54 protein-coding genes, 1 tRNA gene and 3 pseudogenes (1 of these 58 running past the window's edge) are annotated in these 57,671 nt (G+C 41.1%); 31 read left to right on the forward strand and 27 right to left on the reverse strand.

Annotation, left to right across the window (positions count from 1 at the left end):
* Both V7L12_RS19515 and V7L12_RS19520 read right to left on the reverse strand, forming a co-directional pair.
* Positions 1 to 487, reverse strand: the start of a protein-coding gene (locus V7L12_RS19515; protein WP_335086696.1) for a hypothetical protein. 593 nt of this gene lie to the left of the window's left edge; 487 of the gene's 1,080 nt are visible here — the first part of the coding sequence; its start codon is at positions 485 to 487; the stop codon falls past the left edge of the window.
* A 53-nt stretch (positions 488 to 540) separates the two neighbouring features.
* On the reverse strand, positions 541 to 1,524 hold the full coding sequence (locus tag V7L12_RS19520; protein ID WP_335086698.1) for a hypothetical protein: 984 nt from the start codon (positions 1,522 to 1,524) through the stop codon (positions 541 to 543).
* A 511-nt stretch (positions 1,525 to 2,035) separates the two neighbouring features.
* Here V7L12_RS19520 and V7L12_RS19525 point away from each other — a divergent pair.
* The 5 genes from V7L12_RS19525 to V7L12_RS19545 all read left to right on the forward strand — a co-directional run bounded on the left by V7L12_RS19525 (position 2,036) and on the right by V7L12_RS19545 (position 7,723).
* Complete coding sequence (locus V7L12_RS19525; protein ID WP_334922446.1) at positions 2,036 to 2,788, forward strand: response regulator transcription factor; 753 nt, start codon at positions 2,036 to 2,038, stop codon at positions 2,786 to 2,788.
* 53 nt (positions 2,789 to 2,841) lie between these two features.
* On the forward strand, positions 2,842 to 4,161 hold the full coding sequence (locus V7L12_RS19530; protein WP_335086700.1) for a sensor histidine kinase: 1,320 nt from the start codon (positions 2,842 to 2,844) through the stop codon (positions 4,159 to 4,161).
* 29 nt (positions 4,162 to 4,190) lie between these two features.
* On the forward strand, positions 4,191 to 4,859 hold the full coding sequence (gene phoU / locus V7L12_RS19535) for a phosphate signaling complex protein PhoU (protein ID WP_292774849.1): 669 nt from the start codon (positions 4,191 to 4,193) through the stop codon (positions 4,857 to 4,859).
* Between the two features lie 430 nt (positions 4,860 to 5,289).
* Positions 5,290 to 5,922, forward strand: a complete 633-nt coding sequence (locus V7L12_RS19540; protein ID WP_335086702.1) for a Crp/Fnr family transcriptional regulator — start codon at positions 5,290 to 5,292, stop codon at positions 5,920 to 5,922.
* A 127-nt stretch (positions 5,923 to 6,049) separates the two neighbouring features.
* The gene (locus V7L12_RS19545) at positions 6,050 to 7,723 is read left to right on the forward strand and encodes an iron uptake porin (RefSeq protein WP_335086704.1); all 1,674 of its coding nucleotides are present in this window, start codon (positions 6,050 to 6,052) and stop codon (positions 7,721 to 7,723) included.
* Positions 7,724 to 7,795: 72 nt separating this feature from the next.
* On the opposite strand, the gene V7L12_RS19550 is transcribed toward V7L12_RS19545, so the two are convergent.
* Positions 7,796 to 8,059, reverse strand: a complete 264-nt coding sequence (locus V7L12_RS19550) for a hypothetical protein (RefSeq protein ID WP_335086705.1) — start codon at positions 8,057 to 8,059, stop codon at positions 7,796 to 7,798.
* A gap of 232 nt (positions 8,060 to 8,291) precedes the next feature.
* On the opposite strand from V7L12_RS19550, the gene V7L12_RS19555 reads away from it, so the two are divergent.
* On the forward strand, positions 8,292 to 8,897 hold the full coding sequence (locus V7L12_RS19555; RefSeq protein WP_335086707.1) for a DUF3318 domain-containing protein: 606 nt from the start codon (positions 8,292 to 8,294) through the stop codon (positions 8,895 to 8,897).
* 410 nt (positions 8,898 to 9,307) lie between these two features.
* Positions 9,308 to 9,499, forward strand: a complete 192-nt coding sequence (locus V7L12_RS19560; RefSeq protein WP_334821417.1) for a hypothetical protein — start codon at positions 9,308 to 9,310, stop codon at positions 9,497 to 9,499.
* Between the two features lie 181 nt (positions 9,500 to 9,680).
* Here the strand turns inward: V7L12_RS19560 and V7L12_RS19565 are convergent, their stop codons facing one another.
* The 4 genes from V7L12_RS19565 to V7L12_RS19580 form a co-directional block, all read right to left on the reverse strand.
* Positions 9,681 to 10,085: a hypothetical protein gene (locus V7L12_RS19565; protein ID WP_335086709.1), complete on the reverse strand. Its 405-nt coding sequence runs from the start codon at positions 10,083 to 10,085 to the stop codon at positions 9,681 to 9,683.
* A 511-nt stretch (positions 10,086 to 10,596) separates the two neighbouring features.
* Entirely contained in the window at positions 10,597 to 11,370 is a 774-nt protein-coding gene (gene hisA / locus V7L12_RS19570) for a 1-(5-phosphoribosyl)-5-[(5-phosphoribosylamino)methylideneamino]imidazole-4-carboxamide isomerase (RefSeq protein ID WP_335086711.1), read from the reverse strand.
* A 47-nt stretch (positions 11,371 to 11,417) separates the two neighbouring features.
* Entirely contained in the window at positions 11,418 to 11,717 is a 300-nt protein-coding gene (locus tag V7L12_RS19575; RefSeq protein ID WP_334911697.1) for a DUF3593 domain-containing protein, read from the reverse strand.
* Positions 11,714 to 12,049: a DUF2499 domain-containing protein gene (locus V7L12_RS19580; protein ID WP_335086784.1), complete on the reverse strand. Its 336-nt coding sequence runs from the start codon at positions 12,047 to 12,049 to the stop codon at positions 11,714 to 11,716. Before V7L12_RS19580 ends, V7L12_RS19575 begins: the two co-directional genes overlap by 4 nt.
* 520 nt (positions 12,050 to 12,569) lie before the next feature.
* Here V7L12_RS19580 and csaB point away from each other — a divergent pair.
* Together csaB and V7L12_RS19590 are read left to right on the forward strand one after the other, a co-directional pair.
* A complete protein-coding gene (gene csaB / locus V7L12_RS19585; RefSeq protein ID WP_335086713.1) occupies positions 12,570 to 13,613 on the forward strand; it encodes a polysaccharide pyruvyl transferase CsaB in 1,044 nt (347 codons plus the stop codon).
* Between the two features lie 367 nt (positions 13,614 to 13,980).
* The gene (locus tag V7L12_RS19590; protein ID WP_335086715.1) at positions 13,981 to 15,333 is read left to right on the forward strand and encodes a glycosyltransferase family 87 protein; all 1,353 of its coding nucleotides are present in this window, start codon (positions 13,981 to 13,983) and stop codon (positions 15,331 to 15,333) included.
* Positions 15,334 to 15,533: 200 nt separating this feature from the next.
* On the opposite strand, the gene pgeF is transcribed toward V7L12_RS19590, so the two are convergent.
* Positions 15,534 to 16,313: a peptidoglycan editing factor PgeF gene (pgeF, locus tag V7L12_RS19595; protein ID WP_335086717.1), complete on the reverse strand. Its 780-nt coding sequence runs from the start codon at positions 16,311 to 16,313 to the stop codon at positions 15,534 to 15,536.
* A 77-nt stretch (positions 16,314 to 16,390) separates the two neighbouring features.
* Between pgeF and V7L12_RS19600 the strand changes: the two genes are divergently transcribed.
* Together V7L12_RS19600 and V7L12_RS19605 are read left to right on the forward strand one after the other, a co-directional pair.
* Positions 16,391 to 17,209 carry a biotin--[acetyl-CoA-carboxylase] ligase gene (locus V7L12_RS19600; RefSeq protein WP_335086719.1) on the forward strand — a complete coding sequence of 273 codons (819 nt, stop codon included), beginning with the start codon at positions 16,391 to 16,393 and terminating at the stop codon, positions 17,207 to 17,209.
* Positions 17,210 to 17,300: 91 nt separating this feature from the next.
* On the forward strand, positions 17,301 to 18,905 hold the full coding sequence (locus tag V7L12_RS19605; protein WP_335086721.1) for a M23 family metallopeptidase: 1,605 nt from the start codon (positions 17,301 to 17,303) through the stop codon (positions 18,903 to 18,905).
* Between the two features lie 108 nt (positions 18,906 to 19,013).
* Here the strand turns inward: V7L12_RS19605 and V7L12_RS19610 are convergent, their stop codons facing one another.
* Positions 19,014 to 19,694 (reverse strand): riboflavin synthase, encoded by a 681-nt coding sequence (locus V7L12_RS19610; RefSeq protein ID WP_335086722.1) that lies wholly within the window; start codon positions 19,692 to 19,694, stop codon positions 19,014 to 19,016.
* Positions 19,695 to 20,034: 340 nt separating this feature from the next.
* On the opposite strand from V7L12_RS19610, the gene V7L12_RS19615 reads away from it, so the two are divergent.
* The 4 genes from V7L12_RS19615 to V7L12_RS19630 all read left to right on the forward strand — a co-directional run bounded on the left by V7L12_RS19615 (position 20,035) and on the right by V7L12_RS19630 (position 24,603).
* Entirely contained in the window at positions 20,035 to 20,532 is a 498-nt protein-coding gene (locus V7L12_RS19615; RefSeq protein ID WP_012406891.1) for a bifunctional nuclease family protein, read from the forward strand.
* A gap of 172 nt (positions 20,533 to 20,704) precedes the next feature.
* Positions 20,705 to 21,835: an aldo/keto reductase gene (locus V7L12_RS19620; protein ID WP_335086724.1), complete on the forward strand. Its 1,131-nt coding sequence runs from the start codon at positions 20,705 to 20,707 to the stop codon at positions 21,833 to 21,835.
* 178 nt (positions 21,836 to 22,013) lie between these two features.
* Positions 22,014 to 23,822, forward strand: coding sequence for an ABC transporter ATP-binding protein (locus V7L12_RS19625; protein WP_335086786.1), 1,809 nt, complete (start codon positions 22,014 to 22,016; stop codon positions 23,820 to 23,822).
* A 163-nt stretch (positions 23,823 to 23,985) separates the two neighbouring features.
* Positions 23,986 to 24,603, forward strand: a complete 618-nt coding sequence (locus V7L12_RS19630) for a Uma2 family endonuclease (RefSeq protein ID WP_335086726.1) — start codon at positions 23,986 to 23,988, stop codon at positions 24,601 to 24,603.
* 40 nt (positions 24,604 to 24,643) lie between these two features.
* Here V7L12_RS19630 and V7L12_RS19635 read toward each other — a convergent pair whose 3' ends face one another.
* The gene (locus tag V7L12_RS19635; RefSeq protein ID WP_335086728.1) at positions 24,644 to 24,874 is read right to left on the reverse strand and encodes a type II toxin-antitoxin system HicB family antitoxin; all 231 of its coding nucleotides are present in this window, start codon (positions 24,872 to 24,874) and stop codon (positions 24,644 to 24,646) included.
* Positions 24,875 to 25,019: 145 nt separating this feature from the next.
* Between V7L12_RS19635 and V7L12_RS19640 the strand changes: the two genes are divergently transcribed.
* A complete protein-coding gene (locus V7L12_RS19640; RefSeq protein ID WP_335086730.1) occupies positions 25,020 to 26,081 on the forward strand; it encodes a ParA family protein in 1,062 nt (353 codons plus the stop codon).
* Positions 26,065 to 26,814: a HEPN domain-containing protein gene (locus tag V7L12_RS19645; protein ID WP_335086732.1), complete on the forward strand. Its 750-nt coding sequence runs from the start codon at positions 26,065 to 26,067 to the stop codon at positions 26,812 to 26,814. Before V7L12_RS19640 ends, V7L12_RS19645 begins: the two co-directional genes overlap by 17 nt.
* Before the next feature lie 135 nt (positions 26,815 to 26,949).
* Here V7L12_RS19645 and V7L12_RS19650 read toward each other — a convergent pair whose 3' ends face one another.
* Entirely contained in the window at positions 26,950 to 27,828 is an 879-nt protein-coding gene (locus V7L12_RS19650) for a LysR family transcriptional regulator (RefSeq protein ID WP_335086734.1), read from the reverse strand.
* Positions 27,829 to 28,510: 682 nt separating this feature from the next.
* On the opposite strand from V7L12_RS19650, the gene V7L12_RS19655 reads away from it, so the two are divergent.
* Positions 28,511 to 29,068 carry a hypothetical protein gene (locus V7L12_RS19655; RefSeq protein WP_322694235.1) on the forward strand — a complete coding sequence of 186 codons (558 nt, stop codon included), beginning with the start codon at positions 28,511 to 28,513 and terminating at the stop codon, positions 29,066 to 29,068.
* Between the two features lie 77 nt (positions 29,069 to 29,145).
* Positions 29,146 to 29,790 (forward strand): DUF3318 domain-containing protein, encoded by a 645-nt coding sequence (locus V7L12_RS19660; RefSeq protein WP_292749575.1) that lies wholly within the window; start codon positions 29,146 to 29,148, stop codon positions 29,788 to 29,790.
* Between the two features lie 278 nt (positions 29,791 to 30,068).
* On the opposite strand, the gene V7L12_RS19665 is transcribed toward V7L12_RS19660, so the two are convergent.
* Positions 30,069 to 30,866: a 7-carboxy-7-deazaguanine synthase QueE gene (locus tag V7L12_RS19665; protein WP_335086736.1), complete on the reverse strand. Its 798-nt coding sequence runs from the start codon at positions 30,864 to 30,866 to the stop codon at positions 30,069 to 30,071.
* Positions 30,867 to 31,064: 198 nt separating this feature from the next.
* Between V7L12_RS19665 and V7L12_RS19670 the strand changes: the two genes are divergently transcribed.
* On the forward strand, positions 31,065 to 32,114 hold the full coding sequence (locus tag V7L12_RS19670; protein WP_335086738.1) for a sugar transferase: 1,050 nt from the start codon (positions 31,065 to 31,067) through the stop codon (positions 32,112 to 32,114).
* Positions 32,115 to 32,413: 299 nt separating this feature from the next.
* Here the strand turns inward: V7L12_RS19670 and V7L12_RS19675 are convergent, their stop codons facing one another.
* From V7L12_RS19675 to V7L12_RS19700, 6 genes are all read right to left on the reverse strand, one after another.
* Complete coding sequence (locus V7L12_RS19675; RefSeq protein ID WP_335086740.1) at positions 32,414 to 33,868, reverse strand: YcjF family protein; 1,455 nt, start codon at positions 33,866 to 33,868, stop codon at positions 32,414 to 32,416.
* 104 nt (positions 33,869 to 33,972) lie between these two features.
* Positions 33,973 to 34,049: transfer RNA gene (locus tag V7L12_RS19680), tRNA-Met, on the reverse strand.
* Positions 34,050 to 34,095: 46 nt separating this feature from the next.
* Entirely contained in the window at positions 34,096 to 35,049 is a 954-nt protein-coding gene (locus tag V7L12_RS19685; protein WP_292729647.1) for an asparaginase, read from the reverse strand.
* Positions 35,050 to 35,144: 95 nt separating this feature from the next.
* Positions 35,145 to 35,645, reverse strand: coding sequence for a CGLD27 family protein (locus tag V7L12_RS19690; RefSeq protein WP_334821372.1), 501 nt, complete (start codon positions 35,643 to 35,645; stop codon positions 35,145 to 35,147).
* Positions 35,642 to 36,100 carry a ribosome silencing factor gene (gene rsfS / locus V7L12_RS19695; protein WP_335086742.1) on the reverse strand — a complete coding sequence of 153 codons (459 nt, stop codon included), beginning with the start codon at positions 36,098 to 36,100 and terminating at the stop codon, positions 35,642 to 35,644. Before rsfS ends, V7L12_RS19690 begins: the two co-directional genes overlap by 4 nt.
* Before the next feature lie 607 nt (positions 36,101 to 36,707).
* Positions 36,708 to 37,982 carry a glycosyltransferase family 4 protein gene (locus V7L12_RS19700; RefSeq protein ID WP_335086744.1) on the reverse strand — a complete coding sequence of 425 codons (1,275 nt, stop codon included), beginning with the start codon at positions 37,980 to 37,982 and terminating at the stop codon, positions 36,708 to 36,710.
* 373 nt (positions 37,983 to 38,355) lie between these two features.
* Between V7L12_RS19700 and V7L12_RS19705 the strand changes: the two genes are divergently transcribed.
* Entirely contained in the window at positions 38,356 to 39,549 is a 1,194-nt protein-coding gene (locus tag V7L12_RS19705) for a DNA cytosine methyltransferase (RefSeq protein WP_335086747.1), read from the forward strand.
* A gap of 13 nt (positions 39,550 to 39,562) precedes the next feature.
* On the opposite strand, the gene V7L12_RS19710 is transcribed toward V7L12_RS19705, so the two are convergent.
* Positions 39,563 to 40,501, reverse strand: a complete 939-nt coding sequence (locus V7L12_RS19710; protein ID WP_335086749.1) for a Cfr10I/Bse634I family restriction endonuclease — start codon at positions 40,499 to 40,501, stop codon at positions 39,563 to 39,565.
* A 205-nt stretch (positions 40,502 to 40,706) separates the two neighbouring features.
* Here V7L12_RS19710 and deoC point away from each other — a divergent pair, with 205 nt between their 5' ends.
* The 7 genes from deoC (at position 40,707) to V7L12_RS19745 (ending at position 46,768) form a co-directional block, all read left to right on the forward strand.
* Entirely contained in the window at positions 40,707 to 41,387 is a 681-nt protein-coding gene (gene deoC / locus V7L12_RS19715; protein ID WP_335086751.1) for a deoxyribose-phosphate aldolase, read from the forward strand.
* Between the two features lie 62 nt (positions 41,388 to 41,449).
* On the forward strand, positions 41,450 to 42,475 hold the full coding sequence (gene recO, locus V7L12_RS19720) for a DNA repair protein RecO (RefSeq protein ID WP_335086753.1): 1,026 nt from the start codon (positions 41,450 to 41,452) through the stop codon (positions 42,473 to 42,475).
* Positions 42,462 to 44,114, forward strand: a complete 1,653-nt coding sequence (locus V7L12_RS19725) for an MFS transporter (protein WP_335086787.1) — start codon at positions 42,462 to 42,464, stop codon at positions 44,112 to 44,114. Before recO ends, V7L12_RS19725 begins: the two co-directional genes overlap by 14 nt.
* Before the next feature lie 357 nt (positions 44,115 to 44,471).
* The gene (locus V7L12_RS19730) at positions 44,472 to 45,620 is read left to right on the forward strand and encodes a glycosyltransferase family 4 protein (RefSeq protein WP_335086755.1); all 1,149 of its coding nucleotides are present in this window, start codon (positions 44,472 to 44,474) and stop codon (positions 45,618 to 45,620) included.
* A gap of 180 nt (positions 45,621 to 45,800) precedes the next feature.
* Positions 45,801 to 46,169, forward strand: coding sequence for a hypothetical protein (locus tag V7L12_RS19735; protein ID WP_335086757.1), 369 nt, complete (start codon positions 45,801 to 45,803; stop codon positions 46,167 to 46,169).
* Between the two features lie 165 nt (positions 46,170 to 46,334).
* The gene (locus V7L12_RS19740) at positions 46,335 to 46,604 is read left to right on the forward strand and encodes a DUF29 domain-containing protein (RefSeq protein ID WP_335086759.1); all 270 of its coding nucleotides are present in this window, start codon (positions 46,335 to 46,337) and stop codon (positions 46,602 to 46,604) included.
* Positions 46,544 to 46,768, forward strand: coding sequence for a DUF29 family protein (locus tag V7L12_RS19745; protein WP_335086761.1), 225 nt, complete (start codon positions 46,544 to 46,546; stop codon positions 46,766 to 46,768). Before V7L12_RS19740 ends, V7L12_RS19745 begins: the two co-directional genes overlap by 61 nt.
* A gap of 61 nt (positions 46,769 to 46,829) precedes the next feature.
* On the opposite strand, the gene V7L12_RS19750 is transcribed toward V7L12_RS19745, so the two are convergent.
* From V7L12_RS19750 to V7L12_RS19785, 8 genes and pseudogenes are all read right to left on the reverse strand, one after another.
* Positions 46,830 to 47,642: a peptidase gene (locus V7L12_RS19750; RefSeq protein WP_335086763.1), complete on the reverse strand. Its 813-nt coding sequence runs from the start codon at positions 47,640 to 47,642 to the stop codon at positions 46,830 to 46,832.
* Positions 47,643 to 47,652: 10 nt separating this feature from the next.
* Positions 47,653 to 47,886 (reverse strand): preprotein translocase subunit SecG, encoded by a 234-nt coding sequence (gene secG, locus V7L12_RS19755; protein ID WP_104906426.1) that lies wholly within the window; start codon positions 47,884 to 47,886, stop codon positions 47,653 to 47,655.
* 98 nt (positions 47,887 to 47,984) lie between these two features.
* On the reverse strand, positions 47,985 to 49,583 hold the full coding sequence (gene gpmI, locus V7L12_RS19760) for a 2,3-bisphosphoglycerate-independent phosphoglycerate mutase (RefSeq protein WP_335086765.1): 1,599 nt from the start codon (positions 49,581 to 49,583) through the stop codon (positions 47,985 to 47,987).
* A 221-nt stretch (positions 49,584 to 49,804) separates the two neighbouring features.
* Complete coding sequence (locus V7L12_RS19765; RefSeq protein ID WP_335086767.1) at positions 49,805 to 51,490, reverse strand: ABC-F family ATP-binding cassette domain-containing protein; 1,686 nt, start codon at positions 51,488 to 51,490, stop codon at positions 49,805 to 49,807.
* Positions 51,491 to 51,645: 155 nt separating this feature from the next.
* Positions 51,646 to 51,972 (reverse strand): annotated as a pseudogene (locus V7L12_RS19770) (Rpn family recombination-promoting nuclease/putative transposase); the annotation flags it as partial.
* Positions 51,973 to 52,057: 85 nt separating this feature from the next.
* A pseudogene (locus V7L12_RS19775) lies at positions 52,058 to 53,640 on the reverse strand (group II intron reverse transcriptase/maturase).
* Between the two features lie 607 nt (positions 53,641 to 54,247).
* Positions 54,248 to 54,739: pseudogene (locus tag V7L12_RS19780) on the reverse strand (Rpn family recombination-promoting nuclease/putative transposase); the annotation flags it as partial.
* 34 nt (positions 54,740 to 54,773) lie between these two features.
* Positions 54,774 to 55,271, reverse strand: coding sequence for a hypothetical protein (locus V7L12_RS19785; protein WP_335086769.1), 498 nt, complete (start codon positions 55,269 to 55,271; stop codon positions 54,774 to 54,776).
* 379 nt (positions 55,272 to 55,650) lie between these two features.
* On the opposite strand from V7L12_RS19785, the gene V7L12_RS19790 reads away from it, so the two are divergent.
* From V7L12_RS19790 to V7L12_RS19800, 3 genes are all read left to right on the forward strand, one after another.
* A complete protein-coding gene (locus tag V7L12_RS19790) occupies positions 55,651 to 55,863 on the forward strand; it encodes a hypothetical protein (RefSeq protein ID WP_335086771.1) in 213 nt (70 codons plus the stop codon).
* Between the two features lie 99 nt (positions 55,864 to 55,962).
* Positions 55,963 to 57,264, forward strand: coding sequence for a hypothetical protein (locus V7L12_RS19795; protein ID WP_335086773.1), 1,302 nt, complete (start codon positions 55,963 to 55,965; stop codon positions 57,262 to 57,264).
* Positions 57,265 to 57,663, forward strand: a complete 399-nt coding sequence (locus V7L12_RS19800; protein WP_335086775.1) for a hypothetical protein — start codon at positions 57,265 to 57,267, stop codon at positions 57,661 to 57,663.
* Positions 57,664 to 57,671: the final 8 nt, after the last annotated feature.

Below are 57,671 nucleotides of genomic sequence, written 5' to 3' on the forward strand. Positions count from 1 at the left end.
TTCCCCAAGTATTTCTTTGCTCTAGTATTTCTTGGAATAACACTTCAGAACGTCGGCTATATTCTTCCTGATAAGCTTTAGTATTATCTTCATAGGCTTGGATGAGAGTATCCAAGATATCATCAGAAATTTCTAAATTATGCAGCTGTGTTAATTGTTGGATTTCTTCTTCTAAAGTTCGCCTAATTTCTTCCAAATTAGAGGCTTTTGTGGTTAGCTGTTCCGACAATTCATTAGCAGCACTGCCAAAACCTAATTGAATTTTTGCCAAGCTTTCAATTGTATTGTTCATTTTTTGTTGGACACTAGAAAGCTGATTCATAGCTGTTTTTTGTTCTAATTTAGGCTGTTCTTTAGTTCCAGACTGGCTTTCTTTGCCAACTTTATCAAGTTCTGATTTCAGTGCTGCTTTTTCTTTTGCTAACTCCTCATACGCCTGAAGAATTTCTACTTTAGTATTCTTATCAGTCGGTTTTTTTCCCACCACAACAAACCTCCTCTTCAGGAATTCAAAATGATTAAGATGCTACGAATTCACAACTATTTAGGGCTAGAACTACCAAAAGCCCTCATAGCTAAGTCTTGTGCTTGTTTTAATGCAGTTTGCAATTGAGCAGAAATCCCTTCTATTTGCTCTGATTGTTTTTTAATTGTTTCTTCCAGAGATTGAATTTTTTGTTCATAACTCTGTTTGTTAGATTCCCATTCTCTTTCAAATAAATCAGCCTCAATTTTAGCTTTTTGGCTTGTTTCTTTAATTGCTTCTTCTCTAGCCTTCTTAACGGCTTCTTCCAGTTCGCTAGGAAATGTAGTTACCTTTTGTTGATAATCTGCAAAGAGTGGTTGGCGTTCAGCGAATATCTTTTCTCGTTCTGCCCAATCTTTCTCTTTCTTTTGAGAATTTTCTTGTATCTCCCTTTGTTGTTGGCGCTTTATCCCTTCGTAGCTGTCTGTATTGAGTTTACGAGTAGTTTCTAACTTATACTGAAATTCTTCTTGTTCTTGCTGTCGATTTTTGGCTAATAAATCATTGTATGCTTGAAGTTTTTCTTCATACTCTGCTTGCTCTTTTTGCCATTCTTTCCGCCTGATTGTAATTTCTTTTTCTAGCGCTTCCCTTTTGCTAATAGTATCTTGTTCGAGAATTTTTAATTTTTCTTGATGTTCTTGACTTAAAACGTCTAAAGTATCCGCTACAACTCTAATTTGTTGAAGTTCTTGTAGGCGTTGAATTTCAATTTCTATAGCTCGGTTCAATTCATCTAACTTAGAATTTTCCTGAGCTAGCTTTTCAGATAATCGATTGAGAATACTGCCAAACTCCAATTGTAAATCAGCTAAACCTTTGACAATACTATCAACTGTATATGCAGAAGCTGCTTGCAGAATTACTTGACTTTTTGCCTTTTCTGCTTCCTCTTGTTTGGTTGCTATTTTAGATTCAAGTTTTTTTCTTTGAATAATAATTTGTTGAAATGCTTGCATTAGTTGTTGTTTGCTGTCCTTGACTCCAACTGTAGTCATCTTTCAACTCCCTTCAATAGGCAAATTATTTATTGGGTAGCAAGCCATACCAATGACTACCCTATGCAGACATCAGAGTAGCCTTTGAATCAACATTTTTAACGCAGTGGAAATACTGAAATCATCTACATCTAAGACTTAGGGGTACGAATTTTCCACATAGATGTCCTTCTGTTTTTCAGGTATAGTTTTCTTTTTTAGGCTTTATAGTATTTTTGTACTATAATAAATATACCTAAACTAATCTCCTCTGTCAAGATAATCTTCATGCAATAATGTCTTTGGATCTTGTGAAGACAGAATCGAAAATTCAAAGTTTTTAATTAAAAAACTATTAGAAGCTTACAGCCACAGTGATTTATGATTTAGGAGACTGCTGTGGTATATGTTACTTTTTGTAAAGAGAATCTAAAAGAATTAACCCTAGTAGAAGCGCGGTTACAGTAAGGCGAGATAATAGACTTAATCATCCTAATTGATACAAGCACAGTCCTAGACTTTTGTGATATCAATGTATACCAGTGAATCGACCAAATATTCTGCCAGAACGGACATTGGACAAACCAGCCGTATTCTAGTAGTAGAAGATGAAGAATTAATCCAGGAAATGCTAGCTGTAGCTCTGGAAGAAGAAGGTTACGGGGTGATAACTGCTCCCGATGGGCGGTCTGCTATAGAATATCTCAAAAGTTTTGAAACCAATTCAGGGGAACTTCCCTTTGATCTGGTTATTCTTGATTTGATGCTGCCGCAAATCAATGGGCTAGATGTTTGCCGCTTGCTGCGTCATCAAGGCAACCCAGTACCTATTTTAATGCTCAGTGCTAAGGGTAGTGAAACTGACCGTGTTTTGGGGTTAGAGGTGGGTGCAGATGACTACCTGACCAAACCCTTTAGTATGCGCGAGTTAGTTGCTCGTTGTCGCGCTTTACTCCGCCGCCAACGCCTAAGTAATTTGCCACAAATACCAGTATTAAAATTTAAGGATGTCTCCTTGAATCCCCAAGAATGTCGCGTGCTGGTTCGTGGTCAAGAAGTGAGTCTTTCTCCCAAAGAGTTCCGCTTGCTGGAACTGTTTATGAGTTACGCCCGCCGGGTATGGTCACGGGAACAATTGCTCGATCAGGTTTGGGGGCCGGATTTTGTCGGCGATAGTAAAACTGTTGACGTTCACATTCGGTGGTTGCGCGAAAAATTAGAGCAAGACCCCAGTCATCCCGAATATATTGTGACTGTAAGAGGTTTTGGCTATAGGTTTGGATAATTAGTTGGGATAGTTGTTAGTTTTTAGTAGTCACCAAGAAACTAACAACTCAAATGCTTTTATTGGGATTTTTTCTGGGTTTAACGGTAGGCATTGGGTTTTGGGCTTGGCAACAGGTTCAACTTAACCGCTACCTGGGGCGCTTACTCCGACCGTTAACCTCGCATTCTGACAATATGGGACTGCTGCTGATTCCTGGGTTGCGGCAGGAAATAGCGATGGTGAAGCAGCAGCGGCAAGATTTGCAGCAGTCGTTGCAAACTTATCAAGACCTGCTAGATTTTGCACCAGTGGGATATTTGCAGGTGGATGAAGAAAATCAACTGCTGTGGTGTAATCGACAGGCGCAGGAAATTTTGTATCTGCAAAGGTGGCAACCAGAACAGGTGCGCTTGTTATTGGAGTTGGTACGGTCTTACGAACTTGACCATTTAATTGAGCAAACTCGTGATTGGCAAAAACCACAGACGGGAGAATGGATATTTCATCCATCTTGTGATGATGCGGCAGAGATGGCAACAATAAAATCTTTGGCTTTGCGGGCTTCTAGCTTGCCTTTACCCAATGGACAAGTGGGAGTCTTTTTAGAAAATCGTCAACCCCTATTAGATATAAATCAAGTACGCGATCGCTCTTTTTCCGATCTAGCACACGAACTCAGAACGCCGCTAACTTCGATTCGTTTAGTTGCAGAAACTTTACAAAATCGGTTGGAACCACCTTTAAATCGCTGGGTTAACCGCCTCATGCAAGAAGTTGACCGGCTGATTAACTTGGTGCAAAGCTGGCTAGACCTCACCCAAATGGAAGCAAACCCAAACCTGCAATTGCAAGCTAAAGCTGTAGAATTGCGATCGCTGATTGCATCTGTTTGGGAAACACTAGAACCCTTAGCACAGCGTCAACATCTGTCTTTTTCTTATTCTGGCCCAGAAAATCTTTGGATTAAGGCAGACAAACCCCGTATTTACCAGGTTTTTCTGAATTTGCTAGACAATAGCATTAAGTACTGTCCTGCTGGTACAAGCATTTACGTTGAAGCTAAAATCTTATCAACAAAGGATAATGATACTGCTTCCCCAATTTTGGAAATAAGTCTTATTGATTCTGGAGTTGGCTTTTCTGAGGCAGATTTACCCCACGTTTTTGAGCGATTTTATCGAGGAGATAAAGCGCGAACCCATTCTCCCCAAGATAGTAACTCCATAGGAGCGATCGTTGGCAATGGATTAGGATTAGCGATCGTTGAGCAAATTCTGATCGCCCACGGTGGTTCAATCAAAGCGATGAACCATCCAGAAACTGGTGGTGCGTGGATGCAACTCCAATTTCCTGAAGTTATGGCGAACTCCCTAAGCCAAGACTATAGTTAGTAATATTCTTCACCTTTAAGACAACAAGTGTGAAAGCCATCGATTATACTCCCAATCCTCAAAGACCACAACTCGCACGCGCCATTAGGCGCTTAGAACGGGATGTATTACGCATGGGTGCCTTGGTAGAACAATCATTTCGCCTCAGCCACCAAGCGTTATTTGCTCGTAACTTAACAGCAGCTGAGGAACTCCCCCGATTAGATAAAAAGATCGATCGCTTTTATAGACAAATCGAATCAGACTGTACGGCGATTATGACGCTACAAGCGCCTACAGCCCCCGATTTGCGCTGCTTGAGTGCCTTTATGCAGTTGGTGCGAGACTTAGAGCGCATTGGCGATTATGCTGAGGATTTAGCTGAGATTGCGATTAAAATTTTTCCTTACGCGCCTCATACGTCAATGCCCGACATTGAAGCTATGTCCCTTCACGCACAGGCGATGCTAGCAACTAGCTTAAAGGCTTTGGGAGATTTCGATGAAGCTGGTGGACGCCGTTTAAAGCATCTGGATGATACTGTAGACGATGCCTACGATCGCGTTTATCAGACTTTAGCCCAACAACGGGATGTGCCTGGTGTAGTCGAGCCAATTATACTGCTGGCACTGGCAATTCGTTGTCTGGAACGCATGGCAGATCATGCTACGAATATCGGTCAAAGGGTAGCATATATTGTCACAGGTCAACGCTCATAATTGACATCCGCCCAAATCCCCGACTTCTACCCTCCAAGTGTCTGCAAGAAGTCGGGGATCTAAATCCAGCGATTTCGTAAGCGCCATTCCACCCTACTATCTTCATAATTATTTGCGCCTACATCCTGACATTAGTATTCAGAAAATACCAAATAATTAAAAATAAGTTAACTAAATATTTTACTAAAAGCTTACCTATTCTTAAACTTACACAATTAAAGTAACGGATAAATAACTAAAAATTTTGGCTCTATCTCATTGATAGATACCTTAAGCAAAAGTTGTTGCTATCAGAAGATTTTGAGTTAGTCCCTAACTCTGATTGAGAAGAATAGACTTTCAGACATCCAGGTAAAATTTGATACAAATTGTTAGAGTTTCTGAATCATTTAAATAGCGAGATTCCCTGATAATTATGTAGTTACCGTTAATGATGTATTCCCCAAGTTCTACTTCAAACTCTTCTGCTGTATCAAATAGCTCTGCCTTCAGTAGACAATTACCTCAGCAGATATTTAACCGTCGGGAAGTAATTCCACCTCACAATGACGTACTTTGGCGCATTGAATACGGTGCAGTTCGTACTTTAACGTGGAGTGAAGATGGAACATTCATCACTCTCGGTTATTGGGGACTAGGGGATCTGATTGGCTATCCTTTGTCTAGAGTCAAGCCCTACCAGATTGAATGTCTCACGGGTGTGGAAATAAGCATTGTGCCACCTCATTTGTGGCATCAGGATATTAATGCTTTGTTGTCTCATATTCAACAAACAGAGGATCTACTAAGCATTGTGCATCGAAAACCAATTTCGCTACGCTTATGGCAGTTTTTAGTCTGGTTAAGTGAAAAATTTGGACGTGACGTAGATAAGGGCAAGCTAATTGATTTAAATGTTACCCATCAAGATATTGCTGAAGTCTTAAATACTACGCGAGTAACAGTTACCCGACTCCTACAGCAGTTAGAGGAAGAAGGAACAGTTTTACGTCACAAACGCCGCATTATTTTGCGCTTACCAAATAAATTAATTAAAAACTATAGTCAGCAGTATGTTAACTAATTGCTTGTAATAATCACAGGATATAGGTATAATCGTTGCTGTGATTGTGTGTGAAATCCACAAAACAGAAGTGCTTAAAGCATTTTCTCATGGCTGGATTCTTGTAGGTGTGAGTGAAATTAAAAACATGACAAAACGATTCTGGAATCTTTTTAAAGTTAGTCCGGTTGTATTGGCTGCTACATTTTTCGTTGCTAATAGTGCCTTAGCTGGTGAAGTCAACGAACAGATAACAAATGTTGGCCAGTTATCTGAAACTCAAGAGTCTAACGACATGAGTCAGGTAACATCAGTTTCTCAGTTTTCGGATGTGCAGCCTACAGATTGGGCGTTCCAAGCTTTACAATCTCTAGTTGAGCGCTACGGCTGTATTGCAGGTTATCCTAACAGTACCTATCGTGGGAACCGTGCTTTAACCCGTTATGAATTTGCCGCAGGCTTGAATGCTTGTCTAGACAGAGTTAACGAACTGATTGCTACCGCTACTGCCGATTTGGTCAGCAAACAAGATTTAGCTACTTTACAGCGCTTACAAGAAGAATATTCTGCTGAACTAGCAACTCTGCGCGGTCGTGTTGATGGACTAGAAGCCCGCACTTCTGAGTTGGAAGCTAATCAGTTTTCCACTACCACCAAGTTGGTTGGAGAAGCAATTTTCGCCGTATCTGATGTTTTTGGCGACACTAGAGCAGTTCCTGGTGGTGCTCCTACTCAAGACTTGAATTATAACACCACTTTTAGCGATCGCGTTCGTTTGAACTTGTTGAGCAATTTCACTGGTACAGACCAGTTGCAAATCCGCTTGACTGCTAACAATACCATTTCTAATGTTGGTACTGCTGCAACCAACACTGGTACTGGTACTAACATGAGCCGCTTGTCTTTTGATGGAGATAACGGCAACGCTATTTTTGTTGATAAAATCAACTACGCTTTCAACTTTTCTGACGCGGTGCGTGTCAAAGTTGACGCTACTGGTGGTGAATTATGGGAAAACGTAAACGCCTTCAACCCTGATTTTGCAAGCTCTGCTAGAGGTGCGCTCTCTCGCTATGGACGTTTTAGCCCCATTTACCGTCAAGGTCAAAATTCTGCTGCTCTGACTGTTACTTTAAATCCTAACAAAGCTATCAGTTTGAGTGGTGCTTATTTAGCACCTGCAAGTGGTGCTGGTAATATCTTTGGTGCTAATAATCCCGGTTTTAATAATGGGCTGTTCGATGGTGATAACACCATCTTCGGTCAATTAACTTTTAAACCCAGCAAAGCCTTCAATATTGGTCTGACCTACGCCCATAGTTACTTCGCTGGTAATGCAGCTAACAGTCTCTTCCAAGGAACAGGTAGCGCTTTTGCCAATAATCCCTTTGGAGTTGGTACTCGCACTGAATCCAATAACTACGGTGTAGAAGCTAGCTTCCAACTTGGCTCTACCTTAACTATTAGTGGTTGGGGGGGTTATACAACTGCTGATGCTCTGACTGGTGCTAATGCAGGTACAGACGCAAATGTTTGGTACTGGGCTGGATCGCTTGCTTTGAAAGACTTTGGTGGAGAAGGCAATGTTTTGGGTGTGATCTTTGGTCAACCACCCAAAGTTACTGGTGGTAGCATCAAAAATGTCGCCGGCAATACTACCTTCGACGACAGTACTTCTTATCACTTAGAGGGTCTTTACAAGTACAGGGTTTCCGATAATATTCAGGTAACACCTGGCTTGTTGGTAATCTTCAATCCAGAGCACAACGACGCTAACGACACTGAATACGTAGGTACTCTACGTACTACCTTCACCTTCTAAAATTGGCAAAGTTCAGAATTAGATAAACAAAACCCCACTTTTAGGTGGGGTTTTGTTTAGAAAGAAAATTAGCTATGTAGGATTGTAATCTGGCTGATTGGATATATCATCTTTTGGGGGGCGATCGCTACTCCAAGCCCACCACACAGAACCACAGTGACAGTAGTAGAACTCTTGCCATTTGCGACGACGGTCTTCTGTAAGTACAGGTGATCGCCGATTTAGCCAAACTTTTTCAGCTTCTAGGCTACTTGAGTGGCAGTTAGGACAGCAAAAATTGTATGCATGTATTGCCTTATTTGTCCATTCAGGTGGGAGGGTAGCAAAAGCGTCCATGTAGTTACAAATATAGTCTTAATGGCAAGCCAAAACTTTGAGGTTTTGAATTTGGCAGCAAACGAATATTATAAAATCCCGCCACACTATCAAACTGCTTCATCAATATTTTTATGGCTCGATCTGAATTTATTCAAGACTGGCAGAGCATCTCATAAATCAAAGGTTAACATGAAAACTTTATTTTTTACACACCTAGTTCCTATGCACATTATGGCTAATAATTAAATTTATGGAGCCAAATGTTGAAATTCGTCGTTTGTTAGATGTGATGCCTGCTTCGGGTCGGATGACGACAAAAATCGTTAGTAAGCCAGAGCAAGCAAAAGTGATTGATGCTTCCTTTCCCCAACCCTGGAACCAAGCGCGACCTATATATATTAATTTTGATTTGTGGCGTCGTTTACCAAAGCCGCAACGAGACTTGCTGCTGTTGCAAATGGTTAGCTGGTTGACGGGGGTGAAGTGGTTTAAACCCGACATTTATCAAGGTGTGGTGTTAGCTGGGCTGTTAGGCGGATTCTTGGAAGCAGCACAGTCAGATGTAGTCGGCGTTGCTGTAGCTGGGGGATTAAGTGCGATCGCTGCTTGGAGGATCTGGCGCACTAATAAATCTCAAGAGTCAGAGTTAAATGCCGATGCAGCCGCAATTAAGATCGCACAACGGCGCGGTTATTCAGAAGTTGAAGCAGCACAGCATCTGTTATCTGCAATTGAAGCGGTAGCCAAAATTGAAGGGCGTTCCAGTTTCAATTTTACTGAGTTGATTCGTTGCCAAAACTTACGAGCGATCGCAGGTTTATCACCAGTAGGTGTACCAGAAAGTTATGATAAGTAGAATAAATGTCTCTGCTGCCCATTTGTAGCAACATTTAAAGTCAAAGGTGTTTATATGAATTTTTGAAAGCGATCAATCAAAAACCTCTAAATTTCAGATGAGGTTTTGGTCTTGTCTCAGCATCATTTCTCGCTTTTTAGAATTCTAGTAAGCTTTCAGTAACAACTGTGGCTTTGTGCATTTAGACCAAGACTTCTAGTGTTTAGGCAAGAAAATGCAATCCATCAGGCTCAAACTGGCTGCAATCCATAAGGCTATTCTACACTGGAATAAGAGATGTGTGTTTAACTTACTTAGATATCAAAAACTGGGAAGTTTTATCATACCTTCTCGGTGTTGCTGATGAGGTGATTACCTCGTGTGGTAAAACTTAACTTAAATTCTGTCAGTTACTAACGGAGTTGATAGGAATGGGTACCTTAATTTTTATTGGCTTGATAGGGGTTTACGGAGGCGGGGCTTGGAAGTTTTGGAATGGGTTTGGACGGACTAATTTTAATCCAACTTTCACCAATCGGATTGGTTTATCTTTGCTATGGCCAGCTTTGTTTATTACAAATCAATCTTATCGTCGAAACTTTAGAAAGGCGTTGAAGGGCTAGGGATTACTATTAAACCTAACGTCATCCGATCTGACGGTGGCATATATCTCAAATAAATATAAGCCTACAACCTCCCTTCCCTGATAGGGAAAGGAGGTTGCTGCTTTTAGGAAGGAGAGGAATTAGGGAGGGATAAATGCGTTAACTGTTGGTAAAGTATTTCAGCTGATGAATTTACGAATTATTTGTGATTGGTTAATAGATGGATTGCTCCACCTACAGCTGCACCATCAACAGCATTGCCAAGGGTATCTCTCTTATCGCCAGTAATTACACCAGTCAATGCACTAGCCCCAGCACCGACTCCGACATCTTGAACAGCGTTCCGGTGACGACGATTACGAGTGTTTCTCAGACCATTTGCACCATTAACGGCTGCGCCAGTCACACCACCCTTAACAGCATTGCCTAATACATTACCATTTCCCCTAACAGCTCCTGTTACTACATTGGTAACAGCCCCAATACCTGCATCTCTTAGTACTTGGTCATCAGCAGCAGCAGGTTTTGCGGGAACTAAGGTAACACCAGCTAAACTGGCAGCCATCAGGCTAGGTAGAAGTGTGCGCTTTAGGATATTATTCATTGTCTTACCTTCTCAAAACACCAAACAATTGGTTAAAAACCAAAGTTACTGAAGTCGCATAAAATCTGATTTTATTATCTAAACAGCAGCAACTATTTATTGTTTGAGAACATATATATAATCGCATTTGTAAAGTCATAACAGCATCTACTGAAAGCATGAATGTAGATTCAGTCCATAGAGGGTCTTACTGATTGATTAAACTATACAAGTAATTACACCTTGACAAAACGAATTCAATATGAAATATAGATTTTTTCCATATTAGCAAGGGATTTCTAATGAGAAATCACGTAGTGTTTACCCTATCTATCTAAAGATAGTTGCTAAAATAATTAAACTAACTCGTCGGGGTTAATATTTAATTCTCTCAGTTTAGTAGCCAAACGTTGCGTAGGCGTAGCCCGTCGTAGACATCGCTCCCATCCTGTTTGTAGCAAATTACCCTGATTATCCCACCAGCGCAACCAGGATAATTATAAATTTTGATAGCGGTCTTGCCAAGAAAATGTTAAGCAAAGCTAGAAAAACCGAGATTCGGTGGAATATCTTGAATTCGCCCAGGCCCGATCGCTCGTAATGCTTCTTTGAGTAAAATATCCCCAGTATACAAAGCACGTCCGACAATTACGCCAGTCACGCCTTGAGGTTCTAACGCCAACAAACTCAACAAGTCGGTGAGAGAACTTACTCCGCCAGAAGCAATTATCGGAATGGAAATTGCTGCTGCAAGTTCTCGCAAAGCTTCTAAATTTGGCCCTGTGAGTGTACCATCCCGGTGGATATCTGTGTAAATTATGGCGGCTGCACCCAATTCTTGCATTTGTACAGCCAGTTGAGTTGCTAAAACTTCTGAGGTTTCTAACCAGCCGCGAGTTGCTACTTTGCCATTACGGGCATCAATACCGATAATAATCTGTTCGGGAAATTCTTGGCAGAGTTGTTGCACTAACTGGGGTTGTTCTACGGCGATAGTGCCGAGAATCGCCCACTGTATGCCTAGATTGAATACTTGTTGCACGCTGGTGCGATCGCGCAATCCTCCACCAATTTCAATGGGTACTGACACTGCTTGAGCGATCGCTTCAATTGCCCCCAGGTTTACTACTTTACCTGCTTTAGCACCGTCTAAATCAACTATATGCAATCTAGTAGCACCTTCATCTACCCACTGTTTGGCAACATCAGCGGGATTTTCGCTAAAAACTTGCGAGCGATCGTAGTCTCCCTGATACAGTCGCACACAACGACCTTCTAGTAAATCAATCGCTGGAATTACGTCCATCTAACTCTTCCTTATTGCAATCAAAACGCTATCTATCGCTGAATTTACTATTTTTCATTTTTCATTTTTAATTGCCTTACAGCTTGCCCAAAACCCAGCACAAGCAAGATGTTAGAAAGCGTCAAAAATAGTTCTGCACTACCGTGCAACCAATCCACATTGGCTAAAGACTTACCATAATGCAATACAGCATAAATTCCCGCCGGGATGGTAATCGCAACAAAAACGAGAGTACCGTAAAATCCATACAGCGCCAAACGCGGCATTTGCGGACTGCGGCTGATAAACCACAAGAAACCCAAATAGGGAAACAGTGAAAGTGCAAACAGGGTTTCTTTAGAAATCATTGCTCTGATTTAATAGGTTTTGGTTCAACAGTGTTGACAGATTGGGTAGAACGCCAAATCAAATACGCTGCTGCCCAAAGTGTAAAATTACCAACTAAAGTCATGGTAGCTTGAAGCGTTACCAGCCATTCCAGTGATTCGGCGTTCTCGAAATAATGCCAGGTACAGGCACACATCGCGCTGACTAAAGCTGGTAACATGGCAAGGGATAATCCCCACCAGCTGCGGTTATTAGTGAGTTCGCCGTAAGTCCAGATTAACCAAATGGCGACAATCCACTCAATAACGCTAGAAACATGAATAATCCAGGTGGGAATCGAAAGGGCGTGCATACAGTTAGGAGTGGGGAATAGCACTGTCAAGGTGATATGTAGCTTGAATTTTATATTTGTTTAAACAAAATCTTTACTTGTTCTTTTAAAATTTTAAAAATTCCGAGTTCAGAGGTTCAACGTCCGAGTTCAGAGGTTCAACGTCCGAGTTCAGAAGCTCAACGTTCGAGTTCAAAGGTTCAACTTCCGAGTTCAGAAGCTCAACGTCCGAGTTCAAAGGTTCAACTTCCGAGTTCAGAAGCTCAACGTCCGAGTTCAAAGGTTCAACTTCCGAGTTCAGAAGCTCAACGTCCGAGTTCAGAAGCTCAACGTCCGAGTTCAGAAGCTCAACGTTCGAGTTCAAAGGTTCAACGTCCGAGTTGAGAAGCTCAACGTTAGATATCTGAGGGAGTTCTAACTATCTTCTGCACTATGCAAAATAGAATTTGAGAATGAGTTTACCATCTGTATCGGGGACAGAGATTCATTTAACAATAGCTATTAATCCAAAATCCAAAATCCAAAATCTAAAATGGTCAAGATGCGGGCATTATTATCTGGGTATTACGGTAAAGGTAATGGTGGTGACGAAGCTTTGTTAGCAACGCTTTTGCAAATGTTACCACCTGATGTAACGCCTGTGGTGCTTTCTGGTAATCCAGAGGAAACGCGCGATCGCTACAATGTAGAAACCTATGATCGCATGGCTCCCTTAGCTGTACTACAAGCTTTACGCTCTTGTGATGCCTTGATTTGGGGCGGCGGGAGTCTCATTCAAGATGTTACTAGCACTATCAGCCCATTTTATTATGGGGGACTGATGGCATTAGCGCAGAAAATGGGTTTGAAAACTGTTGCTTGGGCGCAGGGTATTGGCCCTTTGGTGCGTCCGCAAACTCGTTGGTTGGCAAAGCAAACCTTTGGTAATTGTACCAAAATTAGTGTCCGCGATCGCGCCAGTGCGGCTTTATTATCTGATTGGCAAATTCCTTGTATTATAGCTCCTGACCCAGTTTGGGCATTGGAATCTAAACCAGTACCTGGACTTTGGGATTTACCTGCGCCAAGAGTTGCGGTAACGTTGCGATCGCATCCCCAACTTACAGAAACACGTTTAGCAAACTTAACTCGTGCTTTGGTTGACTTTCAAAAAGCTACGCAGGCTTTTATTTTATTACTACCGTTTCAAAAAAGTGAAGATTTAAGTATTGCCGAAGCCATTCAACCACACATTAAAGATGTTAGCAAAATTTTGTGTCTGGAAGATCCGCAACTTTTAAAAGGTGTGTTTCGCGGTGTGGAGATGGCAATTGGGATGCGTCTGCACAGTTTAATTATGGCTGCATCTGTTGGTTGTCGCTGTTTTGCTCTCAGTTATGACCCCAAAGTAAATCGCCTCATGGAAGACTTAGAAATGCCTGGTTGGGATTTGACGAGTTTACCCGATGATCCCAATTTGATTAGTCTGACTTGGATGGAGCATTACGCCAATGGCGATCCCTTATCACCTGAGCAAATACAATCTTTAGTAGATAGGGCATTAATGCACCGCGAGTTATTGAGCCACGCTTTATGTAATAAGTAAGATTAAGTAATTTATACCACAGAAAATACATAATTTCTCGAATTTATACACTGTATAAAATAATTATATTGTATATCAACGTAAATACCTTTTTTCAGCCTTTTATTGATGATTATTTTGGCAGGAAGGGAGTAATTGTCAAAATTTTGTAAGGGAATTATGAAAATACTTAAGTAGTCCTTATCAAAATTGATTTGGACGATATTATTTAGGAAATGCAAAAATCTTTATTGAGATAATTATAATGATCAGCTTTGGCTTTTGGAACCTGATTATACTAATTTTAGTTGCTTGGGTTCTTAAAAATAATTGGCGATTAGATGATGAACAGGCAGCCTGGAAAAATTCTTTATTCTTAAAATCTTCTGTGATTCAACAGTTGATAAAATTTTTTCGTAAACCAATTGTTAACTTTATCGTCCAAGCAGGTGTTGTATTAGTCGTTACAAGATTTCTCTGTTATACAGGTTGGCTAGTTTATTTCCTAAATCAACCACATCCACCCTTATGGGATTTTAAATCGTATTATGTGGCGAGTAAATTGGCTCATCAGCATTTGAGTCCCTTTAATGTCGAGATTTTTAACCAAAGTTTCTGTACCATAACTAAGGTGTGTGGATTTATTCCACCGTTTGTCTATCCACCTAATATTATTCCTCTTATCTGGTTTCTCGGTGATTTTTCGCTTAATAATGCATTTAAAATCTCGATTGTGATGCATATATTAGCTATCGGTTTGGCCTTATGGGGAGCAAATATCCTGCTGGAGTCGAAGTCGCGAGCTTTTAAAACTATTTGCACAATCTCGGTTGCCTTAATTTATGGCTTAGTTCGCGATTTTCAAGTTGGTAATATTGCTATTTTTATTGCAGTTCTGATCTTATGGATGTTTATCTGGGCTAGAAAAAATCAAGATATTCCAGCAGGAATTTGCTTGGGACTTGCCCTTTGTAAACCAACATTAGCTGCATTATTCATTTTGTATTTTATACTTAAAAAACGGTTTTCTCTAGTTTTTGTATCTGTTGTCACAGTCACTTTATTAGCACTTTTAGGTCTAGCTTTGACGGGCAATTCTTTGACACAATTCCTGTCAGATACCACTCAGGGATTTTCACTCTGGCTAAAAGATCCATCAGTTAACCCTTATATTTCAATCAGTCGCCTCGATTTGATGGTTGTAGGTCCAAGATTATTCCCTAATAACCCATTCTTTGCCAAGCTTTTGTCAAATATAATTGTTCTGATACTCGTTAGTTGTGTCGGTTGGTATTTGTATCTACAGCAATCTCTTACAGCTTGGTCAAAAAAAATCTATTTAGCAGAAATAGTATTAGTTTCTTGCTTGAGTATTAGCATCAACTATTCACAGGAAACTAGTTCTGTGATGTTAATACCTGCGGCTGTTTTTTTGCTAAATGATTTGCTGTATCAGATCAGACATTGTAAATTCTCTAGGAAAAGAATGTCTGTTTGGTTAGCAGGAGTTTGCTGTGTTGCAATGCAAACAGCAGTTATTCATGGCTGGCTCATCCACTCTCTAGCAAAGCACTGGAAGGTGAAAGCAGGGGAATTGCCATACTTTATGAAAGTAACTATTTTCGCCCTACCGAGTTATGCCGTTTTAGGAATCACTGTAAGTATTTTAGTTTTAGCAATTAGTTCCCTTCGTCAAAAACAGATTATAAAATTTGAATCATTTAATCGGGTGTCAATATAATTCGTAATTGATAATTCATAGTTCGTAATTGCAATCAGTACTTGTGTACACTCCATTAATTGTTGACCACTGAATCACGGACTTCAGTGCTTGCTCTATAACCATTTAATTACGAATTACGTAGCTTGCTTCTCGTCGGAGGCGAGTATTACGAATTAGTAATTATTTGGTTATATTGATGCTAAAGTTGAAAACCAGTTTTACCTTTTACCGCTAACAATACCTGACCATTGAACTTTTTTCTCTTTTTCCCGACGATAAGAAAAGAAATGCTCTGGAGTTTGGAAAGTACAATAAGGTGCGATCGCAATTTGTTCTGCACTAATTCCCATATTTTCCAGTTGTAAGGTATTCACTCGCCGCACATCCAGCCGTACCTTTCCAGGATTGGGGTCTTTCAGTAAGGGTGAATTTGGTAGTTCATCCAATGCAGTTATAATTTTTTCTTCGTCATTATGTGATATAATGCTAGTCCCAATTTCCGCAGCTACTTCGATAGAGACTTGGTAAACTTCACCAGCGATCGCCGGGCCCATTGCAATGCGTAAATCATCGAGTTTACTGCCTTGAGATTGTAATCGAGCGATCGCTAAGGGCACAATCTTTTTAGCAGTCCCCCGCCAGCCTGCGTGTAATGCTGCCACCCGTCCAGTTTGCACATCCCCAATTAGTACGGGTGTACAATCTGCGCTAGCGACCCAAACCGCTTGTAGAGGCTGTTCGCTGATTAAACCATCTGCTGATGCAAAATCCTCCTCAGCAGAGCTTAAGAAGCTTTCAACTTCTTGGGGGGTGAGAACAGTATTGCCATGAACCTGCTTTAAGCGATAGACTGATGCCTCTGGTTGCAATACTTCTGTGATAACTTGTGGCGATCGCGGCCAAAACTGCTGGGTAAAGAAGCCGTGATGCCAACGTTCCAGAATACTACAAGTTAGATAGGGCAGTCCTTCCCAATTGTGCCAGTGCCAAGTGTGCATCTTCAACCAAACCTAAACAGAAATCACTCATTAGCCAATCAATGCTAACTTGAACAACGGAATTTGGGTTAACTGCTGTGGGATTTAATCTGCAAAACTTGGAAACAGCCTTGCAAGCAGGGCGTAAGCATACATATTTACCATTTTCCCTTCATTTTTTTGAAAGCGTCTCCTCAACCAACCAAACCCTTTGGAACTTACTCAACCAAGGGGCTATTTCAGGAACAGTAGTAATCGCAACTGTGCAATCTGCTGGGCGGGGACAATGGGGCCGCCAGTGGATTTCTCCGGCTGGGGGATTATATGTTTCCGTGGCGATTTCTTTCGACCATAAAATAGAGGCTACTGACAGCTATCAGCTAACTTTTGCCACTGCTTGGGGAATTGCGTCGCAATTGCGCCAATGCGGTATAGATGTTGGGATAAAATGGCCCAATGATTTAGTTTTAAATGGTCGCAAACTAGGCGGCATTTTGACAGAAACAAAAGTCAACAAAGGACAAATCACCCAAGCAGTAATTGGTGTTGGTATTAACTGGACAAACCCAGTACCAGAAACTGGAATCAATCTGGAATCGTGGCAAGCTTCCCAAGATAGTAGACCAATTTCTTGTCTGGAAACGTTAACCTCTAGAGTCTTGCTAGGAATAGAATCCGGTATGGAGTGCCTTGAACAAGAAGGAGTAAATATACTCTTGTCTCACTATCTAGACTTGCTTACAAACATCGGCGATCGGGTGTACATCAATAATCTTTCAGGTACAGTAGTTGGGGTGACTCTTCAAGGAAATTTACGAGTTGATTTAGAAACACATGATACAAAGGAATTAATTACACCGGAAATTTATATTGAACCCGGTACAATCAGTTTGGGATACCATAAATCTTCCGTTTAAATTTGAGGTTTGTTCAAAATTTCGCTCTTTGGGCAAGACAAACCACTAGCATCATCTCTTCCTTGCTAATTACACACAACTGAGAGAACAAATGACGCAGCGCAATAATTCTGCCCATCATCGTTTGCATTACCTATGGCAGCAAGGTCTAACAAAAAAACGTTTTGCCTCAACGCTACCAGCTCAGAGCCTCTGTTGGCTGAGTAGCGTTAGCCTCCTTAGCGGTGGCTTCGTGTTTGCCCAAACGGAAGCACAAATAGACAACATCGTTCCTACTGTTGAAAGTTCTCAGCCAACAGCCGTTAAAAATCCAGTTAACACTTCGGCTTCTCTTCGAGACGCTACGCGAACGCTCAGTGTTAAAAAACAGGCTGTTGCACCGGAAGCCCCTCAAGCGCAAGTGGAATTTTCCCAACGGCGAGCCAAACTCAGACAGAGACTAGGCAAGAAGCCAGAGGTTGCTCAATCAAAAGAGCCAGTTAGGCAGTCAATACCCAAAATCGAAGCTGCCCAAGCTGTTGTGATTATCAGACAGCCAAAGCCTAAAGTAGAAGCCTCTCAGGTTACTCCTATAAGGGTGAGACAGGAAAAACCCAATACCCCTGCCCGCTATGCACCTGAAAAACTTCCAGTAGTTGCTCAACCATCAAATAACTCCAACAGCCCTGTCAGTGCAACAGCCGAGAAAACCAAAGATTATAATAACGCCTATATCGATCCTAATAGTTATGACAGTGGTGCAACAGCTACTTATCAAGCACCAAACTCTGTAATTGTTACAGAACGCTCCAGTGGTTGTCGAGCCATTTTGCCATCAGGGCAAAGTGTATTAGGCGGCGTTTGCGCCAAAGTACCCCAAAGGAGTGTAGCTAATTCTAATGGTAAACTAGCACCTAATTGGCTCAGAAGAAGCCAAAATGCCCAATTACCAGTAGTTCCACCCGTGCGGCAGATTGCAACTACCGGCAACACCAGTAGATGGCGTGCTGCTCAAAGTGGTTCTGGCGGTGTCACCAAGAGCGCATTTCGCCCGAATCGGTTTATCCCAACTCCCAGCGAGTTCAGCCCCACAAGAGTGAGTGCATCTCCCATTGCACCGAGTGGTGGAACTTTACCGCCACCAATGGCAGATGGCAACATTGCACCCCGCCCCAGCAACGTAGCTTACGACTTCTCACTAACATCAGTATTGCCACAAATCCCTTACATGGGGAGAGTCGCCTATAGTGGTACGGGAATGATGTATCCACTATCTATTCCCGCTCCCATTACTTCTTTGTTTGGTTGGCGAATTCATCCAATCACAGGTAATCAACGCTTCCATGCTGGTACAGACTTAGGTGCGCCTACGGGAACGCCAGTTTTGGCAGCTGCTGCTGGTCAAGTGGAAACTGCTAACTGGTTGGGTGGTTATGGTTTAACCGTTACCCTGAATCACAAATCAGCTGAGCAAACTCTCTACGGTCACATGTCAGAAATCTTTGTTCAACCTGGTCAGTGGGTACAACCTGGAACTGTCATCGGGCGAGTTGGCAGCACCGGGAACTCCACAGGTCCTCACTTGCACTTTGAAGTCCGTCACCTAACACCGAACGGGTGGGTTGCTACTGACCCAGGCGTGGAATTACAAAGTGCCCTCAGCCAGTTAGTGCGAGGCTTGCAAACCGCCCAGGTAAGCCAGCAACCAGGCAGCTGAGATTGAGGACTGGGGACTGGGAAAGAAGCAAGGGAGCAGGGAAAAAGGGAGAAAAATTTTCCCCTCTGCGCCCCGCCCCTCTGCCTCTTTTCAATGCCCAATGCCCAATTACAAATACCCGTGTTCTGCTAAGAATGCGGGTGTAATGCCATCTATACTATTTTCATCAGAGGGTGTAGCGTGTGGGTTGCCAGAATAAAGGAATTTTTCGACGTATTTGCCGAGAATATCCCCTTCTAGATTCACCAAACTCCCAGCAACCAAATAGCGAATATTTGTCTCGCTGTATGTGAGGGGAATTACCGCTACTTTGAATTGGGAGAGTTCTGGCTCATAAGCGGCGACTGTGAGGCTGATACCATTGACGGCAATGCTACCTTTAGGGACAATGTACCGTGCGATCGCTTCGGATGCAATAAAGGTCATTTCCCAAGAATTAGCCGTTTGTTCCGCCACTAGCAATCGACCGATGCCGTCTACATGACCCATCACAAAATGACCGCCAACTTTGCTGCCTACCTTTAGCGACGCTTCTAAATTGACATATCTCTGTTGCGTTTGCTCACCTAAGAGAGTGGTGCGGCGTAGAGTTTCCGGTGAAGCAGTGACAATAAACCCGTCTTTTAAAACTTGTTCCACTGTCAGGCAAACACCATCTACAGCAACACTGTCACCATAAGCCAAATCTTGCATAATTACTTCACCCGACTGGCTTACACAAGTAATTTGCCAAGAATCGCCCCCTAAGGGTTCCATCGTTCCTAATGCTTGGATTAATCCTGTAAACACGGCTTTTTTGTCAAACTAACTCTATTTATTGCCTAATTTTGCCTGGAATCAATTGGTAATTGTCACATAAATCTCGAACATCCAAGTATATTTTCTGACTTTTTTTCGCATAGGAATATTAACACATTAGCATCCTTCACAGGGCATACTTGGGTAAGAAGGTTATTGTCTAAGAAGACCAATTTGACTTACTCTGGTTTTCACCACAAGTTCGGAGTTTAATAGAAGCAATTATAGAGAACGAATGCTTATGTTTATTACTGTCACCAAACCGCCTAAAAAGGGGTGCTATTTATTACATGGCATCCAAGGCTCTCAAAGCATTGTAGAGGCTTAGGCAATGATTGAAATGAAAGTCGCTGGCATAGCATTAGATGCCATAACCCGCAGCCCGATTGTCCTTTTGAAAGATTCTTCAGATCGGCGGGCTTTGCCAATTTACATTGGTCAGGAACAGGCTAGGGCAATTATGGGCGCACTGGAGAATCAGAAGCCTCCCAGACCCTTAACCCACGACCTGATTGTGAATCTTCTAGAGACTTGGAACATGACTCTAGAAAAGGTGATTATTCATTCCCTGCAAAAGGATACATTTTATGCAGCTTTAATTGTCCAGCAAGGCGAAGTCAAAAAAGAAATTGACGCGCGTCCTAGCGATGCGATCGCCATTGCCCTCCGTACAAATACTCCCATTTGGGTAATGGAAGAAGTGATTGCCGATGCTTCTATCCCTGTTGATCGCGATGCAGATGAAGCCGAACAGCAAGCCTTCCGTGAATTTATTTCTAATCTCCGTCCAGAAGATTTGATCAAGCGCTTTGGTAATGGCGACAGCTAGGAAAGTGCTGAGTACTGAGTGCTGTTAGCGGGGCATTGAACCAGTGCTGAGAAAGAATAGAGAATCTAGAGAATAAAATAATTTCTTTATTCTTTCTTTTTCACTTTGTCATTCTTGTAGAGAAACTATTAATCGTATTTCTACTCAGGACTCACTACTCAGGACTCAATTTATGAAATACCGACGCTTTGGAAAAACGAATCTGCGCCTCTCGGTTTTTTCTTTGGGAACGATGCGCTACCTGGCTGATTTTGAAAATGCTCACCAGACTATCGAAGAAGCCTTAGCGTTAGGAATTAATCATCTAGAAACCGCCAGAGGTTACGGCAAAAGTGAGGAGTATCTTGGTAGGGTGCTAAAAGCTGGGTTGTCAGTACCCCGAACGAGGCTTTATGTCACTACCAAAATTTCAGCTACAGCAGATGCTGACACCATGCGTCGGTGTATCGACGAATCTCTAGAACGATTACAACTAGATTATTTAGATTGCTTAGGAGTTCATGGTTTGAACACTTGGCAACATTTGGAGTGGGTGCAAGCTAAAAATGGCTGTATGCAAGCAGTGGAGGAAGCTGTTGCTGATGGCCGAGTGCGACACGTTGGTTTTTCCACCCACGGGCCATTAGAAGTAATTCAGGCAGCAATTAATACAGATTTATTTGAATTTGTCAATCTGCACTATTACTATTTTTTTCAACGGCACGCACCAGCGATTCAACTAGCTACCGAAAAGGATATGGGCATTTTCATTATTTCTCCTGCTGATAAGGGAGGACGCCTCTACACCCCACCCCAAACCCTAAAAGACTTATGTAATCCGTATTTACCTTTAGAATTAAACTATCGATTTTTACTTTCAGATACTCGTATTACTACTTTGAGTATAGGGCCAGCTAACCCAGAGGAATTAAGGGAACCTTTGCAAATTGCTGACCATGATGGAAAGTTAAAATTAGCAGAAATTTCCGCTTTCCAGCGTTTAGAAAATCACCAAAAACTTGCTTTGGAAACTGATAATTGTAGCCAGTGTTATGCTTGTTTGCCCTGTCCAGAGAATATCAATATTCCAGAGGTATTGCGGTTACGTAATCTCGCAGTAGCATACGACATGAAAGACTATGGACAATATCGTTACGGAATGTTTGAAAATGCCGGTCACTGGTTCCCTGGAATGAAAGGCAACCGTTGTACAGAATGTGGTGACTGTTTGCCTCGCTGTCCAGAAAAGTTAGATATTCCAGCTTTGTTAGAAGATACTCACCAAAAATTAAGTGGGAAAGCAGGTAGGAGATTGTGGGGATAAAAATATAAACAGGAGTCAAAATTCAGAATTCAGAATATCAGTCTCGTAATTCTGACTTCTGTCCCCTGAGTTCTGAGTTCTTTATTGGTAAAATTAATAAAGATTTAATAGAGTCAGGAAGATCCGCCCAAGCTGGGGTATCTCGCCAAAAAAAGATGAAAATTAAAAAAAAAGAAATATCCTACGCCAATCACTGACGGTTTTCCGCTACAGTGGACGGGCTGTAAGCTTAGTATGGACTACTAGCCGATCGCTTACTATTTTTCTGGCTAGTTTAACTTTAGTGGCTGGTCTTTTACCGGCGGCGATATCCTACATCAGTAAATTAATTGTTGATGCAGTGGTGTTTGCCTCTCAAGCCAACCCACAAAACAATGGTTTTGTCAATATTAATCCCTCACTATTTTATGTAGGATTAGAAGCGATCGCTGTAATTTTACTAGCAGGTAGTCAGCGGGGAATCATCATTTGTCAGTCGTTACTACGGGCGCTAATGGGTCAGCGAGTGAATGTACTCATCTTAGAAAAGGCGCTGACACTGGATCTTAGGCAGTTTGAAGATTCAGAATTTTATGACAAATTGACTAATGCCCGACGAGAAGCATCGGTTCGTCCCCTTTCCCTAGTAAACCGCACATTTGGGTTGGTGCAAAATGCCCTATCCCTAGTCACCTACGGGATTTTGCTAGTAAATTTCTCAGTTTGGGCAGTAGTAGTACTGATTTTGGCAGCTATGCCTGTATTTATTGCGGAAACAAAGTTTGCTGGGGAAGGCTTTCGCTTATTTAGTTGGCGTGCGGCAGAAACTCGTCAACAGCACTACTTAGAAAATCTACTAGCAAGAGAAGATTTTGTCACAGAAGTCAAACTCTATCAGTTGGGAGAAATGTTGCTAGGACGTTATCGTAGCCTGTTCGATCAACTCTATGGCGAAGACCGTGATTTAACTCTGCGGCGAGGATTGTGGGGATATCTGCTGAGTTTAGTCAGTACTGGGGCTTTTTACCTAGCTTATGCTTGGATTGTGCTGGAAACAGTGCTAGGAAAGATTTCTTTGGGAGATATGACAATGTATCTCACCGTTTTTCGCCAAGGACAGTCTACTTTTTCTAATGCCCTTACTTCTATTGGAGGGATGTATGAGGACAACCTATATTTATCAAATCTCTACGATTTTCTGGAAGAAGAAGTACCAAAATCTTGGGGTAATGCAACCATTGGTTTAAATCCCCAAGATGGTATCCGTTTTGAGAATGTCTCATTTACTTATCCGGGAAGTTCCAAGCCAGCATTGAGAAACATTTCGCTGCATCTGAAACCCAGAGAGAAACTGGCGATTGTGGGTGAAAACGGTTCCGGTAAGACTACTTTAATCAAACTACTTACCCGACTTTACACCCCGGACTCTGGGCGAATTTTCTTAGATGGCTTGGACTTGCAGGAATGGGATGTGGATGTGCTGCGTCGTCGGATTGGTGTGATTTTTCAGAACTTTGTCCGCTACCAGTTCACTGTGGGGGAGAATATTGGCGTGGGCGATGTAGAACATCTCGAAAATAAAACACAATGGAAAACTGCTGCCCAAAAAGGCATGGCCCAATCTTTTATTGACCAATTACCTCAAACCTTTCAGACTCAACTTGGTCGTTGGTTTAAGGGAGGACAAGAACTTTCTGGGGGACAGTGGCAGAAAATTGCTCTCTCTCGTGCTTTTATGCGATCGCAAGCAGATATCTTAGTGTTAGATGAACCAACATCAGCAATAGATGCCCAAGCTGAGTTTGAGATTTTCAATCATTTTCGCGCTATTACTCAAAATCAGATGGTACTTTTGATTTCCCATCGCTTTTCGACGGTACGGATGGCTGACAAAATCCTAGTTATAGAAAACGGGGAAGTTATAGAACAGGGAACTCACGAAGAATTGTTACAGCTAGGAGGACGTTATGCCAAGTTGTTTCTGTTACAAGCAGCTGGTTATCAATAGGAAAGAAAGCTAACAGACTTTGTGAATTGAGATAGCGATCGCTCACCTTGTACAAAGCACATAAACCTCTATCCAACCACGTTAAACTGTTCGGTAAACATGGGTCAAATCTCTTCAGTGCGTAGACGCTCCGTATTGTTAAACATTGTTACCCAATAAAACTATGCAAATAACACAACAGCGATACTATACCCCAGAGGAATATTTAGAACTAGAAGAAGTTGCTGACTACAAAAGTGAATACATTGACGGGCAAATAATTCCTATGGCGGGTGGGACAATAAATCACAATCAAATAGCACTCAACTTAAGTACTGAGTTGAATTTTGCTTTTAAAAAGCAGAACTACCTGGTTTTCATGAGTGATGTTCGTCTATGGATACCCCAAAAGCGAACCTATACCTATCCAGATGTGATGATTCTGGCGGGGGAACCGGAGTTTTTTAACAACCGAAAGGATATAATTCTGAACCCACAAATTATTGTTGAGGTTTTGTCTAAATCTACCAAAGGGTACGATCGCGAAGATAAATTTCAGGCTTACCGAACTATTTCTACCTTTCAAGAATATCTGTTAATTGACCAAACTCAGATTCATGTAGAGCAATTTTCTAAAATAGGGAAAAAGCAATGGACGCTTCGTGAATATGATGAAGAAGATGAAGCGATCGCACTTGTAACCGTACCATTTGAGATTTCCCTACAAGATTTATACAACAAGGTGAAGTTTGAGCCTGTTGAGTCGGAAAAGGAAAGTGCTGATGTTGAAGGATTGGGGTAAGGTGCGATTACCCTACTTGTGCAAAGCATCTTAAAAAGATTTAAGCCACTTTTAACGGTTTCTGAGGAAAAGTAATTGGCTCTGGCAAAGCTTTTCCTTGCTCTTTATACCATTCAATCATAGACTCAATTACCTCTTGCCCATGTTTAGCGGCTTCTTCATAAGTTTTACCATGAGTGTGGAATTGCTGCCAAGGAAATTCTGGTAAGTGTACCAAGTAGCAATTATCCTCGTCTGACCATTGAATTACCATACTGTAGCGATCGTTCATTATTCTTCCTCTATTTCTCCTAGTTGCTTCAAAACACGATTAACTTACTGTTCTGTAAGCTTTTTAGAAGCTATATTTAAGTCATACAGGTTCTAAAATAATATCTGTAATCAAAAAATTTCAGAAGTATCAAAAGCAAAATAAGATGGTTCACAAGATTGCCTTGTTTAATCACAAAGGTGGTGTCAGTAAGACCACAACGACTTTTAACTTAGGTTGGATGCTTGCTTCAAAGGGTAAGAAAGTTATCCTTGTAGATACTGATCCTCAATGTAATCTAACAGGAATAGCTCTAAAAGAAGAAACTGAAGATGACGAAGCAAGAATAGAAAACATCTACAACACACATTCAAATATCAAAACTGGCTTGGCTCCTGCTTTTGAGTCACAGCCACGGGCTATTGAAGCTGTAGATTGTATTCCGATAGAAGGACAAGAAGGTTTGTTTTTATTACCTGGTCATGTTGGCTTTGCTGAATACGAAGTAACATTAGGTATCGCGCAGGAACTCAGTGGCTCAATTCAGACACTCAAAAACTTGCCAGGTGCTATTTCTGATCTTTTAGAAAAAACTGCTAAGAAATTTAATGCTGACTATATTCTGATTGATATGAGTCCAAGTTTAGGAGCAATTAATCAGAACTTACTAATGACAAGTGACTTTTTCTTAGTGCCTACAACTGCTGATTTTTTCTCTGTAATGGCAATTGATTCTCTGTCTAGAATTTTATCCAAGTGGTGTGGTTGGGCAAGGATGGCAAGCGCAAACCCTATATTAAAGGAAGCTGCTTATCCATTTCCAGAATTTACTTTGAAATTTTTAGGAACCATAGTTCAAAACTATAGAATTATTAGGGGTAAAGAAACAGCAGCATTTCAAACGTGGATAGAAAAAATAGAGAATACAGTTACTGATAAACTAGTACCAGTTCTAGAGCAAAATAATCTGTTAGTATCCAAGCAAGTCTATACCGAGCAAGGTATAAATGGTAGTCTTACACTGACAAAAATTTCTAATTTTAACAGTTTAATTGCTATATCACAAGAACACTGTACACCAGTTTATGCACTTACAACGGAGCAATTAGGACAGACTGGTATAGTACGCGAAAGAAATCAAAAAAAGCAAAAAGACTTTGAAAAAACTTTTTCTGACTTAGCAGATAAAATTATTGCACTCTCATCCAGTTATGCAGTCAGCGCTTGACCAATTTCGCATTAGTATCCAACGTGTTCAGGATTTGATTGCTCTTCATAATTCAGTTAAATCTCAAGCTACTGCTGCCCTGGATCTTTCAGACATTTTACGAGCTGCCCTAGTTCTAACAGTGAGTGCCTTGGATTACTATATCCATGAGGTTGTCACACTGGGTATGCTGGAAATTCATCGAGGACAGCGTGCTGAACCAGTATCTTCAGCTAATACCACTCAATCAGCGTTTTCCCGTTTTCAAGTTTCCTTGGGAAGCGCTCGTGAGGATAGAAGAATAGCCATAGATATCGCCTCTTGGATAGAGAGTGACATAGAGCAGATTTATGGAGCTAACTTTTTACAGCAGTCTCATACTATTTCTGGTTTAATTCCAGTTATATCAAATAGTATTTTGAACAGATTAAATAATACTTTATGGTTAGAAGACGAGATTCGAGAACGTCTAAGTTATCAAAGCTTTCAACAGCCTGACAAAATAGCTGATGCAATTAGACAGATTTCGGATAAAAAATTGTGGGATGAGGTTGCTAGTAAAATGAGTAAACCTTCTAAAGATATTAAGCAACAACTTACTTTAATTGTGGATCGCAGAAACAAAATTGCTCACGAAGCAGATATAGATCCTACCCTCAACATAGGTAATCGCTGGTATATCGACGAATCAATGGTTGGTGATACAGTTAATTTTCTTGAGCAGGTTGTAGAGAGTATTCATCAAATTTTGTAGCTGTAGGTAGATTAATGGTAGATATTGTTAACTAACTAATTGAGCAAGAGAGGCAGGTAGGAAATTTTTATAGAACGATGAAGACAGCAATCGCCCCATTTCCCACCAACTTAGATAAAATCACTATGGTGCTAGTTAACTACTCCTGACAACTTGTAGAAATTCCCTTAGCACAGGTGTCATATCTTCTTCCCGCCACACTATGGCGGTTTCTACTAATGGTGTTTTCTCCTCTAGAGTACGATAAACTACACCAGTTCTCTGAAGATTTTGCAATGAAGACGGTGCGATCGCAATCCCCATTCCTGCTGAAACCAATCCGATAATCGTCTGCATCTGAATCGCTTCTTGAGTCACTTTTGGGCTGAAGTTTCCTTGCTGACAAAGACTTACAATTTGGTCGTAAAGTCCGGGCCCCAAATGGCGAGGGAACATGATAAAGTTTTCGTTTACTAGCGATCGCACTGAAATCTTTTCTTGTTCAGCTAAGGGATGAGTTTTTAACATAGCCACAATTAAAGCTTCTTGCTGAATACATTCTTGATTGAGTGTGTTGTCTTCTAAAGGTGGATGGGCAAAACCTACATGAATGCGGCGATCCTGTAGCGCTTGCTCTTGCTGAGTTGTGGTTAATTCCTGCAATAGCAACTTTACTTCTGGAAACTGTTCTTGGAACCGCCGCAAAATTACAGGAAGCAAATCATAAGTTGCCAAACTGGTAAACCCAATTCGCAGTAGTCCCTTTTCACCTCTTCCCGTTTTTTGGGTTTGCTCAATTCCTCTTTGGAGTTGAGCTAAAAGTTGATAAGCCTCTTGCAAAAAAACTTGTCCTGCTTCTGTTAGTTGTACCTGTCGTTTGGTTTTGCGGTGAAATAGTTCCACCCCCAATTGCGCTTCTAGTTGGTGAATTTGCTGGCTTAAGGGTGGTTGAGCGATGTGCAGTCGCTCGGCGGCTCTACTGAAGTGCAGTTCTTCAGCTACAGCAATAAAGTAGCGCAGGTGTCGCAATTCCATTTTTTTGATATTTTATAAGTTTCAATTTTCTATAAAGAGACGCAAATAGCGCAGATTTTTTAGATAATTTGTAACAAAAACTAGAGGTGCAATTGCTAGAATTAATACTGATTTGCGCATAAATTTTATTGATAATCACAATCAAAAATGCATGGCTCACTATAATCATTCCGGGAAAACAATTTGTTAATTTTAATATAAAACTGTATCAGTTTCTATGTTATATTTATTCGGTTTTAAAAGTATTAATTGAAGTTTTTACGTATATTTTCAAAAACATAGAATGCTATGTATAAATTATTTAAACTTGGCTTTAGCTTTCAAATTTGATTACAAATCATGCCACCATGCTTGATCTAGCAATATATTACATTCAAAATAAAAAAAGTATTAAACTTTAAGCGGGTTAGTGCTATATCCTTCACTGCTAAGATTTGAAAAATAGTAATTATTGCTTCTTTAATAATGAGCAAGAGTTATTCAAAAAATATCATTCATAAGACCGAACGAGCATCTATTTTCCTTATCTTCAATGCCCCGCCCCATACCCCATAACCCATGCCCAATACCCTAATTGCATACTTCTATGGGATTAGAAGTATCCACACAAACCCAAACAACTACCCCTAGCAGGTTAAACTAGGTCTGGTAACAACTGCTCCACGTTCCTTATGAGGCTTTTATGGGAGCTAACCTCAAACAGATTGCCAACTATTTAGACAACCTTGGTTGGGACTACCGTTTTGATGATGAAGAAGACCGAATTATAACAGGTGTGGAGGCTGATAACTTAGAAGATTTCCTAATAGTTGTCCAACTGGATGAAGAAGGAAAATTTTTTCGGGTATTTGCCCCTCAAGTTCTGGGAGGAATCCAAGACCATCCTCACAAGGCAGCTATCCTCCAGACAATGCTTGCCATTTCCTGGGAAACTAAAATGTTGCAGTGGGAATATGACCCATCCGATGGCGAAATCCGTGCCATTATTGAGTTTCCTTTAGAAGACTCGATTCTCACAGAAAGACAATTTCACCGTTGTCTGAGTGGATTAATTCAGATTGTGGATGGCATAGCAATACCTCGCCTGACAGAAGTGATGGCAACAGGCCTCGATCCGGGGAATATAGAACTTGGGGAAAGACTATTACTCAGTATCCAAGAAGAAGCCCCAGGATTGTTAGATTTACTAGAAAAAGCAATGGAAGCGCGAAAAAAGCGAGGAAGTTTTCCTAGTGAGTGAGACGGATCATCACTTAAATAGCTATACTCCAAAGTGATACCCTCACTATATACTGAAATTTTCTGGGGCTGGATATTATGACATCCTATGCAACCTCCTCTGCCAAAGCGGAAATGAGCGAACTCCGGCGGTTGAAAGCCTTACTACCACCAGAACTACAAAGCTGGGTCACGGTTGAAGGCACAACTGAGGTCAATCCACCCCTGGTTCGCTGCGAAGAAATTGGTAAAGACCAGGTAGAAATTCAAATTGATTTGGTGAAATGGGATGCCCTCGCAATGGATCAGCGTAATCTGCTGTTCTGGCATGAGGTTGCTCGCGTTCAAAATGACACAATTCCTAAAGATGGTTGGGAAATGGCAGCACTAGCCATCGGTTTAGGTGGTGCTGTAGGGGAATTGTGGGTACAAGATGGATTGCTGCTGGTGTTAGCTTTGTCGCTTTGTGGCGTGTCAGGCTGGCGACTGTACCAAAAGAATAATGGGGAAAAGCAACTAAGAGAATTGCTCAATGCTGATGAGAAAGCGATCGCTTTAGCAACTCGTTTTGGTTATAGCCTGCCCAATGCTTACAAGAGTCTCGGTAGCGCCTTGAAAACCCTGATTGATAATACTCCTAGTAAGCGCCAACGGTCGAGATACGAAGCAAGACTCTCTGCCCTCAAACGCAGTGCTAATAAGGCAAAAGCTAAATCCAAAACTCCAGATGAGGGCGCACTATAGCAACCATAAATTAGGTTGGGTGGGTATTAACTATCCCCAAAAAACCTAAATCAACGTGAGTTTGACGAACCTCTCCCTGCCTTGAACTAAAGTTCAAGTTTCTCTCCGAGTCAGGGAGGCAAGATTTTACCTAATAAAACCTCTTAGTGGTCTTTTGACTTGGCTCATTAGACTGCCTAGTAAGGGGGCTGCTGCCTCCCTAATTAGCGGCAACAGCCCAATTACCATTTCATAAAATCTTACTTTTTTCTTGACTACATCTTTATCAAACTGAAATTTTACAACTGGTTCAGCATTTTATGCGTCTGGGGGATCACGCGCACGTGCTTGACAAACCCTTTCATCAAAGCTTGCCACATCAAAACTTGATCGCTCGAAGGCGCAAGTACAGGTACTGGAGAAAATTGTTCTGGTACTGCCAAAGGCGTAACAGGTTGTAAAAATACTGAGATATCTGGACTAACCTCTGCCACCAACAAAGCTGAACGTTCCAACTCGGCGGGATCTGTGTTTTGAGACACAATTATCTTGACAAAAACATTTAAATATGAGTCATAACATAACTGGAGAAATTTACTATGTTCTTGCCAATGACTTTCGCCGCTAACACTGGGCAATTTGAAATCCATACCTACAGAGTCTAAGTATGGGATAATCATTGCTAGTTGTTCTGTGCGATGTCCGCCGGTTTCTAAGTATATAGGTAGACCAGTTATAGCTCGCACTTGGGGTAGAAACTGCGTTAGAAATGAGGCATGAAGAAGTGGTTCGCCGCCAGTTAAGCTAATGCTATCGTGTAGACAAGGTAGATTTTGCTGTTCCACCCATTCGATTAATATGGGTAATGGGACGGGGTTAGAGTGGATTTCAAAGTCGCGCAATCCAGGCGATCGCTCTATCCGACAAGTTGTAGGTGCACTCCAAGTGTGGGCACTATCACAAAAGTGACAGCGCAAATCACACAAAGCAAAACGAATAAATATCTGACGTGTCCCGACATTTAGTCCTTCCCCTTGAATGGCAGAAAAGACCTCAATCAGGCGTGCGGTAGGTGTAACCGTATTTTTAGCAATCATTTGATTAGAGCAACGCGATCGCGCTGCGTCGGCACAACAGCAAGGATGTTTTTTGGCTTCTTGTTCTATTGTGAATCGTCGCTAGCGATCTCCAATCTCAGCCCCAGTAAATAGCAGTTAGTCCTGATTACCACTAATTCCGATATTAGGTTAAGTAATTTTGTAGGACAAAGTAATGTTTGGCAGATTACATTATACATGGCAACGAAAGTGCAGAGCTTCATGACTAGCCAACCGACAGAGGTCGATTTTCCAGTTAATTCCCTAAACGACATTGCTATAGTGCAGGTGCCGACGCGGTTGAGCGTGCTGGAGGCTTTAGGCTTTAAGCAAACCTGCCAAGGCTTAATTGGGCCCAATTCACATCCCAAGCAAATCATTATTGACTTTCACCAAACTACTTTTATCGATAGTAGTGGTTTAGGTGCCCTGGTAAGTAATTTTAAATATGCTCAGGTCAAGGGTATTACATTAACACTGCGGAATGTAACACCTCAAGTCATGGCAGTTCTAAAACTCACAGGGTTAGATCAGGTTTTTCCTCTAGAGCTTGTGGAGGATAGGCCGTTAATAGAACAAGATGACATACTAGATAATCGGAAGACAACTTCCCGTAAAGTAGAGCAGTTACCCACTACTCACCCTTCTATGGCATCTTGGATGAAACGGTTCTTAGATATTGTTGGGTCAGTGACTGGTTTATTAATTACAGGAATTTTGTTTATTCCGATTGCGATCGCTATTCAAATTAACGATCCCGGGCCCATTTTCTTTAGTCAAATTCGTTGTGGCTGGATGGGTAAGCGGTTTAAGATTTGGAAATTCCGCTCTATGTGTGTGGATGCGGAAGCGAAGAAATCCCAAGTTAAAAACCAAGTGCAAGGTGCTTTTTTCAAGAATGAGAATGACCCCAGAATTACTAAGGTAGGGCGCTTGTTACGGCGAACTAGTCTTGATGAATTACCCCAATTTTGGAACGTCCTCAAAGGAGAGATGAGTTTAGTAGGCACTCGACCACCTACACCTGATGAAGTGGAACGCTATGAAGTACCAGAGTGGCAACGTTTAGATGTAAAACCCGGTATGACTGGCGAATGGCAAGTAAATGGACGTTCTACAGTCCGTAGTTTTGAAGATGTAATTCGTCTGGATTTGCAGTATCAAAAAAATTGGAGTTTAGTGTACGATTTAAAGCTAATTTTCAAAACTATAGCTATTCTGTTTAATAGAAACAGTGGTGCTGTTTAGCTAATTATCCTTATTCACAATTTTTTGAGAACTCGTAACTATCACGATATTCTTAAATACACCCAAGCCCATTATGAGCTTGGGTAAATTTTAGGTTCACTTATAACACCATGCAAGTGTCAGCCAATTTTGTATTTTAGATTTTATACTGATCCCACAGATGAATCCTCTTGATTAAAACAAAAGATATTTATGTATTTTTTATCCACTATTAAAATCAGGGTTTGAAAGCAATTTTGGATTTTGAATCATTCAATCCAAAATCCAAAATTCAAAATTTGGTAATCCTGTGTATGAGATTATCCCATCGCCTTCTGAACACTAACTACTTCAACCTGCTGCACCTCTGGCAACAAACGCTTCACACCTTGCTTAACAAACTCCTGCAAAAAACCAATCTGCTGATTTTGCTGAAATACTTTTTGCAAAGTTTGCCGCAAATTATCCAAATTTAAACCAGTTCCAGAATCTATCGCTATTTCCTGCTGTTGGAAATACTCAACTAGACTTAACCCTGCGACTCTAGTCAGATAAGCTGCACTTACTCCCTGCACTACGCCACCAGCAACAAAGGTAAGGGCATTACTTTTCAGAACAGTACTAATAGCCTTTGTAGAAAGTTCAACTAAACCCAATTTCAGCATCAAACTTCCCATTGTTCCAGCTACGGTTTGTGCCTGTTCTAGGGAAAATTTTTGCTGATAGATATTACCCAAATCCATTACCATTTGAGCATTAATTGCCGCAGTTGCCAAAATATCAAAGGCTGGTACTGGATTAGCAAAGGCAGCGGCAGCAGCTATCCACTGATATTGTTCAATAATTGGAGTGGCACGATCGCGTCTGGTTCCATTGAGCCAATTTTTAGCCTCAGCTTTCAACAATCCGGCTTTTCTGATGGTTGTCACCCAAACTAACCGTTGTCTTTGCTGTGCTAAAACTTCACCCAACTGCTGAGTTAACTGCTGGATATCTGCTGCTGGTTGTTCCATCCACTCTTGCACAGAACCATCAGCCTCATGCTTTCGAACTTTGATGGCAATGGGAGAGGCCGCAGTTGCAACTACATTTCCCTGCATCCGCTGTTTCAATTGACTAAGGATGTTGGCGCTTTCATCAGTTAAATACTGGTCTTGTTTATTGAAAACCAGCATAGTAGGCTGATTTGCTGCCTTTAGCTGCTGTAAGGTTTGAAATTCTGAGTCTGTCAAATCACCGTTTGTCAGAAATAGAACAAAATCAGATTTTGCTACTTCTGCCAAAATAGCCGCATCTGAATTTTCACCCACTTCTCTAAATAAAGGTGCTGTCTCTTGTAGAGACACGAAATTTTGTGTCTCTAGATTTTGTAGCACTTGAATTAAAGTGCTTTTACCCACAGATTTACCGCCAGTCACAGCTACTTGAATTTGTTGTCTGTCTGATTCCAGCAACAATTGGGCAACTTGTTTTCTGAGTGTCTCTAAAGCTGGATGATTTTCTGCTTCTTGTGCTAGTTGGTTAATTACAGTTTCAGTTTTAGCGATCGCACTTTCCACAGTCGCTCGATCAACCACGATACCATCTAGCTGCTTTAAACTGTCTTTGGGGCGATTTTGCTGGAATAACCACAAACCACCACCTACAGCTAAAGCACTCAACAAACCAAACTCACCCACCTGCACTATAGAATCGTGCCAACTGTCCAACATCCACAGAGAAAAGGACAGTCCCAATCCTCCCACTAAAATTGGTCGCTGCAACTTCACAACCATGATTCTCCGCGCCTTTTAGATGGCTATTTATTCCAGAATAGATCAAAATAAAACAAAACCCTGCAATCTTTACTGATTGTAGGGTTTTTGTTTTATCTTTTATTTGGTGGCGGGAAGTGGATTTGAACCACTGACCTTCGGGTTATGAGCCCGACGAGCTACCAGGCTGCTCTATCCCGCGTCGCTCTTAACTTCTATACTATAACCTATAGTCAAGAGTTTGGCAACTACAAAAATGATAATTCTCCAATTACTTCTAAACGCTTGTATTTTCCCAAGGTGACAAACTTTTCTGAGAGGCTTTCGGCAGCGCTGGGACTAATCCACCCCATTTGCTGGAGTAAGTGAATAGCAACGGCATATTTTGCCCGTTTCGCCCCATCCATGACTTTGATTGCCAATCCCAAGCCTTCACCGAGTCTACCAATGCACTGCACTCCTTCGGCACCAGTTTTACTGACTAGTTCTCCTGGAGTTAAGCGCATCAGTTCGGTATCAAATTCTCCATCTCCTGCTACCATTGCGGGGTGATGAGTCATGGCACGGACGATGCGCTCCATATCCAAGTTGGTACTAGAGGCCAACAGTGCATACAAAGATGCCATGTGACCGAGTTGCATCAGATAAGTTGGTGCGCCACAGTCGTCATGAGCGCTGATAAATTCTGCTGCTGGCATTCGCAGCAACTCTGCTACTTTGCCCAAAATTAACTGCTGTATTGGGTGCTTGCGATCCAAGTAGTTATTCAAGGGCCAATGGCGTTGCTGACAAACAGCTAACATTCCCGCATGTTTTCCAGAGCAATTGTATTCCAGAGGACTCCGTTTGCCTTCAGGAATTGGACACTGGAGTATAGTCGGGTCAAGATCCGCCCGCCAAAGGATGTTAAATACCTGTCGGACTTGATCTATTCTTCCTTTATGGGAACTTGTGATAATTGCTAAGTCGCGATCGCTGAGTTGATAGCGTTCCAGTGTACCTGTGGTGGTGACAGCTAGTGCCTGAAACGGTTTGAGGGCTGAACGGATAAATGCAGCAGTTTCAGAATTTCCGGCAACGGTTAGAACCCGTCCTCGTTCGTCGCAGACAACAGCTTGGACTATATGCCTGGATTCAATAATACCTTCCCGCAGCAACCGGACTTCCAGTGCTGCGGCTTGAGTTCGTTTTCCCATTGTCATGGGTTTATATTTATCACCTTTTTTAATTAAATTAGTCATTGGTCATTGGTCATTAGTCATTAACTAAGGACTAATGACCAATGACCAATAACTCTTTAAAACAAATGCCAACCTATAGTACCAATAACGTACATTCCCGCCAAGCCAGCAAAGGTAAATTGTAACCGCCGCAGAATGGGTTTAATTTCGTATGCAACAATTAAGCGATCGCGGTTAAGGACTTCCTGTGGCTTTGTCCAAGTTTGACCATCGTACCAGCCGGACTCTTCATAAAATACTGTGGGACTACAAAGGCGATCGCACACGTAGAACCAGCCTAAGTACAACCTCACTAGTATAAGCACTAACCCAACACTTGCTCCGGCTGCACCACAGAGAATAAAATGTGCAATATACTTGTGAGGGGGAAAACTTGCCGCAGCTATGGGCCCTGCAAAAAGCCAAGATAAACCCCAAATCCAAAGGAGTTTCGTGATATACTCGCGCCAATCTAAAGTGGTATCACGAAACAGCCAGGAAGTTTTTAATTCTTCGTATTCATTGAGCGGTTGTTGGTCTGTAGGAACTGGGCAATTAGAAACCGAAGACCTAATCATGTTGGCTTACCCTCACCCTCATCAGATTCTGGAAGGGAAATACGTTCTGCATGAATCCAGAACGCTTCTAAATTATAAAACTCCCGTTCTTTGGGCATCATGATGTGAACAATCACATCACCATAGTCTTGTAGTACCCAACTCCCCTCGATTTTGCCTTCTGTCCTTAAGGGACGGCGTTGCAACTCAGTTTCGACTTTTCCTTCAATTGCTTGAGCGATCGCCCTGACCTGTACCTTAGAATAGCCAGTCATCATTACAAAGTAATCAGCTAGGTAAGATACCTCTGCTACTTTGAGCAATAAAATCTCACCTGCTTTGCGGTCTGATGCCGCAATCGCGATCGTTGCAGCTAATTTTTCGCTCGCCTCTTCGGTTTGGCCGTGGCTTATTACCGCACTCTTCGTCAGTGGGACAGATTGCAATGGGAAATTTCCTTGGAAATAATCAGTCATTAAACCTCAGGTGCTTTCTTCCTTTTGAAACAATTGTTGACATTTACTTACAAACAACAAACAATTGATCTGACAAATGTGTCAATAGGTTTTTTTGAATACTAACAAAAAAACAGGTGTCTATGGGCCTAGTTTGATAATTGGCTGTTTAGATTTCGATATCCGCAACAGCTGATTGCTGATGGTTATTGTGCAGCGATAAATCAACCAATAGCTTTCCGGCAGGAATTGACAGCGAAAATAATCGCAGATTCATCAAACAGCATAGCAATGTAAAGCTAGTAATTCGCAGTTAACTATACATCTACGCTTTATACTGTCTGTCTGCTAAAAATTACGATACAACACAGCATATTAATGACTGGTGTAGCAAAAGTACGATTCTTATACGTATTTTATTAAGTGCTATTAAATACCTTTTTTTCGATTGCCAGGGGTTGAATGAAGTGAAACCGTGAGATTTTTAGTTCAACAATCCACCTGAAAACGTGCTTGTCTATCGCTGTATTTTGATTAGTAAAATTAGTTACCCTCAATATCTTCTGTTACTTATATATGAGGGCATAATTGCAATTTATACAGATGCAACATAACTTTGCTGCAAAGATTAAACTTCTTGTTTCGTAACTATGCCTGTAGACTGAATTGTTCTACGTTCAGCTATCAATGAGTAACACAAGGACTCATACTGATTTAAAGCTTGCTCAAAAGCATATTGCTCAACGGCATATTGGCGACTTTTGTAACCCAGAGTTTTGACTTTTTCGGGGTTTTGGTACAAATCTAAAATTGCCATCGCTAAAGCTTGGGGATCTTCTGGAGGAACGATAACTCCGCCGCCACTTTGCCTAATGGCTCTTGCTGCCGTACCATTGTCGGGGACAGAGGCAATTAAGGCCCCTCCACTAGCAAGTAGCACTTGAATTTTTGACGGCATATTGAAGGATACAACATTTTTCTTTTGCACCACTAAACCAACATCCGCAGCTGCCAACATTTGTGGCAAATCTTTGCGGGGTTGAAATGGCAGTAGCAACACATTATCTGCGCCGCAGTCTAGACATTCCTGTTGCAATCGCTGTAAACCTTTTGCCTCTCCAACGATGACAAAGACAATATCTGGGATATGGCGCAAGACAGAAGCAGCTTTGACGACGCTTTCTAAACCTTGTGTTAAGGCAATGTTACCAGAATACAATACTACAAATTTGCCGTTGAGATTATGTGCTGCGCGGAAAGGGTTATCTTCTTTAGGCAAAGGGCGGATAAAATTTACATCAACCCAGTTGGGAATTTGCACAATTTTGTCAGCTTCTACGCCCTTAGATCGCAAATTGTCTACAAACCCATCGGCGATGACGCTAATTCTACTGGCACTGCGGTAGGCAAATTTTTCCAATAATGTAAACAACCGGATAAGTAATTTATTTTTCAGCAGACCGACATGGACGGCTGCTTCTGGTAATATATCTTGTAGATTTAAGATTACAGGACACGCACGTAACCATCCTAAAAGCGCAACTGGTACACAGCTTGGCAAGGATGGCGATGTTGAGAGGATCACATCTGGGCGCCAACCGATGAGAGCGGGTACAAAACTAGTGACGACGAAACTAGCATCTAGTAACACCCTATCTAATAGGTTTGGTTGTGGACGAATCCAAACGTAATTGCGTTGAATTTGAACGCCATTTTTGTATTCGTTGACATACCACTTGCCCCGATATTCCTGGTAAATTTGCCGCTCAGGGTAGTTGGGCATAGCAGTAACTACACGCACTTCATGCCCACGTTTCACTAGTCCCTCTGCTAATTCAGTCATCAGTGGGGCAATACCAATCGGTTCTGGATAGTAGTTGTAGGAGTAAATTAAAATCCGCATAAAAATTTAGTCTGAAGTACCCCGGTTTTTTATTTAGTGACAAATATTTGTCTGGAATATCATTTGGGTTTGGAAACCCTATATTTAATTGTGACTCCAGACTCTTTTTCTGTCAGGTATTTTCCTTAAAGATTGAGTAAACTTTGAGATGTAATACTTAGGGGAACTGTAAAAAATTTTTACTATTTAAGCAGTTTTCCAATTGTGATTTTTTAATTGGTACTTACGTAGAAACCCTAAGTATATTAGGTTTTGCCAACCCTTAAATCCAAATTGGGATAGTTAGTATTAGCTCTCCGTATAAGTTACGGACATAACCCATTTTCCTAGAATCTGAATATTAATAAGATTTTTTGATTGTACTAGTCATGCAATGAGCGATCGCCCTTATATTTTCTCTTTTTTTGCTGGCTCAGGTTTCCTAGATTTAGGTTTTGAAACCAGTGGTTTTAATATTGTTTATGTTAATGAAATCTTCACCCCATTCATCGCCGCCTATCGTCATTCACGAGAAGTTCTGAAAATGCGATCGCCTGAATATGGATATCATCACGGTGAAGCAGCGGATGTAACAAAACTTATTGTCGGAAAAGAAGCACAACACCTTCAAGAATTAGTCAAAGACTGCCGCAAATCTCATAATATAATTGGTTTCATCGGCGGCCCTCCCTGTCCTGATTTTTCTATTGGTGGAAAAAATAGAGGACGTTTAGGAGATAATGGCAAGCTTTCTGCTTCTTATGTTGAATTAATTTGCCGCAATCTTCCTGATTTCTTTTTATTTGAGAATGTTAAGGGGTTGTGGAGAACGACAAAGCACCGCTTGTTTTTTGAATCGCTCAAGCAACGATTACAGGAAGAAGGCTATATATTAACAGAGCGGTTAATTAATACTATTGAATATGGTGTACCCCAGGATAGAGAAAGAATTATTCTAATAGGCTTCAAAAATAGTTTTCTTAAGGATGTAGAAATAAAAGTCGGTACTGAAAAGTTACTAAATGATAGGTATTTTCCTTGGAAAAATCAGATTTTATATCCTCAAGAAAATGTTTTCGCTTACCCTTGGCGTAAGTGCGATCCATTCCAAGAAAATTCCATCATCCCTTGTCCTGATGGCATCCCTCAAGAATTAACAGTTGAATACTGGTTTAGAAAAAATAATGTACTTAAGCACCCCAATGCTGAAAACTGTTTTCAACCAAGAGCAGGTATCACAAAATTTGCTGCTATTGATGAAGGAGATGATTCTAAAAAGTCTTTCAAGCGTCTGCACAGATGGCGTTACTCTCCGACAGCTTGCTATGGAAATAATGAAGTACATTTGCATCCCTATCAAATCCGGCGAATATCTGTGGCGGAAGCTTTAGCCATACAATCCTTGCCTGCAAGTTTTTTACTTCCAGAGAATATGTCTCTTACAAATATGTTTAAAACTATTGGCAATGGCGTACCATATTTGGCATCGAAGGCGCTAGCTAAAACTATTTTTGACTTCTTAGTAACTAAAGAATACCATTCTAAAAATGAAATCAAACAATTGGAGTTACCATTGATTTTTAGTTAAATTGCTATAGAACTCAGTAATGTTCAATAGCCGCTGCAACTAACGACACTAAATCTGCTTTCCTAGTATATGGGTATGTACCATCTACTAGATGAAAAGTCTGTTCTAGCGCCACACCATGAGGTGCAATTGCCGTACTAAATATTTTTCTATCAGCAGGGGTTAATTCACTGACAACCATGTAATATTTCCAATTTTGCTGTAATACATAAGCAATAGCTTTAATCATAGCTGCTTCAAACAAAGGCTGATAAAGCCTATCTGGACGATTTGAAGTTTTGAGAGAAACTGCTGCTTTAACTTCTTCTATATGTAGTTTTCCCTTCAAAAAATTATAGAGTACTAAACTATCTGGATTTATTGCTTGTTGCTGTAAAAGCGAGTTAATTATGGGCGCAATTCCTTGATTTTCAATAACAACTATAATATAGTCTGGACTAGGCATAAAAATTTTGTCTTTAAATGGTTTAATTTTTGACAAAGAATTATTTATATTAACAAAATTATCTTTGGTAAATAAGTTTAAAAAGTTTGAATATGCTTCATTTATTCCTTCTAATTGTAATTTTGAATTAGGCATAGAAAAAGCCGCAATACACATGCCAGTTTCTTTATTAATATCATAGATAATTTCAGACAATAAGCTAGTTGCTATTAACTCGTTCCATCCTCCTATCGCCTTGTTGAGAGCGCCGACTTGCGGATTTTGTGAGTAATTTTCTCTAAAAGCTTTAATTGTTTCGTTTTTGATCCAGTCTAAAATCTCACTAACCGATAAGTTTTGAGCTAATTTAGTCACTATCTCAGAAGATAAATTTCTGTAGATAGCTCTGCTGTTGATGCGAAATTTGCCATTTGATATTTCTGTAAACCATACCGCGTCATTAAGCATTTTCCTGTTTTTCCAGAGAAGTAAGGTAAAATCTTTTTGGCAAATAAATATTCTTGCCAAAAAGATTTTACCTTCCTAACCTTATTAACACTTAATGTCAACTTAAATACTTACAGTAATTCCGGGATATCTGTAAAGCTGATATTCAAGACAAGTCAGCAGTTAGTTTTCAGGATAAACTCGTAATAAATGTGGTTTAATATATATATAAGAAATGTTTTAATTTTTTATATAGTTTAATAATCAATCACTGGCAGAAGACACGATGGCAGCAGACTATCCAGACATTGATATTGCGCCATTTATCGATCACTCCCTGTTAATGCCAACGGCTACTCCAGAGCAGGTTGAGCAATGGTGTGAAGAAGCATATAGATTCAACTTTGCGGCGGTTTGTCTGTTCCCTGCTCATGTAAAGCAAGCAGTCGAACTCCTCCACGGTAAAAACCCGAAAGTTTGTACAGTGATAGGCTTTCCTTCTGGTGCAACAACTTCAGCAGTGAAACTGTATGAAGCTCAAGAAGCGGTAGATAGTGGGGCCACTGAATTGGATATGGTCATGAACTTGGGCTGGTTAAAAGCTGGCAAAACTGAAAAAGTCCACCGAGAGATTGCTGAAATTTGTGAAGAGACTGGGCAAACGGTCAAGGTAATTTTGGAAACTAACCTGTTGACAGATGCGGAGAAAAAAATAGCTGCTGAAATAGCTATGGAGGCAGGAGCAGCATTCTTAAAAACTAGTACAGGTTGGAATGGTGGTGCAACTGTGGCAGATGTGCGACTTTTGCAAGAATTGGCAAAAGAAAGGGTAGGAATTAAAGCTTCAGGTGGTATTCACACTATCAATCAAGCCCTAGACTTAATTGTAGCGGGTGCTACTAGATTAGGCACATCTCGCGGTATGGATTTGATCCGCCAGCGCGATAACCTGGGAAAGCGTGAATAGTCATTTGTCATTTGTCCTAAGCTAATGACCCTTGAGCAATGATTAATAACTACTGATGACTAATGAGTAGAACCTACAAAGCAACTGGTATTAATCTTAAAACCCAGGCGCTAGGAGAATCGGATAAAATAGTGACGATTTTGACACGAGAATTCGGTCTAATTAGAGCCGTGGCTCCAGGGTCACGTAAGCACAACTCCAGCCTGGGCGGTAGGAGTGGAATGTTCGTTGTAAATGAACTATTGATTGCCAAAGGGCGATCGCTTGATAAAATTACCCAAGCACAGACGTTAAAAACTTATCCTGGTTTAGCTAAAGATTTGGGAAAACTGGCTGCCAGTCAATATTTAGCAGAAATAGTTCTGTGTGAAGCTTTAAGCGAACAACCCCAAGAAGAACTTTATGATTTGTTCAATGAACATCTCCATCGCTTAGAGGCGGTGTCTAGTGCTAATCTATCTGGTGTTTTGGCTCATCTGGCTCATGGTGTATTTCACCTTTTAGCCTTAGCAGGACTGACGCCACAAGTGCAAATCTGCTGCCTATCTCAACGTTCCCTTAAGCCAGACTTCACAGACCCCAACTGGCAGGTAGGATTTAGCATCCCTGCGGGTGGAACGGTTTCCTTAGAAGCTAGGGAACGTTTACGAAGAGAGGGGGAGAGGGAGATGAGGGCAGAGGGGCAGAGGAGCAGAGGAGCAGGGGAGCAGGGGGAGATTAATAACCAATACCCAATACCCAATGCCCCATCCGCAATGACGCCAGTTGCTTCAACGGATAGCGCAGCGTTAGCGAGTACTCGAGCGTCGGGAACCTCCGCAACGCACTGGCTTCCCAATGCCCAAACAGTTGTTGTGCATCGGCAAGAAATACCTGTGATTTCTAGTCGTTTGGGTGCTATGGAACTAGCTTTGCTTCAACAGCTGTCACAACCAGAGATAATGCAAATTGATGGTGCTAGAGACTATGACTGGTTATCTGTTGAGCAGATTTTGCGCCAGTATGCTCAGTATCAATTAGGTCGCCCTATTCGCTCTGCTACTTTAATCGACTCTTATTTTGCTGCCAACCATGATGCAACCGTCTGATTTGGATAAAAAAATCCTGCCTTTGTCACCAAGCCTCGCCAAAAAACAGAGTAGGGTATCAGATCCTACAGTCAGGAATCACTTGAGTGCTATTCCCAAGTGTACACCTAGTCAAATAAATGGCCAAGAAATGTCCCCAAAAGACGTTTCTCAAAACGATCAAAATTGGACAGCGGAGATCCCAAAAACTGATCTTCCAAGCCAATCAGAAACACAATCTGAGGACAAATTAACCACTGCTGAGGTAGATAGCAATGGCGTTCGGAATGGGCAAAATTTGCCAATAGCCACTATTCCAGAAAAAGAATTACCAAAATTAGATGCCTCTGGTTCAGGTGGAGAAGCTATTGCAGGGAATGTAAAACAGCTAGGATTTTTACCTGTATTAAAAAATCCTAATTTTTTGGCTCTTTGGGGCGGTCAAGTTTTCTCTCAACTAGCAGATAAAGTTTATTTGGTGCTGATGATTGCCTTGATTAATACTCAGTTTCAAGGAAGCAATCAGAGTATTAGTGGTTGGGTATCAGTCTTGATGATGGCTTTTACTATTCCAGCCGTATTGTTTGGTTCCGTTGCTGGTGTGTTTGTCGATCGCTGGTCGAAAAAGGCTGTGCTGGTGGCAACAAATATTTGGCGTGGCATCCTGGTTTTGTCAATTCCCTTCCTGCTGTGGTTGACTCATGACTGGAAACCCATAGGAGTGCTGCCAGTGGGTTTTTTGATCATTCTGGGTGTGACTTTTTTAGTTTCGACTTTGACACAGTTTTTTGCACCGGCGGAACAGGCGGCAATTCCCTTAATCGTAGAAGAACAGGATTTACTCTCGGCAAATTCGCTTTATACGACAACGATGATGGCATCGGTGATTGTTGGGTTTGCTGTTGGAGAACCATTGTTAGCGATCGCTGATGGACTTTGGCTGCAAATTGGTGGTAGTGGTAGTTTGGGCAAAGAACTTTTAGTTGGTGGCAGTTATGCGATCGCTGGACTAATTTTGTTCCTCTTGGCAACTAAGGAAAAACACCACCCCGATGATACAGAATTCCCTCACGTATTCTCTGACTTGCGAGACGGTTTTGCCTATCTCAAAGCAAATCAGCGCGTCCGCAATGCTTTGCTTCAACTGATTATCTTGTTTTCTGTTTTTGCAGCATTAACTGTTCTAGCCGTTCGGATGGCGGAAATAATTCCCAATATGAAAGCCTCCCAGTTCGGCTTTTTACTAGCAGCTGGCGGTGTTGGCATCGCTGCTGGAGCAACAATTCTCGGTCAATTTGGTCAACGCTTCTCCTATACTCAGCTAAGTCTGTGTGGTTGTATGGGTATGGCAGCATCCCTGATTGGTCTATCAGTATTTACAACCCAATTATGGCTAGTCCTATTACTGGTGGCGCTATTAGGTATCTTTGGGGCCTTAGTGGGTATTCCCATGCAAACTGCAATCCAAACAGAAACACCTCCAGAAATGCGTGGTAAAGTTTTTGGCTTGCAGAACAATGTAATTAATATTGCCCTCTCCTTACCTTTAGCATTAGCTGGTGTCGCAGAAACCTTTCTGGGATTACAGGTAGTTTTTTTGGGATTAGCTGCGATCGTCTTTTCGGGAGGTATATTAACTTGGTATAACTCACACAAGTAGTTATCAGCTAACAGGAGTTATTATTCATTACTTTGATGTAATTAATAATTTACTTAAAGCTTTTGTGTTCATGGTAAACTGTTGCCAGTGAAAATTTATCACATACTTGCCGGATATCAATATGACATTAGTCAGAATAAGTTGTTTAAATATCAGAAATTAACAGCTTATAACTAAAATAAATAAAGCCATAAATTCACTGGTTTAATCAGCTGACAATAAGCTTTTTAAACTAGTAGAAACTTGTGGAAATTTTTAATAAATAAAGAAACCAGCAAGTATAGTTAGATAAAAGAAAAATCACAAAGGACACACAATTAATAGATTTAACCCGCTTTTGTTACAGCTAAATAAAGAATGCGTATAGCCTGGATTGGAAAAAAATCACCATTTTGCGGCAATGTCACCTACAGTCGAGAAATTACAAATGCCTTGCTAGATAGGGGACATCAAGTTAGCTTTCTTCACTTCGCCCAGGAAGAGTCTGAACCTGATAATTGGCCAAATCTTCGAGAGGTTTCCCTACCTTTCATTTACAAGTCCCAGGTTTATACAATTCCCACTTTTAAAGCCACCAAAGTTTTAACCGATTCACTGCGGGAAATCAAACCAGATGTAGTCCATGCTTCCTTGACATTATCTCCTCTAGACTTTTTTCTACCGGAAATCTGTGAGGAACTGAGGTTGCCCCTAGTTGCCACTTTTCACACACCATTTGCTGGCAAGGGGGCAAAGCTGGTATCGGGAACACAACTTTTGGCTTATCAGCTCTACGCGCCTTTTTTAGTTAACTACGATCGCGTGATTGTATTTTCCCAAATTCAGCGAGAATTATTGGCAGGGATGGGCGTAAGGGAAGAAAATATTGCCGTAATTCCCAATGGTGTTGATACCGCCAAGTATTCTCCAGGATTTTCTCAAATTAAAGCAGAATTTAAAGCAGAACGCTTATTTGTTTATCAGGGTCGCATAGCCCCAGAGAAAAATGTCGAAGCTCTCCTCCGCGCTTGGAAGCAGTCGGCAATGGCGCCTGGTAGTAAGTTGCTAATTGTTGGCGACGGCCCTTTGAAGTCTTCCTTAGAGCCGTTTTTTGGTTCAGAATACGGCATCATCTGGTTAGGTTTTGTTGCTGATGAAGACCGACGCATCGAAATTTTGCGGGGCGCAGATGTATTTGTTTTGCCTTCATTGGTAGAGGGTTTATCCCTATCTCTGTTAGAAGGAATGTCGTGTGGGTTAGCTTGTTTAGCAACAGATGTGGGTGCAGATGGAGAAGTATTGGAAAAGGGCGCAGGTGTAGTTATTAGTACCAAAACAGCGCGATCGCAATTGAGAACGCTGTTGCCAGTGTTACAAGACCATCCAGAGTTAACAACCTTACTGGGGCAAAAAGCAAGACAGCGTGTATTAGACCGCTATACCCTTAGTAAAAATATTACTCTGCTGGAAGAACTTTATAAAGAAGTTTTAGCACAGCGACCTCTACCATTAAGTCGTAGAGCGTAGGGAAAGGGAAAAAGTGCGATCGCACTGGAAATTATCAGATGACAATGAGTGCGATCGAGCAACAATTTTAGGCAGCATTGGCTAGTATTCTAGTTATGCTATTATTATTTGTGAGCTATGAATACAGATATCTGACTAAAGAAAGTTAACGAAATCAAGTATGACGCAAGTCAGATAACGTTGATAAATATCCCTGACTTAGAGCAGCTAGAAGATGGAAAGTGCTGCCGAACATATATATATTGCTTCACAAATCCGTTACCTGAACAAAACGTTATCGACCAAATTGCAAATAGTTTGGAGAAGAGATTCATCTTTTCAAAGGAAGTATATGAGATTCCTGAAGATGTTGAAATTTGTGCATCTATTTTCATGGAGCGTTTACAAGATAACGAAGCCAGAGTTCGTGTTTTGACAGATCAACCGGAAGAAGATTGCGTTTACATCTTTGGGATATACACTCTGCCACGCAAAATTGAGGAAAGGTTTGGAATTGTACAGTCGATTCAGGGGGAACAGCGAGAGACTTGGATTACTGACAGACGGTAGTGTAGAACTTTTGCTTGATTGTTCTTCTGGGAGTCGCTGGATATCTTCTGACTTAACTTATGAGTGCTGTGTATCTTTTTTTTCTGGGCAATTATCGGCAAAAATTAATAAATTAGTTAACATTAAATAATAAATAACAGTAAATTCAAGCTACAAAATCAAAAAATGACTGCAATCATCGACATAAAAACATTATATGAATCCAACTACCTGCAATGGTTAGAAGAGACTATTAAATGTCTCAAAAATCGACAATTAGCAGACGTTGACTATGAAAACTTAATAGAAGAATTGGAAGATTTGGCTAAAAATGAAAAAAGGCGAGTAAGAAGTTTATTGGAACAGATTATTAGACATTTATTACTTTATCAATATTGGGATTTAGAAATGCTAATCATTCGACTGCGGAAATTATTAGTTTTCGGAACCAAGTAAATGAAGATTTAAGTGCCAATTTACGCAATTATTTAGAGGAAAATTTCAGCATAATTTATAGCAATGGCTTAGATTATGTTAAAGCTAAAACAAATTTAACCAATTTACCTGAATTATGTCCTTATACCTTAGAGCAAATTTTGGATAAAAATTGGTTGCCTTAATCTTAAATTTTGATTTTTTACACAAAACATATTCATATTTTAACTCAGCAACACCATAAAATTAAGTCGCTGAATTATCCACTAAAGACCATCCTAAACTGGTTGGCTGTTCATAAACCCGCTTTAAAGTATTCACATCCCTAACAGAAATAGGCGACGGTTGACGAACTTGGGAAAAGTATAGGGCATCCGTTTGTAGCGGACTATGACCCCAAATTCCCAGCGCATGACCGAATTCGTGGCGGGCTGCTGCAATAAGATACTCACCTGTTTGAGTAGGACTTAGCAAGATGGTGAAGCCGTGGGATAAAACTTTGTTGCTGGTGTATAACTCGTAAGTAGTTTGTGCCGAGCGCGCACGGGGTATATTACTACCAGGGGAAATTTGTAGAGGTGGCGCTTTTCGCACAATCGTAATATTAGCACTTTCTGGCTGTTCGACTACTGTTAAAGGTAAATAAGTACTCCATTCCTGTACACCCTCCAAGACACCATTAACCCATGCTTGAGCTTGTTTTTCACTGATGGCTTTTGGTGGTTCTACGTAAACGCTAATGGGAAATTGTGACCAAATTAAATAACCTACTTGGGTTGTTGTGACTTGGGAAAAGTAGTCACCACTGTTAGTGCTATCTTGCCACTGTGCAAGTTTGGGCGGTAAGGGATGGGATTTTAGGGGAGATGGTGGAGAGAGAGAGATTATTAAGTCTGAATATGCATATTTTGGTGTAATTGTAAACCCATTAATCGACTGAAGATTAATAAAAACGATTAACAGCCCTGTGCCAATAAATAAGGCAAGAGCTGTAATTAGCCGTCGTGAAATTAAATTTATTAGGGTGTTAAATATCGGGTGTTGGGTTCTTTTCCCCATTTACCTATCCTTATTTAGGCAGCCAACCAGCACTTAAAACTACTGTCAAACCGAGAAAAATTACTGTCAATGCCCAAGTAATTCGGTTTAAGGTATTTTCTGCGCTTTTGGTACTGCTAAATAGCTGGGCTTGTCCGCCAATGGCCCCAATGCCATCACCTTTGGGGCTATGCAGCAAAACTAAGATAATCAAACCAGTGGCTGAAAAAGCCCAAATGCCTTGCACGATATTATTAATTGTCATGGTAGGAATCTCATTTATAACAAGTTTTAAAAAACAGAATTCAGAATTCAGAAGTTAGGAGTCTTTAGTAAACTCCTAACTCAGTACTCAGCAATCTTTTACAGCCCTACTTGCACGGGAGTGCGAGGACGTTGCAGCTCGTATTCTGCTGTTTTCAGCAGCGATCGCCCGGTCATTTCTGGTGGCTGAGGCAGCTGTAAAATCTCTAGAATTGTGGGGGCGATGTCGGATAGCTTGCCATCGCTTCGCAGTTCGACATTTGTACCATATCCAGGGATTTTGACTTTTTCTCCTTCCACCAAGATGAAGGGGACTGGGTTAGTGGTGTGGGCTGTCCAGGGATTACCCCCATTATCTAGCATATACTCAGCGTTGCCGTGGTCGGCAGTAATAATTGTTGTACCGCCGGCTTTGATAACGCTCTCTAGTAGGCGTCCCAAACAGCGATCAACTGTTTCAACTGCTGTAATGGTAGCTTCGATTTGACCAGTATGCCCTACCATGTCTGGGTTGGCATAGTTAATCACAACTAGAGAATATATACTCTTTTGAATCGCAGCGATCGCTACATTTGTAACTGCTGCTGCTGACATCGCTGGGGCATGATCGTAAGTCGCTACCATCGGGCTGCTTACCAGTTCCCGATCTTCTCCGACAAAAGGTTCCTCCAGACCCCCATTAAAGAAATAGGTGACGTGGGCGTATTTTTCTGTTTCAGCGGTGCGGAACTGATTCAAACTATGATTGGCTATGACTTCTCCCAGAATGTTACTGAGATTCTGCGGCTCAAAGGCTACAGCCACGGGTAAGTCTGAATCGTACTGCGTAAAGGTGACAAAAGATAGCGGTGTGATTTGCCGTCTTTCAAAACCTTTAAATGTGGGACTGACCAAAGCTTGAGTCAGTTGTCTAGAGCGATCGGGGCGGAAGTTGAAAAATATCACCCCATCCCCTGGTTCTATTGCGCCTGGAGCAATTCGGATTGGGTTGACAAATTCATCTTTTATCCCTTGGTCGTAAGATGCTTGCAAGACTTCCACAGCCTTGAGACCATTACCAACACTATCTTGTATCATCATGTCGTAGGCGCGTTTGACGCGATCCCAGCGGTGATCGCGATCCATCGCGTAGTAGCGACCGCTGAGGGTGACTATGCGCCCAATGCCTGTGCGGTCTATATAATCTTGCAGCAGCGCGATCGTTCTTACACCGTCAGTTGGGGCGGTGTCACGACCATCGGTGATAGCGTGAATACAAACTTCTGGAATTCGCTGGTTTTTGGCTAAGTCAAGTAGTCCGAATAGATGGGTGATATGCGAATGTACCCCTCCCTCAGAACAAAGCCCGACTAGATGCAGCTTGCTATTCCGAGAACGAACTTCCTGGCAAATTTTGACAAGTGCTGGGTTTAAAGCAATAGAACCGTCTTCGACTGCATCGGAGATGCGTACAAGTTCTTGCGGTACCACTCGCCCAGCACCAATGTTCAAATGACCAACTTCCGAGTTGCCCATTTGACCCTCTGGCAACCCTACGGCTTTTCCTGAAGTGTGGATGAGGGTGTGCGGGTAAGCTGCCCATAAACTGTCCACGATTGGAGTTTTAGCAGCAACAATAGCGTTTCCTCGCCTTTCCTCGCAGTAGCCCCATCCGTCTAAAATGACTAGCACCACAGGAGCAACAGGTGCTTTGGTCATAGTAAAATTGCCCTTTACTTTTTGTAATAACCGAATGATACCACTGCTAATCCACGCTGCAAGTGAATTTTTGCTTATTAACTTCTTTTCTGAAGGACTTGCAGTCTTTTGAAATATGTTTTAAATTTTAGTAATTTTCCTGTGATGTTTTTAAACGCTAATAACGAGTGATTACTTAGTAGTAGCGTTTGAGCACTACTACTAAGGTGTTATCCACTCCTTTATTTCCTTTTTGTGGAAGCTTTTGCAGCTTTCTTAGCCGCTTTTTGGGCTTCTATTGCAGCTAACTTTGCTTGTTCTTTTTCTTCGGCAATTTTCTGGAGATAGTAATGATAATCTCCTAAGTAAACGCGGAATTCTCCATCACGAATTTCAACGATTTTATTTGCTACTTGAGAAATAAAGTAGCGGTCATGAGAGACTACAATTGCCGTGCCATCATAATTTTGAAGCGCTTCTTCCAGCATTTCTTTAGCTGGAATATCTAGGTGGTTTGTCGGCTCATCTAAAATTAGTAAGTTCGCGGGACGTAAGAGCATTTTTGCCAACGCCAAACGAGCTTTTTCTCCTCCACTTAATGCCCCTACTGCTTTAAATACAGTATCACCAGTGAATAAGAAGCGTCCCAAAAGTGTGCGGACTTCTTGATTATCCCAGTCGGGAACTTCATCATGGATAGTTTCCATGACAGTTTTCTTCAAATCTAAGGCTTCAGCTTGATTTTGCTCAAAGTAACCGGGAATAACGTTATGATCGCCTAATTGAACACTACCTTCTGTAGGTGGTTCCATACCCATAATTACACGCAGAAGAGTAGATTTGCCAGCACCGTTGGGGCCAAGAAAAGCAATGCGATCGCCTCTTTCAATTAGGAGATTTGCTGCTAAAAACAAGATTTTATCACCATAAAGATGAGTTAAATCTTTAATATCTACTACCTCGCGTCCACTGCGGGGTGCCGGCGGAAAACGGAAATGTAGAGTTCTTACCCCTGCAATGGGTGCTTCAATGCGCTCGATTTTGTCGAGTTGCTTTTCCCGGCTTTTTGCCTGAGTACTGCGGGTAGCACTGGCGCGAAATCTATCAACAAAGGTTTGCTGTTTCTCTAATTCTTTTTGTTGGCGTTCGTAGGCACTAAGTTGTGCTGATTGACTTTCAGCTTTTTGTGACAAATATGCCGAGTAGTTACCAAGGTAGGTACTGGAAACGCCACGTTCAGTTTCCACAATTTGGGTGCAGAGGCGGTCAAGGAACTCTCGGTCATGGGAGACTATTACCATCGGCGTAACTAGCCCTCTGAGGTAATTTTCTAACCACTCAATGGTTTCTAAATCCAGGTGGTTAGTCGGTTCATCCAGCAGCAACAAGTCGGGTTTTTGCAGGAGAATTTTACCCAAACTCATCCGCATTTGCCAACCACCACTGAAGGCACTGACGAGGCGATCGCCATCTTCTAGCCCAAACCCCATTTCTGGTAAAATTTTCCCGATGCGTGCATCTAAGTTGTAGCCATCCAAGGCTTCAAATTTGCGCTGCAAGCGATCCAACTTGTCGATCAGTCGATCCAGTTCCTCTGGGGTAGCCGTTTCCATCTCTCGTGGTATATGCGCCAGAGATAACTGTACTTCGTTGGCTTCTTTGAAGACAGTCCAAAATTCTTCTCTAACGGTGCGGGTGGGGTCTACTTCAAACTCTTGGTTGAGGTAGGCTATATGTAAGCTATTGGGACGGATAATTTCGCCGGCGGTAGGTTCAATTTCCCCAGAGATGATTTTGAGTTGGGTAGATTTTCCAGCACCATTGACACCGACTAAGCCAATGCGATCGCCTGGTTTAACTTCCCAGTTGATATCTTTGAGAACTTCGCCTGTGGGATAAATTTTACTTATATGTTCTAGTCGCAGCATTAAGTTTCTCTCAGGTAGGGAGTGGGTGGTTGAGGACGAAGTACTAACACCGCCTCTAATATTAACAAAAATTAACTATAAATTCGTCGTGAGAAAGTCTGGAAGCCGCAAACCAAATTTGGCTTGAGCCACGGATAAAATTTACCACATCTATCTCAAGGCTGGCTTTGTGTTACTTGTCTAACTTCTTCGACACTCAAATCTAACGCCTCTGCTACTTGTTCTACAGTCAACCCTGCTGCCAGCATTGCTGGGACTGCTTTTAGTTTCCCTTTAATCTCACCTCTAACCTCACCTTGTTCAATACCTTGTTCAACACCTTCCTGAAAGGCTTCCTGATAAAATTTGGTTTGCTTTAACTCGCTTAAGCCAAACATTTCCTCCATCTCCTCCCTACTCATTGCAGGAAACTTGTAAGCCAAAATAGTCTCTATAAATTGTAATAATTGCTGCTGTTTTGGTGGTGAACTTATCTCTGACTGGTTGAGTCGATGGGGAGTATTATCTCCCGCACCTCTCAGTTAAATCTGGGCGTGCGACTTTCACCGCACCCAGCTTCCGATGTTCTTAGCTTGCGCTTTTGCTCATGTGTTTGTAATCGTGGCAACTCTCATGAATTGCTTCAAGATTGTTTTTCTTCCAGTTGGCATGATTTCCGTCGATGTGATGTAGATGAATCTGTTCTTCATCGATGAACTTTAAGCCGCAGGATGCACATTTATGGTTTTGCTTCTTAAGAGCAATAGATGTTTCGCCGTCGTAGAGCTTACTTTTGCGTTCGCTCCAGTAGGCTGTATCTCCGTCGTAAGGTGATTTAGTTCCCTTGACAGAAATGTGTTTGTTTTCGGAGTAAGGGACTGCTGGAAATGCCTTGTCTAGTAATTTCTTGCTAGAGTAGCGGTTTTGCTTGGTTTCCTTGTTAAATACCTTGTAAGCTCTTTTTTCGATGTAATATAACGAGTTTTTAGACCCGTCCATCTTGCAGAACTTATGGTAATTTCTCCAACCTCTAACTACTGGGGCTAATTTTTCAGCCTTTGTGGTAGCACCATAATTCGAGTTGTTGACGATGTGTTTTACTTTCTTACGGAATGCTTTGAAGTTGTCCACTGAGGGAATGCTTCTGAATTTTCCGTTTTTCTGGACTTTAAAGTGCCAGCCCAGGAAATCAAACCCATCTGTCGCGGCGGTAACTTTGGTTTTCTTTTGGCTTACATTCATTCCGCGTTTGCGGAGGAACTCGCTGATTCTTTCAAGTATCTCTGTCGCATCATCTTCGGGTCGGAGTATAATAACCATGTCATCCGCGTATCGGATTGATGGCTCGACGATTTTTTCTGCCGATGTTTTAGGTGTAATCCTTTTACCCTCACAATATTGAGAGTGGTATCTGTGTATACCCTCAATCCCGTTGAGCGCAATGTTAGCTAATAAAGGACTAACCACTCCCCCTTGAGGTGTTCCCTGTTCGGGGAATTCTGGGTTTACTCCTGTTTTTAAACATCGAAAAATTCCGAGTTTTAAGCCTTTGGGGGAGATGAGTTCGTCCATTATTGCTGAGTGGTTAATCAGGTCGTTGCACTTTTCAATATCGAGTTCAATTACTCGTTTTTCTATTCCATTGCAAAAGGATCTAAGGTTTTCAAAGATGTATTTTTGTGCATCGTGGGCAGAGCGCCCAGTTCTAAACCCGTAACTTCTGGCGTGGAAAGTGGCAACGCGCAAGCTGGTTCGAGTGCATATTTTGCTAGGCATTGCCAAGCTCTATCCGTGATGGTAGGTATTTTAAGTATTCTGGTAGTCCCGTCCTTTTTGGGGATAGGGATTTCCCGTAGTCCTTGATGCTTCCAATTTCCACTATTCATTTTCAGTAGTTCTTCAAGGTTGAAGCGTTCTTCAAATGAGAGGGATTTCTTCCCATCAATACCAGCCGTCTTTTTGCCAGCATTTAGCTGAGATACTTGTCTTATTGCAAGAAATCGAGCCGAGGTGGATTTAAGAATAAGCTTTTGGAGCGACCGAGCTTTCCGCTTGTCTCCAACTTGAACAGCTTTAAATACACGCTTTTGAAGGCGGAAAAGATTTCGGCGGAATTTCTTCCACGGTAAAGCTCTCCAAGATTCACTAGTTTTATAACTGTGTCTAATCATTTTCTCTTCTAGAGTTTGTATTTTCTGAACACCTCAGACCAATTACGGTCTGTCCTACCCGAATTGTGGGGATTCCTCCGCTCGTCTGGGCTACTTGGGGTTCGACCGCCCCTAGACCGACAACTCGTTTTTATTCGTTCCCTCGGAGAGATTGATGAGCCACTGCGTTGCGGGGGTTCCCCCCGTTGTAGCATGTGGCGTTGTTCCGTTAGGTGTGGTCAATTCAACCACTGGATTCCCAGGACTCTTACCGCTATAGAGCTAAGATGCGGCGGGAATTAATTCTCCAGTGAAGTCAGGGTTTTTAGTGTTACGCCCTGCTCAAGACTAGGTTGCTTTTATAGACCCGGTTTCACCGTAGGAACTCCCTATTAGCGCCAGTGTCAACCCGCAACGGTCGTCTGATTGCGCCCAGTTAAGAGCTTCACTCTATAAGAACCGAGCTTATTCGGTGTGAGCAGGTGAGGAGTCAATTCTGAGTCTGAATGGCAAGACTTGCACTTGCATCTGACCGAGAGTTCAGCCCCTAGTGACAGTGATCTGCTGTCGGGCTGGATTAGTTATTTTCGGGATGATTACCGTGATTCTCTAATCAACGAATCGCACTAGTTCTGTCTATCAACTCCCTTGCTTTAGCGATCGCTATATCGTCGGTTGCAATTACTAATTTAGCAGTTGCAATGCCAATTGGAAGCGATACACCTTCACCTAATTCATCCAAATAAATGTGCCTGACGCGCCCACTTGTGAAAAACTCACGGTAATGTTTGATATTGCCTATATCTACATTCCTATTTGGGTATAAAACCACAGCACCCCAATCATTTAATGGTTAATTCTGACTGAGATATAAACATATTTCTGCAATTAGCCGTGAATAAACTTCCCCATCAGCTTGAAATTGCACTTCAATAAAGTAAATCGGGTTCTCACTTCCTTGTGTAGGCAGAAATACACCATCGATTCTGAAAGCTGTTTGTTTGATTTCAACTGATGAAAATTGATAAAGGCTAGCTTCTTGGGGCGGATTACCAATAAGTTCAAAGAAGATATCAGGGAATTCTTGAAACAGCCGATAAAAAATGATGTCTGTTTTCACAATTTTATATCATTTGAAGATTTTGATTTGCTGTTCATGTGTTACTTGATTTTTCAGAACCATCTCGCACTTCCAGCAACCGCTCTTTTGCCAGCCCTAATATACGTGATAAGGGCGCTAACAAACTATCATCAAATGTTTCTCCAGCATAAATATTATTCAGTTCTGTGGGAGATAATTTAAAGGTGTCGCAGAATTTAGCAAACTCCTGGTTACTCAAGTCAAGCTCTTTTTGTCTATCATCAAGTAAAACTGCGATCGCTCTAGTTCCATGTTTGGGGCGCTCACTAGTTTTTACATATTTTTCCATTAAATAATTGACTTTTCTGGTATCGCCTCCCATTTTTTTAATTAAATCAGTACAAGCCCTTTTCAGCGCTTTTTTTAAAACTTCTTCTTCATTTAGAAACTTAATAATTTCGCTAGCATATTCTGGTTTAAAAAATCCTACCAAATCACCTTTATGGTAAACTGGGATATAAGGCTCATTTGATTCAAAATGCCAATCTAACGGTTCGTTGCGTAGAGACATAGATACCTCTCTAAATCATCTAAGATTTCACCATTTTAAAACCATTTATTCTTTAACTGCCAGTGGTGATATTGGGAGCATCTTACTTTTGTAAAAATACCATAGGCGATTAGAAATCGCAGCTATACAGACAAAACCCACCTGCGTGGGTTTCAACTTTTTGGAGTCCACGCAGTCGGACTTAGTTTGTTTAGCTGTTATGTATTTCTACCAGAACCTCGAACTCAACTAAAATTAGCGATTGCCTTGCTCATCACCAAGTAGCTAAAGGCTTACCAGAGAAGGGGTTGGTAGTGTTATGAGGCTGTTGTTAGATATTCAACCATAATGGGCATACTGTAAATATCAAGTAAGTAAGCATCGAAACAGGGTAAACAGTATGTTGACGATAACGTGGCAAGAAGAGATTGCATTATTGAAACAAGATTTGAGAAAGGAAATAAAAAAAATCTCTGGTCATTCTGAAATTAATATACCTAATCATATTTGCATTAATAACCTAAAATCCAAGTTAGATCGATTAGATGAAATAGAAAAAATTCTTAGTATAGAAAAATATAAAGTTGCCTTTATAGGTACTATTGCTCAATGAAAAACAACGGCTATCTGCCATCTTTTTAACTTAATAAGTGACTTCACAGTTTCCAATAATAGTGGTAGTAAAAATGAGAATGGAACCGGGACAAAAGAGTTGCTGTCAACGGGAGCAGGTAGAACTACTATATGTGAAGTGATTATCAAACCATCTGAAAAAACTTACATAGAGATAGAGCCTTATACAGTTGATGAGATGGAAAATCTTATTTATGAATTCTGCGAATATATTGCAAACAAAGATAATCCTAAAACAGATCAGAGAATAATTATTTCTAAAGAAATTGAAAGAGCTATTAGGAATATTATAGAAATAAAGTTACGTTCTAAAACTATTTATGTTGGTAAGAAACCTAAAAAGGAAACAATTGATTCAGCTAAGGATGAATTTGATAAATTAGGATTAGATGAACTAAAAAAACTTGCGTTTAATAATGCCAAGCTTGAATCTCGAACTACGAATACAATTGAATTTAATAATCAGAATAATGAGCAAGAGTGGATAAAAAATACCTTTGCTGCTATTAATGCTGCTGAGTTAAAAGAATTTGCTATTCCGAGAAAAATATATCTCTATGTGAGCCATGATGTTTTATCTGGTTCAAACTTGTCTCAGTTTGATTCAGTCGTTGATACCAAAGGACTTGATGAAAACCCAATTCGTAAAGACTTGCAGAAATATATTGAAAATCAGGATACTATCTGTCTCTTTGTAACTCCTTTTGCCGCTGCCCCAGAAGCTAATATTACTAAATTAATAGGTTATCATCTTACATCTAAATCCAAAGACTTTAATCATAGATTCGTAACTTTGGTATTGCCTCACAAAGATGAACCTGAAAAAGTTAATGAATGTGACGGAGATTATGATACAGGAATTCAAATCAAAACAGATGAAATTCAAGCTACATTCGAGAAGTTGAACTTAGATTTCTTGATAGAAAATATCTTATTCTATGATGCTTTGAGGTACTATCATAATGATATATACAGTGAAGAAAATATACAGGCAGATAAAGATTACTTTATCGAAGGTATAGCGGGTGTAGTAGAACGTAGACAAAATATTTTATTGGGCGAAATAAAGAATATTCAAGAAAGTTTTACAAGAATAAAAAGCGGTGATGGTTTAACAGTATCAGAAATAGAAGCAATTAAAAATGCTATTCAGAAGATAAAGGCTTTAGAAAATCTGAGTCAGAGAGTACCTAGTTTTGTTTATAAAGACGAAGGACAAGATAAAGGTTTTGTTACTAAATATATTGAATACTATTGTGAAGTTTATAAAGCATGGAATACTAAAGATGCTATTCATAGAAACTTTGGTTTCTACGAGCCAAGAAATATAGATATATATTATGATATGAGGGTTTTTGCTGAGGGAATAAATGAAAATTAAATGTTAAAAAAGTTTACCAAAAAACCAAAACAGGAATTAGAAAATATCCTGAATGACCTGACATGTGCGAATGAATCTTTAAAGACATTTAGCCCTGAATTAGTTGTACAATTTAACTCATTGTATGACGATTTTATAAGTGAAGTAGGAAAAGAAATTCCGAAGGAAGCTAAAAGGAAACTATCACCTCAAAGTGAAGATTCTAAATTCTGGGAGGCTCTAATTAATGAAATAGGTAAGGTAAGACCTCCAGGTGAAAACTATACAGATAATGTATGTCAGACCTTGAAGCACGAACTTGAGAAAGAGAAAACTTTAAACACATTTTTAGAGATTCAAGCAGGAAAGTATTGGAAAAAGTTAGTTATTAAACTATTAAGTTTTTTCGGAGAAAAATAGACAGATAG

Origin of the sequence: Nostoc sp. (assembly GCF_036918245.1) — a bacterium.
Classification (GTDB): domain Bacteria; phylum Cyanobacteriota; class Cyanobacteriia; order Cyanobacteriales; family Nostocaceae; genus Nostoc.

Excerpts from the sequence above, each read along its gene's own strand:
- V7L12_RS19640 (WP_335086730.1), top strand. The coding sequence starts at position 25,020 with ATGGTTCACAAGATTGCCTTGTTTAATCACAAAGGTGGTGTCAGTAAG.
- V7L12_RS19750 (WP_335086763.1), bottom strand. The coding sequence starts at position 47,642 with ATGGGGAAAAGAACCCAACACCCGATATTTAACACCCTAATAAATTTA.
- secG (WP_104906426.1), bottom strand. The coding sequence starts at position 47,886 with ATGACAATTAATAATATCGTGCAAGGCATTTGGGCTTTTTCAGCCACT.
- csaB (WP_335086713.1), top strand. The coding sequence starts at position 12,570 with ATGCGGGCATTATTATCTGGGTATTACGGTAAAGGTAATGGTGGTGAC.
- V7L12_RS19765 (WP_335086767.1), bottom strand. The coding sequence starts at position 51,490 with ATGCTGCGACTAGAACATATAAGTAAAATTTATCCCACAGGCGAAGTT.
- V7L12_RS19700 (WP_335086744.1), bottom strand. The coding sequence starts at position 37,982 with ATGCGGATTTTAATTTACTCCTACAACTACTATCCAGAACCGATTGGT.
- V7L12_RS19605 (WP_335086721.1), top strand. The coding sequence starts at position 17,301 with ATGACGCAGCGCAATAATTCTGCCCATCATCGTTTGCATTACCTATGG.
- V7L12_RS19730 (WP_335086755.1), top strand. The coding sequence starts at position 44,472 with ATGCGTATAGCCTGGATTGGAAAAAAATCACCATTTTGCGGCAATGTC.
- pgeF (WP_335086717.1), bottom strand. The coding sequence starts at position 16,313 with ATGCACACTTGGCACTGGCACAATTGGGAAGGACTGCCCTATCTAACT.
- V7L12_RS19685 (WP_292729647.1), bottom strand. The coding sequence starts at position 35,049 with ATGACAATGGGAAAACGAACTCAAGCCGCAGCACTGGAAGTCCGGTTG.
- V7L12_RS19660 (WP_292749575.1), top strand. The coding sequence starts at position 29,146 with ATGACATCCTATGCAACCTCCTCTGCCAAAGCGGAAATGAGCGAACTC.
- V7L12_RS19620 (WP_335086724.1), top strand. The coding sequence starts at position 20,705 with ATGAAATACCGACGCTTTGGAAAAACGAATCTGCGCCTCTCGGTTTTT.
- V7L12_RS19670 (WP_335086738.1), top strand. The coding sequence starts at position 31,065 with ATGGCAACGAAAGTGCAGAGCTTCATGACTAGCCAACCGACAGAGGTC.
- hisA (WP_335086711.1), bottom strand. The coding sequence starts at position 11,370 with ATGGACGTAATTCCAGCGATTGATTTACTAGAAGGTCGTTGTGTGCGA.
- V7L12_RS19560 (WP_334821417.1), top strand. The coding sequence starts at position 9,308 with ATGGGTACCTTAATTTTTATTGGCTTGATAGGGGTTTACGGAGGCGGG.
- V7L12_RS19790 (WP_335086771.1), top strand. The coding sequence starts at position 55,651 with ATGTTGACGATAACGTGGCAAGAAGAGATTGCATTATTGAAACAAGAT.
- V7L12_RS19740 (WP_335086759.1), top strand. The coding sequence starts at position 46,335 with ATGACTGCAATCATCGACATAAAAACATTATATGAATCCAACTACCTG.
- V7L12_RS19530 (WP_335086700.1), top strand. The coding sequence starts at position 2,842 with ATGCTTTTATTGGGATTTTTTCTGGGTTTAACGGTAGGCATTGGGTTT.
- V7L12_RS19630 (WP_335086726.1), top strand. The coding sequence starts at position 23,986 with ATGCAAATAACACAACAGCGATACTATACCCCAGAGGAATATTTAGAA.
- V7L12_RS19785 (WP_335086769.1), bottom strand. The coding sequence starts at position 55,271 with ATGTCTCTACGCAACGAACCGTTAGATTGGCATTTTGAATCAAATGAG.
- V7L12_RS19705 (WP_335086747.1), top strand. The coding sequence starts at position 38,356 with ATGAGCGATCGCCCTTATATTTTCTCTTTTTTTGCTGGCTCAGGTTTC.
- V7L12_RS19565 (WP_335086709.1), bottom strand. The coding sequence starts at position 10,085 with ATGAATAATATCCTAAAGCGCACACTTCTACCTAGCCTGATGGCTGCC.
- rsfS (WP_335086742.1), bottom strand. The coding sequence starts at position 36,100 with ATGACTGATTATTTCCAAGGAAATTTCCCATTGCAATCTGTCCCACTG.
- V7L12_RS19800 (WP_335086775.1), top strand. The coding sequence starts at position 57,265 with ATGTTAAAAAAGTTTACCAAAAAACCAAAACAGGAATTAGAAAATATC.
- V7L12_RS19575 (WP_334911697.1), bottom strand. The coding sequence starts at position 11,717 with ATGATTTCTAAAGAAACCCTGTTTGCACTTTCACTGTTTCCCTATTTG.
- V7L12_RS19550 (WP_335086705.1), bottom strand. The coding sequence starts at position 8,059 with ATGGACGCTTTTGCTACCCTCCCACCTGAATGGACAAATAAGGCAATA.
- V7L12_RS19540 (WP_335086702.1), top strand. The coding sequence starts at position 5,290 with ATGATGTATTCCCCAAGTTCTACTTCAAACTCTTCTGCTGTATCAAAT.
- V7L12_RS19725 (WP_335086787.1), top strand. The coding sequence starts at position 42,462 with ATGCAACCGTCTGATTTGGATAAAAAAATCCTGCCTTTGTCACCAAGC.
- gpmI (WP_335086765.1), bottom strand. The coding sequence starts at position 49,583 with ATGACCAAAGCACCTGTTGCTCCTGTGGTGCTAGTCATTTTAGACGGA.
- V7L12_RS19580 (WP_335086784.1), bottom strand. The coding sequence starts at position 12,049 with ATGCACGCCCTTTCGATTCCCACCTGGATTATTCATGTTTCTAGCGTT.
- recO (WP_335086753.1), top strand. The coding sequence starts at position 41,450 with ATGAGTAGAACCTACAAAGCAACTGGTATTAATCTTAAAACCCAGGCG.
- V7L12_RS19665 (WP_335086736.1), bottom strand. The coding sequence starts at position 30,866 with ATGATTGCTAAAAATACGGTTACACCTACCGCACGCCTGATTGAGGTC.
- V7L12_RS19545 (WP_335086704.1), top strand. The coding sequence starts at position 6,050 with ATGACAAAACGATTCTGGAATCTTTTTAAAGTTAGTCCGGTTGTATTG.
- V7L12_RS19650 (WP_335086734.1), bottom strand. The coding sequence starts at position 27,828 with ATGGAATTGCGACACCTGCGCTACTTTATTGCTGTAGCTGAAGAACTG.
- V7L12_RS19525 (WP_334922446.1), top strand. The coding sequence starts at position 2,036 with ATGTATACCAGTGAATCGACCAAATATTCTGCCAGAACGGACATTGGA.
- V7L12_RS19615 (WP_012406891.1), top strand. The coding sequence starts at position 20,035 with ATGATTGAAATGAAAGTCGCTGGCATAGCATTAGATGCCATAACCCGC.
- V7L12_RS19690 (WP_334821372.1), bottom strand. The coding sequence starts at position 35,645 with ATGATTAGGTCTTCGGTTTCTAATTGCCCAGTTCCTACAGACCAACAA.
- V7L12_RS19555 (WP_335086707.1), top strand. The coding sequence starts at position 8,292 with ATGGAGCCAAATGTTGAAATTCGTCGTTTGTTAGATGTGATGCCTGCT.
- deoC (WP_335086751.1), top strand. The coding sequence starts at position 40,707 with ATGGCAGCAGACTATCCAGACATTGATATTGCGCCATTTATCGATCAC.
- V7L12_RS19635 (WP_335086728.1), bottom strand. The coding sequence starts at position 24,874 with ATGAACGATCGCTACAGTATGGTAATTCAATGGTCAGACGAGGATAAT.
- V7L12_RS19655 (WP_322694235.1), top strand. The coding sequence starts at position 28,511 with ATGGGAGCTAACCTCAAACAGATTGCCAACTATTTAGACAACCTTGGT.
- V7L12_RS19645 (WP_335086732.1), top strand. The coding sequence starts at position 26,065 with ATGCAGTCAGCGCTTGACCAATTTCGCATTAGTATCCAACGTGTTCAG.
- V7L12_RS19675 (WP_335086740.1), bottom strand. The coding sequence starts at position 33,868 with ATGGTTGTGAAGTTGCAGCGACCAATTTTAGTGGGAGGATTGGGACTG.
- V7L12_RS19520 (WP_335086698.1), bottom strand. The coding sequence starts at position 1,524 with ATGACTACAGTTGGAGTCAAGGACAGCAAACAACAACTAATGCAAGCA.